Origin of the sequence: Rhizorhapis suberifaciens (assembly GCF_014200045.1) — a bacterium.
Classification (GTDB): domain Bacteria; phylum Pseudomonadota; class Alphaproteobacteria; order Sphingomonadales; family Sphingomonadaceae; genus Rhizorhapis; species Rhizorhapis suberifaciens.
This window is the reverse complement of sequence record NZ_JACHOV010000005.1, coordinates 110,727-167,408: the sequence shown is the minus strand read 5'-3', so window position 1 is coordinate 167,408 and position 56,682 is coordinate 110,727. Positions and strand designations below refer to the sequence as shown.

The following is a 56,682-nucleotide window of genomic DNA, read 5'->3' as shown; positions in this document are numbered from 1 at the left end:
CAGTTTGCAGGCAGTGCTGCAGCCGATCCACCGGAAAGCCGCCGCCATCGCCTTCCAGCAGCTGCAGATGGGCAAGAACGCGGTCTGGAAGCCGGTCGGCAAAGCTTGCAAGCTTTCCCGTTATGTGTTGCCAGTCTGCGGGTGTGGCCTCGGTCAACGCGCTAAAGTCTGGGCCGCTTGTTTTCTTCTCTGTCATGTATTTCTCCAACCGCACCCCTGGCCGGGGCGATTGTAAGCGGAGGACTGGACCTGATCGCTTGGCTAATTCAGGCAGCCTACCCGCTTTCAAGAGCTGAATATAGGATAAAGCTGGCATTTCCAATTGTTCGGGAATGAAGCGACATTTATCGGTCGTCGCGCCCCCGTCCGATATTCATAATCTTCAAACCAGATTAAAAAGCCTATAAGAAAGCCTCATGGCAGTGCTTCCTATCAAACCAAAGCCGTTTTTCGAGGACAAGAACCGCGCGTTCTGGAACCTGCAGTCATTGGGCTGGTTTGGGGCACTGATGCTGCGCGGCCTCTCTGGCCTAGCCAACAGTCAACCCATTTCCTTCCTCGTACCAGTGCTGATCTCCACGATCACCGGCTATTCGCTCACCTTGCTGATGGCGGTGATGTTCCGAGCGCTGCTCAAGCAACGTCCGTTCGTCACCTGGGTCGTGTCGATCGTGGTGGTGCTGGTCGCGGCAACAGCGGCGGCGGTGATCGATGCGTGGGTATTTTCCACGCAAAACCAAACGAGTGACACGGCGGGCCTTCAGCTTTTCCTTGGCGCCTTTTACATCAATTTCACGCTGCTCGGCGCATGGTCCGCGCTATATTATGCGATCAACTTTTTCCTGACGATTGAACAGCAGGCGGATCAGCTTCAGCAGTTGGAAAGCCAGGCGTCCAGCGCGCAGCTCGCCATGCTGCGCTATCAGCTCAATCCGCATTTCCTGTTCAATACGCTGAACAGCATTTCTACCCTGGTGCTTCTGAAACAGACGGAACGCGCCAATGCCATGTTGTCGCGCCTGTCCTCCTTTCTTCGTTACACCCTTATCAATGAGCCGACGGCCCAAGTGACGCTGTCGCAGGAGGTGGAGACACTGAAGCTATATCTTGAAATTGAAAAGATGCGCTTTGAGGATCGATTGAGGCCGATTTTCGAAATCGACCCAGCGGTCGCGCGGGCGCGATTGCCTTCGCTTTTGCTGCAGCCCCTGGTGGAAAATGCCATCAAATATGCCGTCACCCCCAAGGAAGAGGGTGCGGAAATATCCATTACAGCGCAGCCTGCCGGTGAAAACGTCCGGATCATCGTGTCGGACACGGGTCCGGGATTGAATGAAGCCGATGTCCGTCCGAAAACATCCATGGGCGTCGGGCTCGCGAACATACGCGACCGCTTATTTCAGGCTTTCGGGGAACGGCAAAGCCTGGAGACGCGTTCTACGCCCGGCGGCGGATTTTCGGTGATTATCGAAATGCCGAACGTAACGGAAGAACAAGCAAAGGTTGCTGCATGACGATCAGAACGATCCTGGTGGACGATGAAAGCCTGGCCATTCAGGGTCTCAAACTCCGGCTCGAAGCGCATGAAGACGTCGAGATCATCGACACCTGTCTTAATGGCCGCGAAGCCATCCGCTCGATAAAGACGCACAAGCCCGACCTTGTGTTCCTCGATATTCAGATGCCTGGCTTTGATGGGTTTTCCGTCGTTCAGGGCATGATGGAAATAGAGCCGCCATTGTTCATCTTTGTGACGGCATATAGCGACCACGCCATTCGTGCATTTGAAGCGCAGGCAGTCGACTATCTGATGAAGCCCGTTGATGAAGACCGGCTAGCCGACGCGCTGGACCGCGTGCGGCAGCGTTTGGCGGAAAAGCGCAATGTGCAGGAGGTGGAGCGTTTGCGGGAGGTACTGGCGGAGGTCGCGCCAGATGCGATATCGGATTTCCCGGAAGAGGATACTCCCGCTTCCAGCCGCTACGAAAAGCTCATCAACATCAAGGATCGGGGGCAGATATTCCGCGTGGACGTCGACACGATCGAACGCATCGACGCGGCGGGCGATTATATGTGCATCTACACGGCCGATAACAGCCTGATCTTGCGTGAAACGATGAAGGATTTGGAAAAGCGGCTCGACCCGCGCAATTTTCAGCGCGTGCATCGCTCCACCATCGTGAACCTAAGCCAGGTGCGGCAGGTAAAGCCGCACACCAATGGCGAATGCTTCCTGGTGCTGGACTCAGGGGCGCAGGTGAAGGTCAGCCGATCCTACCGGGATGTGGTGGCGCGCTTCGTACATTGATTTGGGATGAGTGAATGTCCTCCTGCAATGCCATGCAGGAGCATCTATGCCGTTAAGCCGACGGCAATGTCCGCCGATAGGCAGGGCGGGCGGTGAGCCGATCGACATAATTCGTAAAAACCGGATTGTCCTTAATTCCCGGAGCGCCGAACATCATAGCCCAGTTCAGTTCCGCACCGATATAGATGTCGGCAGCGCTGAAGCTTTCTCCCAATAGGTAGGGGCCGGGGTGAAGTCCTTTTTCAAGAGTGCCAAGCACAGCTTCATAGCTGCCCCACCCCAGGGCTCCGGGCCTCGGAGCCGGCCGGTCAAACATCTTGTCGACAAGTGCGGGCTCAAAGCAGCTTCCGCCAAAGAACAGCCAGCGATACCATGCGCCACGCTCGGGCGATCCCACGGGTGGAGCCAGATTGGCGGCAGGATAGGCATCCGCCAGCCAGGCCATGATTGCAGGCGTTTCCGTGATTGGAGTTCCGTCGACTAGGATCGCGGGCACCTTTCCCATGGGGTTGAGCGCTAGAAATTCCGGTGTCCTGTTCTCGTTTTTTTTCAAGTCTATGAGGCGGATCTCATATTCCGCTCCCGCTTCCTCCAACATCCAATGAACCATCGCGGCGCGCGACCTGGGATTATGATAGAATATAATCTTGCTCATCGTTTTGCCTTTCCCTCCTGTATGGCGATGTAGTGCGTCGCAAGCCCTTCGTTGCGCGAGCTAAAGGATAGCTCTGTTTTTTAGGCTTTGGTTTTGCTAATATTAGTTCAAACAGGGTCGCATCATCACGAATCCTGCCAGCGTCCGCTGAGCATAGCATCAATACAGGGGGTAGATGTGTTGAAGAGAATAGTTTCGTCCGTCCTTTCGATAGCTCTGTGTGCGACTGCAGTCTCACCGGCATTCGCCGCTGACAAGTCTTCGGCCGAAAAGCAGAAACAGAAGGGCGTCGCTGAAATTCCGATCTGCACCAAGAAGCTTGGCACCGTTGCGGTGGTTGAGCCGGACAATCAGTGGTGGACGGCACTGAACCTGGGCTCGCCGGAAGCGATCATCAAATTGTTCGTCATGAAGTCCGGCTGCTTTGGCCTTGTCGACCGCGGCAAGGGCTTGCAGAGCCGCAATATCGAACGCGCTCTTGCCGATAATGGCGAGTTGCAGCGGGGCTCCAATATCGGGCGCGCTCAGGTGAAGGCGGCCGATTATTTTATCGTGCCCGACCTTGTCACCAAGAATGCCAATAGCGGCGGATTTGGATTGGGTGGCATGCTGGGCGGCTTTGTCGGCGGAGGCGCTGGCGCGCTTCTCGGCGGACTGAAGGTCAGCAAGAAGGAAGCCAATGTCACGCTGACGCTCGTCAATTCGCGCACCACCGAACAGGAGCGGCTGGTCGAAGGCTATGCGCGTAAATCCGATGTCGGCTTTGGCGGCGGTGCTGGCGGCTGGTGGGGGGGCGGTCTCGCTGCGGCCGGCGGCTCGAGCTACCAGAATACAGATGTCGGGCAGGTGATCGTGCTCGCCTATCTGGATGCGTACAAGCAGATGGTAACGCAGCTTGGCGGCCTGCCACTCGATCCCAGCGCGGCGGCGCCTGTGGCCGTAAAGTAAGTTTCGAAGAGCTAGGAGAGGAGAAAGGGCGGCTTCCCCCTTGTGGGGAAGACCGCCCTTCAATTTTTTGCGGGAAGGTTTGGGGCGTTTGGCGTGGCGCTTTTTGCCAGATGTTTCATATTGCCCAATCGGCTACCAGTACGCTTAACCGACGGTCTCGAAACGACCATAGGCGGCCATACATGCGGCCTTCCGGCACGCCCGAAAGCAGGTGCTGGCCGAGAAATACCTGTTTGTGGTGCGTTCGGCGAAGCTGCCGGGATTGGCGGAAAGGCGATGGTTTGCTTAGGCGTGGAATCGCATCGAAGCGGCTTCTCTGTGCACATGGAGAAACGAGAAGTTCTAGGAGCAAAATTCCCGCGCAATCTGATCGACATGACGAGCGAGTACGCTCGGCGCAGACAGGAACGGAGAATGGTCGCCGGGCATTGTCACGACCGGGCTACACGGCAAGGCCTGCTGCATCCTCCGTTGGACAGCCAGAGGTACAATGCCATCGTCTTCGCACTCAATATAGGCGCGGGGAATCCGTCCATAATGGTCATCCGTAATCACTATCGGCGCGCTGACGACCTGCTCCGGTTGAGGTCGCAGGCGTTCAATCGCCATGGCGGCAAGCTCGGGCGGCGTGTGTCCATATAAGAGGCGGATCGCCGCAGAGGCCGGATCGGGTACTTCTTGCGCGGTCTTCTCAGCGATTTCCAGCACCTCGGGACACGCCGACAGGATCGTCTCGCCAGCGGGAATCATAATTGCGCTAATGTAGATAATCCCTCGCACCCGGTCGGAAACGCGCTCCGCGCCTTGGGAGACCGCCGTGCCGCCCATGCTGTGGCCCACCAGAACCACGGGACCTTTGGCTGACCGCACCGCGCACGCGACGGCTTCGGCCCAATCATCAGCGGTTACATCCTGTGCTGGCGTGGTGTCCGCGCCTTGCCCCGGTAAGTCGATTGCTTGGACTGTGTGCCCTAAATCAGCCAGAAGCGGGGTTACGAGGTCCCAGCACCACGCGCCGTGCATAGATCCATGAACGAGCACAACATCAGCCATATTTCACCTCTCCCAATTTAGAGGATCATAGCTCATTTTTCCAACGGTAGTGATGCGAATTCCGCCCTCCTGAGCCTGACGGAAATCACATGATTGTGGGTCATTTGGTTTCGGCGTGATCACAGTTTTCTATGCGCCCATTCCAATGTACGAAAAACACTGGCGAATTGGCATGCTGCACGACAACCATGCGCGTAGGGTTTTCCATCGCCTCGATGGCGAGCTATTGCTCCCGCCGCGCCAAAAGCCGCCTGACAGAAATCCAACCATCCCGCCCCCTTCCTTTACTTCGCCTTGGCCGCGGCCTTTTTCTCGCCACCGCCCTTTTTCGGACGCTTGGGCGGGGCGGGGGTGATTTCGAAGCTCAGGGCATCGTCCTTTAGGCGCACATGGACTTCGCCGCCATGGACCAGCTTGCCAAAGAGCAGTTCTTCAGCGAGCGGCTGCTTGATCTTCTCCTGAATGAGGCGGCCCATGGGGCGTGCGCCATAGAGCTTGTCATAGCCCCGTTCGGTGAGCCATGCCTTGGCATCTTCCTCCAGCGTGATATGCACGTCGCGATCAGCCAGCTGCAATTCGAGCTGCAAGATGAACTTTTCGACCACGCGAGCGACCACTTCGGGCGGCAGGTAGCTGAAAGGCACGATGGCGTCGAGGCGGTTGCGGAATTCCGGCGTGAAGAGCCGCTTGACGGCTTCCTCGCTGGCATCCTCCTTGCTGATGACATCGCCAAAGCCGATACCTTCGCGCGCCATGTCGCTTGCGCCGGCATTGGTCGTCATGATGAGGATTACATTGCGGAAATCTACGGTCTTGCCGTGATGGTCAGTCAGCTTCCCATTGTCCATGACCTGCAACAGGATGTTGAACAGATCGGGATGCGCCTTTTCGATCTCGTCGAGCAACAGGACGCAATGCGGTTGCTGATCCACTGCGTCGGTCAGGAGACCGCCCTGGTCATAGCCCACATAGCCCGGAGGTGCGCCGATAAGGCGGCTGACGGAATGGCGTTCCATATATTCCGACATGTCGAACCGCTGCAGCGGAATGCCAAGCAGGGTCGCGAGTTGGCGGGCAACCTCGGTCTTGCCCACGCCGGTGGGGCCGGAGAAGAGATAGTTGCCGATGGGTTTGTCAGGATCACGCAGACCGGCACGGCTCAGCTTGATGGCACTAGACAACACCTCGATCGCCTTGTTTTGGCCGAACACGACGCGCTTCAGGTCGGTATCGAGTGTTTCCAGCGTGGCCTTGTCATCGGACGAAACCGACTTGGGAGGAATGCGCGCCATCGTCGCGATGACCGCCTCGATTTCTTTCGAGGTGATGGTCTTGCGCCGTTTGGCGGGCGGCACCAGCATCTGCATCGCGCCGACCTCGTCGATCACGTCGATCGCCTTGTCGGGCAGCTTCCGGTCATTGATGTAACGAGCGGAAAGCTCCACGGCTGCCTTGATGGCGTCTGGCGTGTACTTGACCTTGTGATGATTTTCGAAGGCGCTGCGAAGGCCCGCGAGGATCTTCACGGTGTCATCGATCGTCGGCTCGTTGACGTCGATCTTCTGGAACCGGCGGAGCAGCGCGCGGTCCTTTTCGAAGTGGTTGCGAAACTCCTTGTAGGTGGTCGAACCGATGCAGCGGATTGTCCCGCCTGAAAGGGCTGGTTTCAGCAGGTTCGATGCGTCCATTGCGCCGCCGCTGGTTGCGCCTGCGCCGATGACGGTGTGAATCTCGTCGATGAAGAGCACTGCGTGGGGAAGCTTTTCAAGCTCGTTCACGACAGCCTTCAGTCGCTCCTCGAAATCGCCGCGATAGCGCGTGCCCGCCAACAGCGCGCCCATGTCCAGTGAGTAGATCACGGCTTCCCTGAGTACTTCGGGCACGTCGCCTTCGACGATCTTGCGCGCAAGGCCCTCCGCGATGGCGGTCTTGCCCACGCCGGGATCGCCCACATAGAGCGGGTTATTTTTCGACCGGCGGCACAAAATCTGCACCGTGCGATCGACCTCCGGCCCGCGGCCGATAAGCGGATCGACCTTGCCCCGGGCTGCCTTCTCGTTAAGATTGACGGTGAATTGATCGAGCGCGCTTTCCTTCTTGCTCTTCGTTTCGGCCTTCTGAACCTTTTCTTCCTCAGCGCCCTTCACCTCGCGCGGCTCCGGCGTGCTTACACCCTTGCCAACGCCGTGGCTGATATAGCTGACCGCATCAAGACGGCTCATGTCCTGCTGCTGCAGGAAGTAGACGGCATAGCTTTCCCGCTCTGAAAACAGTGCGACCAAAACGTTGGCGCCGGTCACTTCATCCTTTCCGGAAGACTGGACGTGCAGAATGGCCCGCTGCACCACGCGTTGAAAGCCGCTGGTAGGGGAGGGGTCGGTCGCACCCTCGACCTTGAGCGAGTCAAGCTCATTGTCGAGATAAACGGTTACTGCATCCTGAAGCTCACCCAGGTCCACGCCGCACGCCTGCATCACTTTCGAAGCATGCTCGTCATCGATAAGCGCGAGCAACAGATGCTCCAGCGTCGCATATTCGTGACGGCGTTCCGATGCATGGGTCAGCGCATTGTGGAGAGTGGTTTCCAGCGCAGCAGCAAAAGAAGGCATTCTATTCTACTCCTGTAGGGCCAAGGCAGGCCCCGCTTGCTCCCAAGACGGGAGCCTTGGACTCAATGTCGGGATTGGCGGTCCTGCTATCAAGGACGGCAGAACTGTCACCGGGTTGCGCTCTGGTGTTGCCTATCAGCGAAATCCGGCCGGCACAGGGTCATTTCCTGAATAACGCCTCGGCGCTTGCCTTATGGTTAACGGCGTATTCAATTTTTTTCATTGTACGGGAAATCTCCGCTTCCAGGGCAGCTATCCTTTCATGGAGCTCTGAAACGGAGAATGGATCAAGGTCTTGCCGCGCGACGGCGGCAATGGGATCATCAACCTTCCGGGGCAGATTTTCATCCATGTCCATGGGCGGAATGTTGACCCTCCAAATGCATCTGTCAATAAGGCTATAGTCCATTTGTCGCAAAGCAGCGTGGGCTTGAGGGAGTGATGATAAATGTCCCAAGAAGGCAATATTCCAGAGTCCATGACGGCTATCGGGTTCGATGCCCCCGGAGGCGCAGACGTGTTGAAGCCGGTCGTCTGCAAGGTGCCTCAGCCTGGGGAAAACGAAGTCCTCATCAAGGTAAGCGCGGCGGGCGTCAATCGTCCGGATGTCTTGCAGCGGCGCGGTTTTTATCCACCGCCGCCCGGCGCTTCGGATATTCCCGGACTTGAAGTGTCGGGAATTGTCGTCGCTGGCGGACCCTATGTGGACGCCGCTTTGATCGGTCAACCTTTTTGCGCGCTTCTCGCGGGCGGAGGCTATGCCGAATATGCTGTCGCGCCGGTGGGACAATGCCTGCCGGTGCCCGAAGGATATGACATGATCGAGGCTGCGGCCTTGCCTGAGACGCTGTTTACCGTGTGGAGCAACCTGTTTGAGAGGGCTTATGTGGTAGAGGGCGACACCGTCCTTATTCACGGCGGCACCAGTGGTATCGGCACCATGGCCATTTCGCTGTGCAAGCTGTTCGGTATCGAGGCCATCGTGACGTGCGGCAGCGACGCGAAATGTGATGCTGCGCGAAAGATCGGTGCCGCTCATGCGATCAATTATGCCACAACGGATTTTGTGGATGGAGTCCGTGAAATCACGGAAGGAAAGGGCGTGCAGGCGGTGCTGGACATGGTTGGCGGGGATTATGTGGCGCGAAATCTTTCCTGCCTTGCAGAGGAGGGGCGACATGTGTCGATCGCCACGCAGCGAGGCATAAAGGCGGAAATTCCAATCGTCTCGGTCATGCAGAAGCGGTTGACGCTGACCGGCTCGACGCTGCGTCCTCGATCGGTTGCGTTCAAGACGTTGATCGCAGAAGAGCTGGCGCAGACGGTGTGGCCATTTGTAGAGGACGGCACGCTGCGTCCGGTGATAGATAGTAGGTTCCCGCTCGCTGAGGCTGCTGCCGCTCATGCTCGGATGGAGGTGGGGCAACATTTGGGGAAGATCGTGCTGATCCCCTGAAACCGTAGCGCTTCCGTCATATTTCAAGTCAAACTGTCACAAAGTCCCGCTAAATGGCTGGTCTCGAGAGCAGCAGCTTTTGAGGTCTCGCATGGATGCGATAACGCGATTGCCTTTTGGCGCGGACATCGATGATTTCTCCGTCAATGTGCCGCACCATCCGGAAACGGTGTCGGGTGAGCGGCGGCGTTACCGGACGGTCTGGATTTCAGACATCCATTTGGGCACCCGGGGCTGTAACGCCAACCTGCTCATCGACTTTCTAGACAATGTCGATAGTGAGACCATGTATCTGGTCGGTGACATCATCGACGGCTGGCGGCTGAAGAAGCGCTTTTACTGGCCTGCGGCGCATAATGACATTGTCTGGCGTATTCTGAAAAGGGTGAAGCGGGGGACGAGAATAATCTTCATCCCCGGTAACCATGACGAGATGTTTCGGCAGTTCACCGGCCTCAACTTCGGCGGCGTCGAAATCAGGCGCAAGGCCATCCACGAAACGGCCGACGGGCGCAAACTGCTCGTCCTGCACGGCGATGAATTCGACACGATCATGCTGGCGCACCGCTGGCTGGCCTTTGTTGGTGATGCCGCTTACGAGGCGCTGATGCGGCTCAATGTGGTGGTAAATGCTGTGCGCAGCCGCTTTGGACTTTCTTATTGGTCGCTTTCCAAAATGGCCAAGCACAAGGTAAAAAACGCCGTCGCGTTCATTTCCAAATTCGAGGAAGTGGTGGCGCATGAGGCCGGCGCGCGCGGCGTTGACGGGGTTGTATGCGGACATATCCACACCGCGGAAATCCGAGAGATCGCCGGGGTCGTCTATTATAATGATGGCGACTGGGTCGAAAGCCGCACGGCCCTGGTGGAGCATTTCGACGGTCGGATGGAGGTTCTGCATTGGGCCGACGAGGTCGCCGCCCGCAACGCCGGCGCGAGGCGTCAGGAGAGACTGGCTGCATGAGAATAATGCTCGTCACGGACGCTTGGACGCCTCAGGTGAACGGAGTGGTGCGAACACTGCAGTCGGTGCGCTATGAATTGGAACGCATGGGCCATGCTGTGGAGGTGATATCGCCGGAACAATATGGATCATTACCCTGTCCAACCTACCCTGAAATCCGCTTGGCGGTGACGCGGGCGGCGACGGTGGGGCGGCGGATCGAGGCGTTTCTTCCCGATGCGGTGCATCTGGCGACCGAAGGACCGCTGTGTCTATCGGCCCGCCGCTGGTGTCGGCGCAACGGAATACCATTCACGACCGCCTATCACACGCATTTTCCCGATTATGTGGCGCGGCGGACGCGGTTGCCTGCATCTTGGTTCTGGCGTTATATTCGTTGGTTTCATGGACCTGCCCAGGCGGTGCTTGTGTCGACGCGGAGCGTGCGCGACAGTCTGCGGGCCCATGGCATTGCGCAGGTGCGGCATTGGGGCAGGGGCGTTGACCTTGGCCATTTCAGCCCCGATGCGCCAATGCCTGCGGCCTTTGCGGACTTGCCCCAACCGATACAGCTTTATGTGGGCCGGATAGCTGTGGAGAAGAACCTGGAGGCATTCCTGTCTACGCGTCAGCCTGGCAGCAAGGTCATTGTGGGAGACGGGCCTGCCAGGGCGGGGCTGGAGCGGGACTGGCCGGAAGCGCATTTTCTGGGCAGCATGTCAGGGCGCGAACTTGCCGGTGCCTACGCACATGCCGATGTGTTCGTTTTTCCAAGCCGCACCGACACCTTTGGCCTGGTCATCATCGAGGCGTTGGCGTGCGGTACGCCCGTTGCCGCTTATCCCGTGGCTGGCCCTATCGATATATTGACGCCGCAGACAGGAGCCATGCGAGAGAGTCTGGACGACGCAATAGCCGCCGCACTCGTCCTGGATCGGCCCGGATGCGCCACCTATGGGCAAAGCTTTACCTGGCAAGCCAGCGCACGCCAATTTCTCGAGGGATTGGCGCCCTTCAATCCCGATCTTGTACTGGACGCCGCCTAATAGCTTGTTACCCGGCGGCCAATCACGCTATATACTGTGTTAGTCCTTGCCGGGCTTGGCCAATTGCACTATTGCATGCCACGCGAAGGCCGTCCTGCAAGGGGCGGCCCTTATTATTTGTACTGGAGAGTATAACGTGCCCCAGCCGCTCATGCCACATGCGACCGCCAGCTGGCTTATCGATAATACCGCGCTGTCGTTTGAGCAGATTGCCGATTTTTGTGGCCTTCATATCCTTGAAGTTCAGGCCATTGCAGACGATACAGCGGCGATCAAATATACCGGTCGCGATCCAGTGCGCGCGCATGAGCTTAGCATGGACGAGATCGAGAAGGGTCAGAAGGACTCCGACTATCGGCTAAAGATGCTGAAAGGACCCGAGCAGGTTCGCCGCACGAAGGGACCGCGCTACACTCCGGTGTCGAAGAGGCAGGACAAACCCGACGGCATCTCCTGGATCCTGCGCAATCATCCGGAAGTTTCAGACGGCGCGATCAGTAAGCTCATCGGTACGACCCGCACCACGATTACCGCCATCCGTGACCGCTCCCACTGGAACATCGCCAACATCGTGCCGAAAGACCCGGTCACGCTTGGTCTCTGCTCTCAGCGGGAACTGGATGCATTGGTGGCTCGGGCGGCCAAGAAGGCGGGAATTGAGGCCCCGGCTGACTCTCGTCTCGACGGCGATCGAGAAGCTTTGATCCAAGAGCTTCGTCGTGAACGCGACGATGCTGTTCGGCGTATTGAAGAAGCCCACCATATCGAGGCGCAAGGCATCGAGCAGGTTGCCGAATGGATCGATCCTTTCAGCAAGAAGAATGGGTGATATGAATGTACCCCGGCGATGGCCGGGGTACAGACGTGCGGCCGCACTGAATTCTGGCTTTCGCTGCATATGCCGCGTGCGCGAAACCACGCTGCCCATTGCATCCCGACCGGCCATATCTTACGCTCGTATAAATGGCTGACGAAAAGATAGTCTGGACAGAGAAATATAATCATCCCATCGCCTGGGATCAGCACTTTAAATCCCTTTCCCTGCCGGCCATGTTCTTCGACACCGCCGCCCGTAAGCCGGACGCCATCCTTATTGATTTCATGGGGCGCAAGTTCAGTTATGCCGAATGCCGCGACGGGGTAAAACGGGTGGCCCATGGATTGCAGGCCATGGGGGTGAAGAGGGGCGATAGGGTTGGCTTGTTCCTGCCCAATGTGCCGCATTATGTCGCCGCCTATTATGGTGCGCTGACGATTGGCGCGACCGTGGTCAATTTCTCGCCGCTTTATTCCGCGGAGGAGCTTGAGCATCAGGTCGAGGATTCAGGAACGAAAATTCTTTTCACCCTCTCCGCCAGCGCTCTTCTCCCTACTGCTCTGGAGGTGCTGGAAAACAGCAGCCTGGAACAATTGGTGGTGGGATCGGTCGCCGGGGCTTTGCCCACCGCTAAATCCATCCTGTATCGCATGTTTCGCCGTAATGAGATGGTGCCCCGACCACGTCATCCGCGCGTAACGCCCTTTTCTTCGCTTATTCACAATGATGGCAGTCATGTGCCAGCGGAAATCGATCCGGAGCGCGATCTTGCATTGCTGCAATATACGGGCGGCACTACCGGTCGACCCAAGGGGGCCATGCTGTCGCACCAAAATTTGAGCGCCAATGCGCGGCAAGTGAACATGCTGGATCCCGCCAACGCCCTGGAAGATCGAATTCTAGCCGCGCTGCCATTCTTCCATGTTTTTGCCAATACGGTCACTCTGAACCGCACCGTCTATACAGGTGGTGAGATCATCATGCTGCCGCGTTTCGACGCCGGTCAGATGCTTGCCGCCATTTCCCGGACAAGGCCCACCAGCGTACCGGGCGTTCCCACCATGTTTCAAGCGCTGCTCGATCATCCGGCGATCGAGGAAACGGATTTCTCGTCCGTCCGCTATTGCATTTCGGGCGGCGCGCCCCTGCGTATGGAACTGAAGGATCGTTTCGAAGAAGCAACCGGCTCGGTATTGGTGGAGGGCTATGGCCTTACCGAAAGCAGCGGTGTGGTCTCCTCCAACCCTTATGGCGGTCTCAATAAGCCTGGCACCATTGGCCAACCCCTTCCCGCGACAGTTGTGAAATTGGTGGATAAGGACGATCCCACCCGGCCCCCGCCTCTCGGAGAGCCGGGAGAGATCGTTTTTGCAGGGCCTCAGGTGATGCGCGGCTATTGGCAGCGGCCCGATGCGGACGCCGAGGTGTTCCTCGGGACGTTTCTACGTACTGGCGACGTGGGCCAGATCGACGAAGAGGGCTATATCCGCATTGTGGACCGGCTGAAGGATATGATCGCTGTCGGCGGCTTCAAGGTATTCCCGAGCGAGATCGAAAAAATGTTATACCGCCACCCCACGGTCAAAGAGGCGTTGGTCATCGGCATTCCAGATTCCTATCGCGGCGAGAGCCCGAAGGCCTTCGTAACGCTGACGGACGGTAGCGACATCGATGGGGAGACCTTGAAAGCATGGCTCAATCCGCAGCTCGGAAAGCATGAGCGTGTGGTTGCGGTGGAGATACGCGAATCCCTGCCCAAAACCATGGTAGGCAAGCTAAGCCGCAAGGAGCTTGTTGCCGAGGAAAGAGCCAAGGCTGCGTCTGTCGCGGCGTCACCGCATCAAAGCAGGTCAGGTGGCGTTAATGCGGACGGGCATGGGATGCGAAAAGTCTGAGGGAAGCAAATGATTGACACTCCGTCGCCTAATTTCGACGATCGCACGCTACCCATCACGATGCTGGTACTTCATTATACAGGCATGCCGGACGCTGCCTCCGCGATTGAATGGATGATCAACCCCGCCTCCAAGGTGTCAGCGCATTATTGCGTGGCCGAGGATGGCCAGGTCATCCGAATGGTGAATGAGGACAAGCGTGCCTGGCATGCCGGCGTCGCTTATTGGCGGGGGATCACCGATATCAACAGCGCAAGTGTCGGGATTGAAATCGTTAATCCCGGCCACGAGTGGGGATACAGGCCCTTCCCGGAGGAGCAGATAGCGGCGCTGATTCCGCTGGTGAGCGAAATTGTGAAGCGCTATGGCATTACGCGCGGCAATATTGTCGGCCACTCCGATGTCGCCCCTGCCAGAAAGCAGGATCCGGGTGAGCTGTTTCCCTGGCACAGACTGGCGCGGCTTCGGCTGGCGTTGCCCCGGCCCACCAAAAACCTGATGGATCCGCATTGGAGCGACGGTGGGTTCCTGCTGGCGCTGGAACGTTTTGGTTATGACATCACCGATCCCGTCGCGGCCATCCGCGCCTTCCAGCGCCGCTACAGACCGGAGATGATCGACGGCATCATCGACGGCGAGTGTCGGTCGCTCCTACTGGCGCTATTGCTTCCCCAGCCACAAGGAGACGAGTGAGAAGGCGCAGCGGTCGGCGCTACTTCTTCAACACCGCAAGGGCTGATATAGTCAGCGCTTCCGTGGCAGTGGATATGACGCCCTCTGCATCGGGCGCCCAGAAGGGACTATGCAGAGAGGGCAACTGGGCTTCGCCTCTTGCGGCCTTTTCCATGTCCTCGGGCGGCACTCCGCCAACCCAGAAGATCAGACTCTGAATGCTGTTGTCGGAGCGATAGTAGCGGCCGAAATCCTCTCCGCCCATGGTGGCTGGCGTCTCAACCACCCGCTGCTTTCCAAAACGCCGGGCGAAAAGCTCAGCCATCTGTTGCGTAAAAGCGGGGACATTATAGGTGGAGGGAGTGAACTCATCCTTCAGCGTGACGACCGGCATCAGTTCGTCCGGGATGCCGGCGGCGATGGCTTCCCCTTTTGCTATGCGCCTGATTCCATCCAACAGTCTTTGCCGCGTCGCATCGGAATAGCTGCGCACGGTCAGCAACAAGGTTGCATGATCGGAAATGACATTGTGCTTCGAACCGGCATGGAAGCTGCCGACAGTGACTACTGCCGGGTCCTGCGGGTCCATCTCCCGGCTGACGAGCGTTTGCAGCGCGGTCACGATGCGGCTTGCCAGGACGATCGGATCTTTGGTGGTGTGCGGATAGGCCCCATGGCCGCCGATGCCTTTCACCACGATATCCACGCTATCAACGTTGGCGAGCGCATAGCCGGGCGTGTAGCCAATCACGCCGGAGGGGAGATTGGCCGCGTCGTGGAAAGCGATAGCGTGGGTCGGTTTGGGGAAGCGCGTGAACAGCCCGTCCTCCAGCATCATCCGCGCCCCCGCGCCCCGTTCTTCGGCAGGCTCCAGGAGCATGACGAGCGTGCCTGACCACTGCTCCTTCATTTCCGCCAGCCGCCGTGCCGTTCCGACCCATGCCGACATATGGGTATCATGGCCGCAGGCGTGCATGACCCCTGCCTCAATACCTTCGTCCGTCATGGCCTTCACCTTCGACGCATATGGCAACCCGGTTTGTTCAACGACCGGCAGCGCATCCATGTCGGCGCGGATCATCAACACGGGTCCTGGGCCGTTCTCCATTAGTGCGACCACGCCGGTTCCACCGACTTTCTCGGTCACTTGGAAACCGAGCTTCCGGGCTTCCTTGGCCAATATGGCGGCAGTCTTCACCTCCTGAAAGCTCAACTCCGGATTGGCATGCAGGTGCCGGTAAAGCTGCACAAGTGACGGCATGTCAGCCGCCACCTTCTCCGAAAGCGGGTCGGCTGCAGCAGCCGTTGAGATCAAAAGGGCGAAGGCGAGGACCAGATAGCGCATGCGGTCTCCATTGGAGCAGGGTCGATCTCTTGCAATATAGCTTGTCCAGCGCCGGCCTTTGGTTGCAACAAAATAATCGAATTCCGCGGGCTTATCTTTCGGAGGGGATTAGTTCCACCACATCGAGTTTCGATTCGAACGCTGGCCAAGGCAATACCAGCCGCCAGACTCGCGGGCCGATCCTTTCCACCAGACCGATCATGTCGCGGTTAGCGTCCGCGCCATAAGTCATCGGCATTTGTTCATCGCCCAGTTCCAATGCGCCGAGGAACACCGAGCGTCGGTCAGTATCGGGATAGACCAGCCCCACTGGGCGCTGCGACCCGGTAAGTTTCACCAGGCGAGTCAATCCGCCCTCAGTTTGTGCAGCGCAGTCGAAGGGAGGGTAAGCCACATAGGCAAGGCCCCCCTCGTCCTTGAAGCCTAGTTTGATGGTTCTGCACCTATATCGTCCGGGCGGCAGTTGGGGTCCGTCCAGAGCCGCGCCGGGAACCAGCAATGGCCCCTGTGCGTCGATTGCCGCACCATGACCAGCCGTTCGCGCTTCGCCCAGCGCCTGCTGCCAGGCGTCCCACCAACGACGAAGCCGATCCCGGTCACCCTCGGTTGCGGTGGTCTTCCAGCCGCTTTCCTGCAGGATGGGTGTGTCCGCCGGCCCTTCATCACCACCGGCGCATGCGCCCAAGGCGAAAAAGGCGACAGTGGGCCAGGCCCTTCGTGAAATCATTGCGCGGTCCAACCTCCATCGATGGAGATGTTGGCGCCGGTGATGTTGCTTGCTTCATCGCGACACAAGAACAGCGCCATGGCGGCGACCTGCTCCACGGTCACGAATTGCTTGGTCGGCTGACCCGCGAGCAGCACGTCGTTCATCACTTGCTCACGCGTCAGGTTCCGCGCCTTCATCGTGTCGGGAATCTGATTTTCCACCAGCGGCGTCCAGACATAGCCAGGACTTATGCAATTGGCGGTAATGCCGAATGTGGCGGTTTCAAGCGCTACGGTTTTCGTAAAGCCCGCAAGGCCGTGCTTGGCCGTCACATAGGCAGATTTAAACGGGGAGGCTGTGAGGGAATGCGCCGATGCCGTTTGAATGATCCGCCCCCACTTCTTTTGCTTCATATAGGGAAGGGCCAGCCTGGTGGTGTGGAAAGCGGCATTGAGGTTGAGGGCGATAATGAGGTCCCATTTGTCGAGCGGGAATTCCTCCACCGGCGCGACGTGCTGCATTCCGGCGTTATTGATGAGGATGTCAACGCCGCCAAAGGCTTCCCCGGCGGCGGCCATCATTTGTTCAATGGCATCCACCTTGGTGAGATCGGCGTTGCTGTAGAGCGCTTTGCCTCCACTTAACGCCTCCAGCCCCTTGCGCTCGGCCTCTATGGCATCGACATCGCCAAAGCCGTTGATTACGACATTGGCACCTTCGCCGGCGAGGGCTTTGGCGTAAGCAAGGCCGATGCCGGAGGTGGAACCGGTGATCAGAGCCGTCCTACCCTTTAAAATCATGCTTTTTTCTCCTTGAGATGATCCGGTCGATCGAGGTCGAAAGCCGATGATTTGCCATTGACGATATTCTGCGCGATCAGATCGCCCTTGCACATTACGCCATCCACCGCTTCACCCCCCTGCGCCCAATGATCGACCATTGTCGCCCGGGAAAATTCAAAATCGCGCGCGCCGCTCTCCCATGCATGACTGCGGTAGATCAGGTGAACGATGTTAACGGCCCCGCAATGATTGAGTTCCTCCAACTCCTTGGCCACCGGATCGTCCCTGAGTTCAGACGGCAGTTTGCGTATGAGCTTGCGGATCAAGCCATGTTCGCGATGACGGCGAAGGAAATTGTCGGTCACCTGACGCGTGCGGCTGCTGTACTGTATGTCTTTTTGCCGCGACCAGACGTCGGTCAGTTGCTTCGGCATCAGCCCTTCAGCAGGAAAAAGATCGACCTGGAACAGCAGCGCATCGCCCATCATATGGTCCAGCACATGGGAAAGCGGCGTGTTGCTCACTATGCCGCCATCCCAATAATATTGGCCATCTATCTCAACAGGCGGCAGGCCGGGTGGCAGCGCGCCCGACGCCATGATGTGCATGGGACCGATTTTGCCGCACCAGTGCGGGTCATGATTGTCAAAATAAACCAGATTCCCGGTGACGATGTTGACCGCACCGACCGACAGCCGGATGGGTCCGTGATTCACCAGCTCCCAATCCACCAGTTCATTCAAAGTGTTCAACAAGGGCGTGGTATCATAGTAGCTGATGGCGTTCATGCTGCCATGGGGAGCCAGAAACGGCGGGATGAAATAGGGCCGGAAGAAGCCCGGCACTCCAAAAGCCGTCACCGCCGCAGCGGCCGCCATATGGGCCGCCTCTCTTATGCCCTCATCGCGGGGCAGGTAGAAATTGGGAAGTCCGCCGCTGACCATTTCCCAGAAGCGCCGGAGCTGTCCGACCCGCTTTTCGGGAGGATTGCCGGCGATAATCGCAGCGTTCACCGCGCCGATGGAAATGCCCGCAACCCAATCGACCTCAATCAAGCGCTCATGCAGCGCCTCATAGACGCCCGCCTGATAGGAGCCCAGAGCGCCGCCGCCCTGCAGCACCAGAGCCACCTGATCGGGCAAGGGCAATGGCGCATGAGCCGCGCGTCGAGGCTTTTTCACAGGCTGTTCCATATTGCGCTGCAATATACCAAGGATTGGGCAAAGGCCAATGGGCGGCGATCGGTTCATCGGGGCGGTTTGACGTTACGGCAGCGCGAAGTGGTCAGGATTGGTCCATTAAAAATTTTTAATGGTCCGCGATATCGGATTGTTTTCGCCGTTCTTGGCGGGTCAGGCACGACCATGAAGTCGATAGGGACGGCTTCAGTTCGCTGCTGCGGAGCGGTCGCGCGCTGAAGCCAATGTGAACGGTTCATTGAATAAGCTTATGTTCTAAAGGCCTATTTCGTTCACAATTTGATTCAGATCCGTGCCCGGTCGCACCAGCAACCACTCTCGGCTGGCGTGGCCGTTTACCAAGGTCACGGCGCCTTTTGGACAAACGCCAAGGCAGCCGACCTCCACGATCCCTGCGGCGGCCTTTCGTCCCTTTTTCAGGTGGAGGTGCTTTCTTAGCGCCTTCGCCAAAGCTGTGTCACCGTCAGCGCCGAAACCGCCGCCGACCTTTTTTGAGCATTTGCGGCAAACAAGAATGGCGCTGCGCCAGTTGGATCTGATTCTCTTTGTCAATCCGGCCGCCACTCGCGACGGTCCTCGGCCGTTTTCAGGACCTCATAGGCAGCCTGAATGGCCTGGAATCGGATCGCGGCTTCAGCATCGCCCGGCTTTACGTCGGGGTGATTTTCCTTTGCGAGCCGCCGCCAGCTTTTCTTGACCGCTTCGAAGCTGGCGTCACTTTCCAGCTCCAACACGTCGAGCGCACGCATTTCGTCGCGTGAACGCGTGCCATCGCCGGGGCCTCCCCAACCATAGAAGGCGCTATCGCGAAAGCCGCCTGCGTCACGGCGCTCATCGGCTTCACGCTTGGCTGCTTCCTCGGCGTCGAGGCCCTGAAAATAGTCCCAATTACGGTTGTATTCGGCTGCATGATTTGCGCAAAAATACCAGCGCTCGGGGCTGTTGGGCGACTTGGGCGCCGGGCATTTTCCTGCCTCATCACAGCCGTAACGGTCGCAGAGGCGGACCTGCTCCGCCTCGCGCGATGAGCCATAGCCCCGCCAGCGGGGAAATCCCCAGTCATTGGATCGCGTCGATCGTGCCATAGTTCTTTCAATGTAACGGCATCGCCCTTCCAAAACCAGAAGGGCAGTTGAGGAAAATCGCCAGAGGGTCTGTAAGCCGGGTTCTGTCCATCCCTTACGGGACTGTGCGGCCATTCCTCTAGGCCGTGCATTGCTGCGCGGCTCAAGCAACCAACCCGGGCGATCTCGGCCGAAACTGGCCTAGGAAGCGTAAACCTCCGCGCCGCCCCTATTCGGTTTTGCTCCCGGTGGGGTTTACCATGCCGTCCCCATTGCTGGGGCCGCGGTGCGCTTTTACCGCACCCTTTCACCTTCGCCTGGCCGAAGCCTTAGCCATAAAGACTGGGCGACCTGCTCTCTGTTGCACTTTCCCTGGGGTCACCCCCGCCGGACGTTATCCGGCACCGTTGTTTCGTGGAGCCCGGACTTTCCTCCCGCATGGCAAACCATGCCGGCGACCGCCCAACCCTCTGGCAGGGCGGATATAGGACAATGGGACGGGGAATGCCAGTGGGAGGGGGCTGCCACCCTTTACACCGTCATCCCGCCTTTGCGGGAATGACGATGCGTCACTTGCACGCCTTTCAACCTTTTCGACCGGCTAATTTCCGTTCCTCCAGAAGTTCTAGAATCTCCCGCTTTCGTTTCTCGGTGGCGGAACCCCATTCGACGATCTCGTCGATCGTGCGCCAGCAGCCAAGGCACCAGCCAGTGCGTTCGTCCATGGTGCAGATGCGGTTGCAAGGCGATTCGATCATAGGAAGCTGTATGGGTCCACGTCCACGCTCACTCTTGTGCTGGCGGTCCAGCTAAGGCCGCCCAGCCATTCGCGTATCACGTCCTGCACGTCCAGCGTTCGTTTTGCGTGGATCAGGAGACGATGTCTGTGGCGGCCGCGCAGCATTGCAAGTGGGGCTGGGGCGGGGCCATAGACGGACATTCCCTCGACCTCCGGCGCCGTACGCCCGATGAGGCGAGCGATCTCCTGCGCATCCTCGGCCTTTTCCGACGATATGATGATTGCGGCGAAACGTCCGAAGGGCGGAGCATGTGCCCGGCGGCGGCTTTCTGTTTCCGCTGCATAAAAGCCTTCCGCATTCCCCTTCACCAGCGCCTTGATCACGGGGTGGCCCGCCTCGCGAGTCTGGATAAAGACCCGCCCCGGCTTTTCACCCCGCCCGGCGCGCCCGGAAACCTGCACGATCTGTTGAAAGGTACGTTCCGAGGCGCGAAGGTCGCCGCCCTCCAGGCCCAGGTCCGCGTCGATCACGCCCACCAAAGTCAGATCGGGAAAGTGATAGCCCTTGGTGACCAGTTGCGTGCCAATGATGATGTCGATCTCCCCCGCGTCCATCGAACGGACGAACTCGGCTGCCTTCGCGGGAGACCAAAGTGTGTCGGAGGTGACGATGGCGGTCCGGGCCTGCGGAAAGAGTTGGTTCACTTCATCCGCTATGCGTTCGACACCTGGGCCGCAAGCGACCAGCGCATCTTCCTCTTTGCATTCGGGGCACGCGCGGGGGGTGGGGATGACATGACCGCAATGATGGCAGGCGAGGCGACGGGTGAGCCGATGCTCGATCATCCAGGCGGTGCAATTGGGGCATTGGAAGCGATATCCACAATGGCGGCAGAGGGTGAGCGGCGCATAGCCTCGGCGATTGAGGAACAGGAGGGCCTGTTCGCCTTTTGCCAGCGTCTCGTCCATGGAGCGAACAAGTTTCGGCGCTATCCAGCGCCCCCGTTCCGGCGGGTCGCGGGTAAGGTCGATGGCTTCGATCGCGGGCATTTCCGCGCCGCCAAAACGGGCAGGCAGCTTGATTTCACGGTAACGACCCAGCGCCACCTGCTGGCGCGTTTCAATTGCCGGCGTGGCCGAAGCCAAAATGACAGGGCATTTTTCAAGCAGGCCTCGCATCACCGCCACATCGCGAGCGTGGTAATGGACACCGTCTTCCTGCTTGAAACTGGTTTCATGCGCTTCATCGACGACGATGAGGCCAAGCTTGGCATAGGGCAGGAAGAGCGCTGAACGGGCCCCGACCACGACCTTGGCCTGGCCGCTGGCGACCGCGCGCCAGGCGCGACGCCGCTCCGATTGGCGAAGTCCGCTGTGCCACGCCACGGGCGGCACGCCAAAGCGCTTTTCAAAGCGCTGCAGAAAGGGCTCGGTAAGGGCAATTTCAGGAAGGAGGACCAAGATCTGCCGGTCCATCTGCAGCGCCGCTGCAATTGCTTCGAAATAAACCTCGGTCTTGCCCGATCCTGTGACGCCATCAAGCAGGAAAGGCTGGAAATCCTCGCCTCGCACGGCATGGACCAGTTCGCTTGCCGCCGCCTCTTGCTCATCGCTGAGTTCCGGCGGAGCGAAATCGGGGTCAGGGCGAGGAAAGGGAGTGTCGACGCTCACTTCCACCGGTTCAAGCGCTCCTGCCTTGATCAACCCGCGGATCACGGCGTCTGATACCCCGGCGACAATCGCCAGTTCCCGCACCAGCCCCTGACGCGAACCAATGCGATCCAGCGCTTGAGCCCGCTTTTCCGTGAGCCTTTCTGGAGAAGTTCCGGTGGCGCGATATTCCAAAACCGTGCGGCCACCCTCCAGTGCCGCGGACGATGACAGAGCCATTCTGAGCACTGCCGCCGGGGGAGCGAGATAATAGTCCGCAGTCCATTCGATCAGTCGCCTCAACGGCGCCCGCAGCGGCGGAGCTTCGGGCAATTGGAGCAGCGGGCGGAGCCGGTTGTCGCCCACGCTTTCCACCTGAAAGCGCTCATCTTCCCAAACCACGCCAACAATCTGGCGGGGACCCAGGGGAGCAATGACGATGCTGCCATGCTCCACGTCCATGCCGTGCGGAACGCGATAGTCTAGCGGTCCCAGTGCAGCGTTGAGAAGAAGGACGCGGACGCGAGTCATTGCCTTCCCTAGCCTGTGCTCGAATGAGACGGAAGACTTACCCGTAGGCTTTGCCAGCGCTATAGACGGGCGCACGAATCATCCTGCCATGAAGGGCATATCCATGAAATTCTTTGTCGACACCGCGGACATCAACGACATCCGGGAACTTGCCGCGACCGGCCTGCTGGACGGTGTCACGACCAACCCCTCCCTGATCCACAAATCGGGCCGCAAGTTCCTTGAGGTGGTCGAGGAGATTTGCGGGATCGTCGACGGTCCGGTGTCCGCCGAAGTGGTCGCGCTCGACCATGAAAGCATGATGCGGGAAGCGGCGGTCCTGCGTAAGATTGCGGACAATGTGGCGATCAAGGTGCCGCTCACCATCGACGGCCTTAAAACCTGCAAGGCGCTCAGCAGTGACGGTTGCATGGTGAATGTGACGCTTTGCTTTTCCGCCAACCAGGCGCTGCTGGCCGCAAAAGCGGGCGCCAGCTTCATTTCACCCTTTGTGGGCCGTCATGACGATAATGGCTTTGACGGCATGCAGTTGATCGAGGACATCCGCCTCATCTACGACAATTATGATTTCAATACGGAGATCCTCGTGGCCTCGGTTCGCCACCCCATCCATGTGTTGCAATCGGCAAAGATCGGCGCAGATGTTGCCACGATGCCGCCATCGGTGATCAAGTCGCTTTTCAACCATGTCCTGACGGAAAAGGGCATTGCGGCCTTTTTGGCGGACTGGGAAAAGACCGGCCAGACGATCGGCTGACACGGACCTGGCCTTTTTGGGAGCCTTGTCGCTACCTGATCGTTGGTAGTGCCGAAATGGACAGGCACATCCCTCCCGAGGGTCCATCGCTAGAACAGCAAAGGGAAGGACCCGCCTATTCACCGCCTGGGCCAGAGGAGCCGCCTTCTGAGGCTCTCCGGCGCAGGTGGCATATGCCGTTGCCGCTCAAGATTTTAGCTTGGGTTATCGGCATTTTGTTCGCCGCCTGGGCAATCCTGTACATCACCAAGGGTCGCTTCCTGAAGGGGCCCTTCGAACGGATCGCCACCTCAAACCTGGAGCGCAAGGTAGAGGTTGGAGGCGATTTCCAACTCTATTTCAATCCTATCAACATCAAATTCCTGGCCGAAAAGATCACCATCGAAAACCCGAAATGGGCCAGCCGCGAACATTTGTTCAAGGCCGATCTGGTCGAAGCGCGGGTTGCGACTTTCTCGCTACTGACGCCGGATTGGCGGATCAACTGGCTTCGAATGGTAAAGGGCGACGCTGATCTGGAATGGTCGGCGGACGGGGAACGCAACACATGGACATTTGGTGACCCAAAACAGCCTGCGAAACCGCTCGACCTGCCGATCATCAGGCGTGCCCTGGTTGCCGGAACGGAATTGCGTTACGCCAATCCTGCGCTGCAATTTCATGTCAATGTCGGGATAGACACGGTCCGGGCGCGTAATACCCAGTTTGAAAATGACGTCCGCTTTTCCGGCAATGGTGGCATTCGGGGACGGCCCTTCACCGTTTCGGGCGGGCTGATGTCGCCAAATGAAACAATAGCTGGCGGCGTTAATCAGCTTGCGCTTCAGGCGCAGTCGGGAGCTACCCGCATCGAAGTGTCAGGGACGCTGCCTGGCGCAACCGAGGTGGAGGGCGCTGATCTTCGCATGCAGGCAAGAGGGGCCAATCTAAGCCAGCTATTCGACTTCCTGGGAGTGGCGATACCCGACACCCGACAATATCGGATCAATTCCAATCTCACCAAATCGGGCGATGAGTGGCGCTTTACCCGTCTTCGCGGCCGGTTCGGCGATAGCGACCTGGCGGGACGGCTCGTCATTTCCATGCCGGAGGATCGACTTCACCTTGGCGCTGATTTGACGAGCAGGGTTGTGGACATCGTCGATATCGGTCCCTTCATTGGCTATAATCCACAGAAATTGGATGCTCAGGGCGGTTCGGGCGCCATTGAGGTCGTGGGTGGCACACCCAGAGTGCTGCCGGATGCGCCGCTCCGCGTGGAGGCTTTGAAGCGCTTTGACGCTGATGTGAAATATAGTGTGGCGCGCGTGCGGGCCGAAAGCTTTCCCATCACCAATATAGGAATGACGCTGAAGCTCGATCGGAGCCTGCTGACGCTATCGCCGCTTACCTTTGATCTTGCGGGCGGTTTCCTGTCTTCGGATATAGAGATCAATGCGCGGAACCAGCCGGTCAGGACTAGCTACGATATCCGCCTGTCGCCTACGCCGATGGGACGCCTGCTGGCCGGATGGGGCGTCGAACAGTCGGGCACATCGGGCCTGATGAAGGCCAGGGTGCAGCTTGCCGGCCTTGGGGATTCAGTTCGAAAGTCGCTCGCCAGTTCCAATGGCCGGATTGCCGTCATCATACCTGCCGGTACGCTGTGGACGCGCAATGCGGAACTGTCGGAGCTGGATGTCGGCACCTTCGTCCAAAAAATGTTTGAAAAGAAGCTGAAGAAACCGGTCAGCATCAATTGCGGGCTTATCGCCTTCACTGTTCGAAATGGCGTTGCATCGGCCGACCCGATCCTCATCGATACGTCGAAGAACGTGGTGCTGGGCCATGGGGCCATCAGTCTACGTGACGAGCGGATCGATCTTGCCGTGCGGGCAGACAGCAAGAAGTTCAGTTTGTTTTCGGCCCAATCGCCCATTGGCCTTGCCGGTCATTTTGCGGAGCCCAAGGTCAATGTGATCAGTGGTGAGTTGTTGACCAGGGCAGGGGCGGGTCTGGGTCTTGCCGCCGTGGCGAGCCCGCTGGCCGGCATCCTTGCTTTCGTGGACATAGGCGACGCCAAGGCCGCCGCTTGCGGTCCGGTGCTCTCCGGCGCGCGCGCGGTGGCGCAGCGCACCAAAAAGGGCAAGCCGCGTGACGACGTCGGTGATGGCAAATCATCCGCATCGTGAGGCTTTAGGGAGAACCGTCATGGGCCGAGAAAAACTGCCCAAAGACAAGGACAAAGGGATCGATCGGCAGCGGCGGGAGCCGGAGCCGTCCTGGGGTCCGGACGAAGAAGGCGAACTGCCACTGGAACCTGATCATATTCCGAACAAGGAGAGCGGGGCCTGGGTGAAACGGCGAGGAAAATAGAAATCATAGCAGGAAGAAAAAGCCCCGGCAGTTAGCCGGGGCTAAGGTTCAACCGGGATAGATTATACCCCGTAATAATCATTGATGCTTCGTCCATAGTCACGATCATAAGTGGGCTCATTTTCGTTGCTGTAACGCGGTGCGTTTTCGAGCAGCGATTTATCCAGATCGATAACATAACCACCATGGCTGGTGTCATATGTCAGCATGTTCCAAGGCAGCGGGTAATTATCGGTGCCCATGCCAAGGAACCCGCCGAAAGAGAGCACGGCATATTGCACGTTGCCGGAAATCTTATCGACCATGAAGTTGGTGATCGTACCCAGGCGTTCGCCCTGGCGGTTGTAAACGGCTGTTCCTTCCACCTTGTTGGAAGCAATCAGGTTGGCGGTTTCGTCGGTGGCAATGTCATGTGCCATATTCCATCTCCTTGGACTGCACTGAATGTATCGACAAAGCGAATGGCGAGGCCGGTCAGTTCCTCGCTCTGCCCCGACGCTGCGATCAAATCGTCGCACTGTTATGGCACATCCGTAACAACAGCGACGAGCGATCAGAGGATTAAAAATGGTAATGGAAGTTACTGATAAATAACGCATCGCCCCTTGTTTCGAAACTACAATGGAACTGTCCTCGCCGCACATGCGTTGGGACCGCATCTATACAGGACGGCAGTGGTCAATCATGTGTCTTCTGTCGAAGCATTGTTGTTGATCTGAACAATATTGATCCGGCGAATGCTTTTTGGTTTTCTTAAAAGGAGTGGATCATGAGAGAAGAGCGTGTATCAGAACGTGTTGTTGAGCAGCCGACTACGACGGTAGTCGAAACTCGGCGTAGCGGCGCGGGCGTGATATTGGGCGTCATTCTGGTCATTCTGGCTGCTATCGCCGTCTATTTCATCGCCGTGAACAGCAATAATGAAAGCCGCCAAACCGACGCTGTATCCGGTGCAGCTCGTGATGTCGGCCAAGCCGCGCAGAGCGTTGGCGATGCCGCCACGACGGCTGCCGACGAAGTGCAAAGGTCTGACGATCGCTAGGAACGAGGTCACCGCAAAGGCGGTTTAGCGCTCCCGAAGACGGGGCATTAGCTCGACGAAGTTACACGGCTGGTGACGACTATCCAACTGGCTTGCCAGAATGCCGTCCCAGCCGTCCTTGACGGCCCCGGTAGAGCCGGGCAGGGCAAAAATATAGGTGCCGCGCGCGACACAGGCGCAGGCCCGCGACTGTACCGTAGACGTTCCGATCTTTTGATAACTCAGCCAGCGGAAGAGTTCCCCAAAACCCGGTATGTCCTTGTCCTGGACCTGAGCGAGCGCTTCGGGCGTGACATCGCGGCCTGTTACTCCCGTTCCGCCGGTGGTTATGATGCAGTCGACCTCTGGATCATCGATCCAGGCGTGGAGCCGCGAAACAAGGGCTTCCGTGTCGTCCCGTTCCAGATATCGGGCAGCAACGACATGGCCGGCTGTCTCTATTCGTTCAACGAGGGTGTCGCCCGAAATGTCATTGGCGGCGGTGCGGCTATCCGACACCGTCAGAACGGCAATCCGTACCGGTTTGAACGGCAGGCTTTGGTCAATCGGCACTGAAGGATTTCCCATTTGGATATAGGCGATTGGCGGTCGCACCCGACATGCCGGGGAAACGCGGCCATATGCCTTGAGCCAGGCTTGAGAGGCTGGAAGTCTCCTCCCCGGTCTGCTTCTGGTACATCCAAAAGTTCCGCATCACGATCGTCACATAGGCCCGCGTTTCGTAATAGGGAATGGATTCTATGAAGAGAAGGGGATCTCCATTGTCGCGCACCTCCAGGTTCCATCGCTCGACGGCGCCGGGTCCGGCATTATAAGCAGCGATCACCTTGGGCAGCATGCCCCCGGTCGCGGTCATGTCCCGCAGACGCTCCAAATATTGCTGGCCATATTCCATATTGACCGCCGGATTGTCCAACTGGGTTGGATCGGCATAGACGCCGCTCCTGCTTGCCATCAGTTTGGCGGTGCCCGGCATCACCTGCATCAATCCGCGCGCGCCCGCCGGGCTGACGACGGAAGCACGGAAGTTCGATTCTTGTAACGCATGGGCGAAGACCAATGCGCGGTCCACTCGCCAGCCGCCATTGGGTTGCCATTTTGGCATGGGATAGCGTGCGAAGGCATCGGGCCGCTGCCCATAGGGAGCGTTGTGAGCCAGCCACAACTGGGTTTCCGCCAAATTGAGGCGGCGCGCCAGCCGCAACAGCGCATCATGTGCGCGGGTTGCGCCGATACGGGCCTGTTGACGCAGTACGTCGTCAGCAAGCGAGTCTTCGCCGATTTCCACGAGCGCAATGGAGGTGCGGACGTTGGCGTAATTTTTCAGTAGCGCCCAATCCTCCGCGTCGAAAGTCGGGCTAAGTGGCTTCAACGCAGGCTCTATGGCCAATGTCTGGCCCGCCAGCAGGCCGTAGAAGGTCTCGTCCAGCCGCGCGGCGTTGCGCATCAGACCTTGAACCTTGGCGGCATTGCCGCAGGCCATGTGACTGCGAGCAGCCCAAAACAAACCGGCGGCCCGCATGTCGTCATTGTCCGCGCGTGCCGCGACATTTTCAAAGGCAGCGGCCGACGCTTGACAGTCATTCTGTCGCCACGCCGATAAGCCCGCCACCCAGTGAGCCTGGGCCAACCAGGGTCCTGACCCGCTCTCCAAGGCCTTGCCGGCCATGCGGCGGGCATTGGCGTCGTCATTTTCGATGTAATAGGACCATGCCACCCGCTGACGCCATTCGGTCAATGCTTCCGGCGTAAGCCCAATTTCACCAGTCCCGAGCCGGGATTCGGCTCCGGCTGGATCGTCGTTCTTGATGAACGGAAGGATCTGAGCACCCAGCGCTTGGGCGGCCAAGTCTTCACGGATGCTGGCGGTTGCCTTCCGGCGCGGGGCTCCCGGTAACCAGACTAGCTTCTGCACCTGCGGTAGCGTGGGCAAAATTTGCGCGCCCCGCTTTTGCGCCAGCTTCGACAAGCGTTCGGCCTGCGGCAGTGCGGGTGCCTGATTGAGCAAATCAAGCAGTTCGAACAATTCCGCCTTGGGCGAATTCTTGGCAAGATAGAGTTCTGCAAGGGCCACTGGGCGCAGGACATTGTCGCTCGATGCCTGAAGCATCGCCCTTGCCTCGGCCCATTGTTGATTACGGATCGCGGTGAATATGGCGCGGTAACGGCCTCGCTCACTCTCGCTCAACTGATCTGGTACAACAGAGGTGGAAGGTTGTGCGGTCAATACTGGCGCCGTTGTAGGATTCGCGTAAGCGTTAACGGCGCTTCCAGCGAGCAGAGCGGCAACAAAAATAACTCCGGACTTCAAGAACAGACTTCCTTTGCAAATAACTGCAGATCTTTCCAGCACTCCGTCTTTGCGGCGGCCTGGCGCATCAATAGGCGCGGGTGGAAAGTGGCTATGGCCCCAACGCTGCCATGTTCGTGGTTAATTATTTGTAACTTTCCGCGCGCGTCCCCTGCATCCGCCGTCAGGAGTGCACGGCTCGTCTTGTCCCCTAAAAGAAGGACCTTCCTGGGTGCTGACAGCGCCACCTGATGGCGCATGATGCGCGCCAGCCGCTCCGCATCGGGACTGTTCAACACCCCGCCCGGTGGCCGCGCGGTCGCGAGAGAGCAAAGATAAACATCGTCTCGGCTAAGACCGATCGCCTGTAACATCCGGTCGAACAGCCTTCCGGTTTCGCCCGATAGCAGCGCTCCGGCGGCCATATCTTCAACGTCGGGCAGGTCGGTAATGATCATGATGCCGTTATCGGCGGCGGGCGCGGGAACAATCCGGGTGCCGGGCCATGCCGATTCCGGAACATCGGCGCTGGTGCTTCGCCAGGCCAGGAACTCGGCGATGCTGTCCGGCATGTTATCCACGCCGGAGGATTTGGCTTTTACAGCTATTGGGGCAGTAGGCTGGGGTTGTGCAGGCGCGGCGAGCCAATCGGACGTCTCGTCCGCAACGGGCGTGCTTAATCCTGCCAGTTCCCACCAGCCAAGCAAGCTTCCCACAGCATCATTTGATCGTACTGCCACCATTCCCCGCATGAATTATTACAGTCTGAGGTTGACGAAAGGGTCAATAATTGGACATCGGGTTATCTGGTCAAGCGTGAACAAAGTAAGCCGGCCCGAACGCAAGGGGCAATGGTGAGGAGATTATGATGAGCAACCGGGAATCGATGCCTTATGACGTAGTGATTGTGGGCGGCGGACCTGCGGGTCTGTCGGCTGCCATACGTCTCAAGCAGCTTGCCTCCGAGGCTGGGCAGGAGCTTTCCGTCTGCGTCCTGGAAAAGGGTTCAGAGATAGGGGCGCACATCCTTTCCGGCGCAGTAGTAGATCCGAAAGCCCTCAATGAACTGCTGCCCGACTGGCGCACCCAGGGCTGCTCGCTGGCGGAGGTGCCGGTCAACGACAACCAGCACTGGTTCCTGTCGGCTGGTGGCAAATGGGAAATGCCCCATGCCCTCATGCCGCCGTTCATGAACAACAAGGGCACTTATACCGGCTCCCTGGGCAATCTCTGCCGCTGGCTCGCCGAACAGGCAGAGGGCCTGGCTGTGGAGATCTTCCCCGGTTTTGCGGCTGCGGAAATACTCTACAATGACGATGGCTCTGTTAAGGGCGTCGCTACAGGCGACATGGGCGTAGCGCGGGACGGCTCCCACAAGCACGATTATCAGCCTGGCCTTGAGCTGCATGCCAAATACACCTTCTTCGCCGAAGGCGCGCGTGGACACCTGACCAAGATATTGAAGCGGCAGTTCGACCTTGAGGCGAGTTGTCAGCCGCAGACCTATGGCATCGGCCTTAAGGAATTATGGGACATCGATCCCGCCAAGCACGCGCCCGGCCGCGTCATTCATACTCAGGGATGGCCCCTCACCGATGCTTATGGCGGCGGTTTTCTCTATCATCAGGCGAACGGGCAAGTGGCCCTGGGCTTTGTCGTCGGTCTTGGCTACAAAAATCCCTGGCTTTCCCCCTTCGAGGAGTTCCAGCGTTGGAAGCAGCATCCGAAGATCCGCGAAATCCTTGAGGGCGGCCGCCGCGTTTCCTATGGCGCGCGGGCGATCAACGAGGGCGGCTGGCAGTCGGTGCCCAAACTTTCATTCCCAGGCGGCGCGCTCATCGGCTGTTCGGCGGGCTTCGTCAACGTGCCCCGCATCAAGGGCAGCCACACGGCCATGAAATCGGGCATGCTCGCAGCCGAAGCCGCCTTCAGCGCGATTACAAACGGACGCGCGCATGACGAACTTACCTCCTATGGAGAGGCGGTCGACAATAGCTGGATCGCGAGCGAACTGAAGCTCGTCCGCAATGCGCAGCCTTCTCTGGAGAAATTCGGCGGCACGCTGGGCACGCTGGTCGCCGGCACCGACATGTGGATGCGTACGCTGAAGATCGGCCTGCCTGTTACCATGAAGCATGAGCCGGACTACGCACATCTGCATCGCAAGGAACATGCTCATAAGATTGAATATCCAAAACCAGATGGCGTGATCAGCTTCGACCGCTTGTCTTCGGTCTTTCTTTCCAGCACCAACCATGAGGAGGACCAGCCCGTCCACCTTCAATTGCAAGACCCAAATATTCCGATTGACCAGAATTTGCCGCTTTATGATGAGCCGGCGCAGCGCTATTGTCCTGCAGGTGTCTATGAGGTGGTGGGATTGGAGGAAGGGTCGCCCCGGTTCCAGATCAACGCCCAGAACTGCGTCCATTGCAAGACATGCGACATCAAGGATCCGGCCCAGAACATCAATTGGGTCGTGCCCGAAGGCGGCGGAGGGCCCAATTATCCCAATATGTAGGTCCATCTTAAGTCTGCTGATCCTGCCTCTTGGGGCGGCAGGGTTTGCCGCACCGGCGGCGGCCAGCCTGAATGGCGGCAGTGAGGCATTGCACGATTATGCGCGGGCGCGCCTGGCCGACAGCGACGGCGCGCTCAGTGTGTCCGTGGCAAGCTACCGCCGGGCCTTGGCGATTGATCCTGACAGCAGCGTGTTGGCGCTGCGATCCTATCGGCAGGCGCTTGAAACTGGCGACCGCGCGCTCGCCCTGCGTGCTGCGCGCCTGCTGGATCGGGAACTGGCGTTGCCGCCCGATGGCGCCTTGCTCCTGCTGTCAGTGGCTTTGCAGGAAAAGGACTGGTCGGCGGCTGAGGCCTTGACGCAACGGCTGGTGACCGAACGCAATTTCGCGTTTCTGACGCCGATCATTACCAGTTGGATTTCGCTTGGGAAGGGCTCTTATCAGCCTCCTGCTCTGCCTCAGGACAAGAACATGGCGTCGCTTTCTCGGCGTTATCTTGCTGAGCATCAGGCGTTGCAATGTCTTGCGCTTGGTGACGCGGAGCATGGCATGCCCTTTGTGCAGCAGGCATTGGCGCTGCGCACCAACCTGCTGCCCGGATTTCGCATGAGCGCCGCCATCAGGCTGAATGAACTCGGCTGGAAGGAAGCAGCGCTTGGCCTTCTCAATATCAGAAACAAAGACGCGACATTGTTGCGTAACGCCATTGAAGCGGACAACTCTCCCCGAAATCCGCAGGTCCGGACCGCTGCCCAAGGCTATGCGCGTCTGCTTTTCCGGGTAAGCGAAGACCTGTCTGGCGAAAACAGCCGCGCGCTCGCCCTCTCTTTGTCCCGAATTGCGACCTTCGCGGACCCGGCGGCCGACGAACACCGGATTCAGTTGGCGCGGGAGTTGGTAAATTCGGGTCAGCCGGATTTCGCCCTGAAGGAATTAGCCTCGATCAAGAGCGATTCGTCCTTCGCCGCTTCGGCAAATGACGTCCAGATTGCGGCGGTGCTGGACACGGGCGATAAGGATGGAGCGCTGGCCATGGCGCAAAAGACGATCGCAGAACCCACGGTGGGCTCGAGCGATTATATTCGGCTTGGCGGCCTTTTGTCCGCCCGCGACCAACCATTGGCCGCCGCTGAAGCCTATCAGAAAGCCATGGATATTTTTGAAGAACGTCCGCTGCCTTGGACTCTCCACCTCTTGAAGGGCGGAGCGCTGGAGCAGGCCGGACGCTGGGAAGAAGCGAAGGCTGAACTGGAAAAGGCGGCCTCTCTTGCTCCCAATGAACCCGTCATCCTCAACTATTTAGGTTATGCCCAGATCGAGCGGCGGCAAAATGTGGAGGCGGCGCTGGCGCTGATAGAAAAGGCCAGCGACTTGCGGCCTGACGATGCTGCGATCACTGACTCCCTTGGCTGGGCGCATTATGTGAACGGTGATGTGAAGAGTGCTATTCCGGTTTTGGAAAGGGCGGTGGTGGGCGCGCCTTCGGACGCCACGGTCAACGAACATCTGGGGGATGCCTATTGGGCCGCCGGCCGTCGCTTTGAAGCGCGCTATTCCTGGAATGCGGCTTTCGTGCTGGCGGACGAAGATGGGCAAAAGCGCATTTCGAAGAAGATAGAACTCGGCTTCCGGCCCGACTTTGCGGCACCGTGAAGGGTGGACCACGGCGTGCTCCCAAATTATCTCTAATAGCTCATGCTGACTGAAACGGCCTATGCGAAGATCAACCTCGCCCTGCACGTTCGGGCGCGCCGCAACGATGGCTATCACGACATTGAAAGCGTGTTTGCCTTTGCGCAGGACGGCGACCGGCTTTCGGCGGATTTGCGGCAGGATGGGCGCTTTTCCTTGTCCATAGACGGACCGTTTGCCTCTGGTCTGAGCGTCGCGCCTGACAATCTTGTGATCCGTGCGGCATCGGCTTTGCGCGGGGCTTGTGGCGTCGCGGCAGGCGCTGACCTTTACCTCACCAAGAATCTGCCTGTGGCGTCGGGCATCGGCGGCGGGTCGGCGGACGCCGCAGCGGCATTACGGCTGCTTTCGCGATTGTGGAAGCTGACGCCGGCTGACACCGGAATGGCGGCAGTAATGGTGAATAACCTGGTGCGGCTTGCCGGCGATCTGGGTTCGGATGTGCCGGCCTGTGTCGTCAGCCAAACGCTGGTCGGGACGGGCAGGGGAGAGGCTCTGGACCTTCGAGAGATAAATGGCCTTTCCGGCATGCCCTTGTTACTCGTCAACCCATCCAAGTCGCTGTCGACGGCTCAGGTATTCGCGGATTGGGATGGCCTGGATCGGGGGCCGCTTCAATGCGAGAGCCTGGAGCAGATTGTCGCTATTGGACGGAATGACCTGCAACCGCCCGCCATTCGGCTTATCCCCGAAATAGCGGGAATACTTGCGGAACTGGAGGGCCTTGATGAAGTGGTTCTAGCCCGCATGTCCGGTTCAGGCGCCACCTGCTTTGCCCTGTTCTCTGATGAAGCCGCCCTTGCGCGTGGGTCCAAGTCTTTGCAAATGGCTCATCCAAAATGGTGGATCATGACCTCAAAGGTGCGCTGAATGGAAACCGAAGCCTATCGGATCATCGGGCGGATGAATGGCAGCGCTATGCTGATCGTCGGCGATCACGCATCGAACCATGTGCCGGCCGACATCGACCTTGGCCTGCCAGACGAACTGTTGAACGATCATATTGCGTGGGACATCGGCGTTGCCGAAGTAGCGTTGCTGCTGGCTGACAGGCTGGATTGCGGCGGCCTGTTGGGCGGCGCGTCGAGGCTCGTCATCGATCTTAATCGTGAGGAGGATGCCCATGGCCTTCTTCCTCACAGCAGCGACGGGCACTCAATTTTGGGCAATCACGACGCCGATCTGCCTACGCGGCTGAACCGGTTCTGGCATCCTTACCACAATATGCTGGCGCAGATGATCGTTGAGCATCGGCCAGAAATATTGTTGTCGATCCATAGCTTTACGCCTGCTCTTAAAAATCGAAGTGGGGATCGGCCCTGGGACATCGGTGTTCTTTACAACCAGGATGATCGCGCGGCGCGCATCGCCATTCCCATGCTGGAAGCGGCGGGGCTGAAGGTCGGTGACCAGCTTCCCTATTCGGGCAAACTGCTCAACGCGACGATGAACCGTCATGGGGAGGGCAACGGCATTCCCTATCTGGGCGTGGAAATGCGGCAGGATCTGGTGAGCGACCAAGCGGGCCAAAGGCGATTTGCCGAGATATTGGCGCCCATAATGATCGAATGCCGCAATTTGCTTGCCTGACACGTGCCTTTTTGGAAAGAGGCGGCCACGAGAAAGAGCAACTGCGCTATCGGTCAAGTTGAAACAAGATCGTCTCTGTAAAGCCGCTGGTCCCGAGCGAAGTTGAGGACGTTGGCTTGGCGAGTGCATGTTTCGGCTTCGTCCGACACGGACGGGCGGTTCATAGGCTTCGAAGGAACAGGAAATGACGAACATATTCGATAAAAACAAGCTTCCCAGCCGTCACGTTTCCGTCGGCCCTGAGCGCGCGCCGCACCGTAGCTATTATTACGCGATGGGTCTTACCGAAGAGGATATTGCGCGTCCCTTCGTGGCGATAGCCTCAGCGGGAAATGACAGCGCGCCTTGCAACACCACGCTCGATGCGCAGGCGGACATCTGCCGTGCGGGCGTTGAAAAGGGCGGTGGCATGCCTCGCCGGTTCAATACGATTACCGTGACCGACGGCATCGCCATGGGCCATCAGGGCATGAAAAGCTCGCTGGTGAGCCGCGAAGTCATTGCCGATTCGGTGGAGCTTTCCGTCCGTGGTCATTGCTATGATGCGCTTGTCGGCTTTGCCGGCTGCGACAAGAGCCTGCCCGGCATGATGATGGCGATGCTTCGGCTCAACGTGCCCAGCATCTTCGTTTATGGCGGGTCTATCCTGCCCGGCCGCTTCCATGACAAGGATGTCACCGTCAAGGACGTGTTCGAAATCGTTGGCAAATATGCGGCGGGCACCTGTCCTTTGCAGGAGCTGATCGATCTGGAAAAGGTTGCCTGTCCCGGTCATGGCGCTTGTGGCGGTCAATATACCGCCAACACCATGGCCTGTGTAGGCGAGGCGATTGGCCTTTCACTGCCCAACAGCAATATGGCCCCCGCACCCTATAAAAGCCGCGACGAAGTTGCGCTGGCTGCGGGTGAGCAGGTGATGGAGCTTTTGGCGCGTAACATCCGTCCCCGCGACATCTGCACACGCGAAGCGTTCGAGAATGCGGCCCGCGTCGTGGCTGCAACCGGCGGCTCCACCAATGGCGGTTTGCACTTGCCCGCCATGGCGCATGAAGCTGGCATCGAATTCGATCTATTCGACGTGGCGGAGATATTTAAAACAACGCCTTACATCGCAGACCTGCAACCAGGTGGACAATATGTGGCCCGGGATATGTATGAAGCCGGCGGCGTCTACATGCTGATGAAGACGCTGATGGACAACGGCCTGCTGCATGGCAACTGCATGACGGTCTCTGGAAAGACGTTGGGCGAAAATATTGAAGAAATCACCTGGAACCCCGACCAGAAGGTCATATACGACGTCAAGAACCCGATCACGCCGACGGGCGGGGTCGTTGGCCTTCGGGGCAGTCTGGCTCCCGAAGGAGCCATTGTGAAGGTCGCCGGCATGCATCGCCTGCAGTTCACTGGTCCAGCCCAGGTCTTCGATAGCGAGGAAGACACCTTCGCTGCCGTTGAAAAGCGGGAGATCAAGGAAGGCAGCGTCATCATCATCCGCTATGAAGGGCCGAAGGGCGGTCCTGGCATGCGGGAAATGCTGTCCACCACGGCCGCGCTCTATGGTCAAGGCATGGGGGAGAAGGTCGCCCTCATTACCGACGGCCGCTTTTCCGGTGCGACACGCGGTTTCTGCATCGGGCATGTGGGACCCGAGGCTGCTGAAGGCGGACCAATCGCGCTGGTTGAAAATGGCGACATCATCTCCATCGATGCGGAAGCCGGTACTATCGACCTTCAGGTGGATGAGACGGTGCTCGCCGAACGCCGCAAGGCATGGACGCCCCGGACCAATGATTACCAATCCGGAGCGCTCTGGCGCTATGCACAGAATGTGGGGCCGGCCTATAAGGGTGCAGTGACGCATCCTGGAGCAAAGGCCGAAACCCATGTCTATGCTGACATTTGAGCGGGTGACGTTTAACCCCGTGCTCATTCGGAAGCAGGAGCCCGGACTCGCAAACGCAGCGCCAATGACCCTTGAGCCCAGCTTTCGCAGGAGCAGGGTGGCATGCGGCCTAAGCGTCCTCCTCCTCCTCGCGGCCTGCGATTCGAGCAACGACGTGCCTGAGACGACCGCCGATGTTGACGGCAAGCTCTTTTGCGCTGTCGACGGCGCGAAGGACATGACGCAAAGCTGCCTGCTTGAGCGCGTTGACAGCCCGGAGGGTCAGGTGCTTGTCGTGCATCATCCCGAAGGGGGCTTCCGTCGTTTCGAGGTTGTTCGGGACGGGCGCGGCGTAGTGCCAGCCGATGGCGCCGAGCCGTCGAAGCTGTTCATCGTCGCGGACAATATGATCGACGTGGCGGTCGGCGGCGACCGCTATCGCTTTCCGGCTACCATTGGCCCCAAGGCGGATTGATCGATGAGGCTGGGCGCGCCCATCCTGACGGCGGCCGAGATGCGCAAGGCTGAGCAGCGCCTGTTCGCAAGCGGCATAGCTGAATATGACGTAATGGAGCGCGCCGGGGCGGCCTGCGCCGAATATATCTGGCGAGTTGGCGGCCATCGAAGCACGCTTATCTTATGCGGGCCTGGCAATAATGGCGGAGATGGCTTTGTTATTGCACGTATTTTGAAGGATCGCGGGGTTCCGGTGCGGGTTGCCGCGACCGGAGAGAGCGCGACGGCTTCCGCCAGCCGGGCAAGGGAAGCTTGGAACGGCCCTGTCGATGATCTGGCCACCGCAAAGCCTGCTCTTCAGGTCGTGGACGCTCTATTTGGAACTGGCCTGAAGCGGCGTCTGGATGCCCGGTTGTCGGGATCATTGGCCGAGCTTGTCAGCAAGGCAAAGCACAGTTTTGCCATCGATCTTCCAAGCGGAATGGATAGCGACACAGGGGCATGCCTGTCGCCCGTCCCGCTATTCGATCTCTGCATCGCTCTAGGCAGCTACAAACGCTCACACTTCCTGCAGCCGGGGGCCAGCCGTTTCCGCAGTCTCGTCTGCGCTGACATCGGCATCGACGCATCAGGTGGAGTACTCTACCTGTTGGAAAAGCCACGCCTCGAAGGTCCTGCCGCAACCGCTCACAAATATAGCCGTGGTTTGGCGGCGATCGTCGGCGGCCATATGCCCGGCGCCAGCACGCTCGCCGCTGAAGCTGCAGCCAGGGCAGGTGCGGGCTACTTAAAATATCTGAGCAAGTCGACCCCTGCTTGTCTCGCCACCCAGGCAATCGTCCAGTTGGACGCTCCCGATCATTATGCCGTTCGGGACATTCTGGCTGACGAACGTATCGCCGCCGTGCTTGCTGGACCAGGTCTCGGTCGCGACGAGGAAGCCTGGGCAAGATTGGAGTCGGCGCTGAACAGCGGTCATCCGCTGGTGCTTGACGCCGACGCGCTCATCCTTCTTGCAGATCGCGGGATGGATCGGGTGACCGAGCTACCGCATCGCCCGATTCTCACTCCGCACGAAGGAGAGTTCGTGCGCCTCTTCGGCAAGCTGAAGGGGAGCAAGGTCGAACGCGCGCGGCAGGCTGCGCTGAAGGCAAAGGCCGTTGTCGTTTACAAGGGTCCCGACACGGTTATCGCCGCGCCCGACGGGCAGGCATGGATAGCACCGGCATCATCGCACTGGCTTTCCACTGCGGGCACAGGTGATGTCCTGGCCGGTCTTTGCGCCGCCCAACTTGCTGTGACAAGGGACCCCGTTGCCGCCGCCTGCAATGCAGCCTGGCTTCTGTCGGACGCTGCACGTCGCGCCAAGCCGGCCTTTGTTGCGGATGACTTGATCGCACACGTGACGGCTGCCGTGGCTGCTTGCTTGTGATCGACGCCGACGAAATCATTCGCATCGCCGCCAAAGGCGATGGCGTCACAGCCGACGGACGACATGTGCCCCTGAGCGCGCCCGGTGACCGTCTGAACTCTAGCGGCGGCCTCATTTTGGGTCCGCACCATGCAGAGCCGCCCTGCATGCATTTTCCTCTATGTGGAGGATGCCAACTCCAGCATCTGGATGAGGAGAGCCTGACTGCCTATGTCCGTGACCGCGTGGCTGGCGCACTGGCGGGACAAGGCGTTACGGCAGAGCATATATCGCCGGCTTATGTATCTCCGCCCAAGAGCCGCCGCCGTACCGCTCTGCGGGCCGCCCGGTTCGGAAAACCGCTGCATCTCGGTTTTTCCAGCGAAAACAGTCATCGCATCGTTGACATGATGATGTGTGACATCCTCCATCCTTCGCTTTTTGGGCTGACGAAGCCGTTGCGGGCGCTGGTCCATGATTTGGTGGAGGACCGCCGCGCGGCCCATGTAAAGATGACGCTGACCGATCAGGGCGTCGACCTGCTGCTCGACAATGTAGGGGCGGACGACCTTGCGGCCGCTGAGCGTCTGACTGCCTTTGCGCAGGAGCACAGTCTCGCTCGCCTCAGCATAGACGAGGGATTTGGACCGCAGACGCGATGGGAGCCCGAGCCGGTGACGGTCAGCTTCGGTGGTGTAGCGGTGCCTATTCCGCCATTCGCTTTTCTACAAGCGACGCAAGACGGAGAGGATGCGCTGGTGGAGGCGGTGCGGCTTGCCGTTGCCGATGCAGCGACTATCGCCGACCTATTCAGCGGCCTTGGAACCTTTGCCCTTTCAATGGGGCAGGGGAAGGCAGTCTATGCGGCTGAAGCTGCACGGGATCTGGTGCTGTCCCTGAGGCACGCGGCCAATCGTACGCAAAGAAAGCTGGTTGCTGATCATCGCGATCTGTTTCGCAGGCCATTGATTCCCGCCGAACTCAACCGCTTTGAAGCAATCATCCTCGATCCGCCTCGCGCAGGCGCGCGCGAGCAGGTGCAGCAGCTCTCGCTGTCCAGCGTGCCGATTATCGCTTATGTCTCCTGTAATCCCGGAAGCTTCGCACGGGACGCCAAGCTGTTGATCGAGTCAGGCTATCGACTGGAAAATGTACAGCCCGTCGGACAATTTCGGTGGTCCACACATGTCGAACTGGTGGGGATTTTCAAAGGCCGAGCATAACAGGGTTCATGCTAATCCAACCTCTTTGAGTGGGATGGATGGATCAGCCAGTTGCGCCTGATCCAGTGCCGCGCCCGACAATATATGGGCACGGCCCTGGACATAATCCTTGGTGGCATTGACACAATCGAGCGCGATCATCTTGCCGTGCTTCAGGTAAATGACGGAAAAGCTACGATTCGCCGTATCTCCCCGCACGATCACCTTGTCATGGCCGCTAGCGAGGCCAACGGTTTGCAGGCGCAGGTCATATTGGTTGGACCAGAACCAGGGCACCGCGTCATATTCTGTTGACTGCCCCAAAATGTCGGAGACAGCCACCTTCGCCTGGTCATTGGCGTTCTGGACCGATTCCAGGCGGATTTGCGCGCCGCCCGCAAATCTGTTGGCATGGGCCGCACAGTCCCCCACGGCATAGATGTCGGGCAGGCTGGTTCGGCAAAAGGCATCGACATCCACCCCATTGCCACCGCTGGCGCCCGCGGCCAAAAGCGGCGCGGTTTCGGGGATGATGCCGATGCCGACGATGACCATGTCGGTCGCGATCCGCTCTCCATTTGCAAGCAGCACCGCAGACACATTGCCATTGTCACTTTCCAGCGCTTCGACCATTGCACCAGTGCGCAGGTCAACGCCGTGAGCACGGTGATCTTCCTCATAGAATCGCGACAGCGGTTCGCCGGCCACGCGGGCGAGGACGCGATCCAGTGCTTCCAACACGGTCACCTTCTTGCCGAGCTTGGTGAGGACCGCAGCGGCCTCCAGCCCGATATAGCCGCCGCCGATGACCGCTACATGCCCTATTTCAGGGAGAATTTTCATGATGGCATCGACGTCGTCGCGGCGGCGGACAGCGAATATCCTTTGACTATCGGAGCCGGGGCAGGACAGCAGGCGCGGCGTGCCGCCCGCGGCCCAGATGAGCTTGCCATAGCCCACTTCGCTGTCGTCTGAGAGAATGACCTTGTGTGCCTGCGGTTCGACCTTCACAACCCGCTTGCCGAGCAGCATGTCCACCTTGCGTTCGGCCCAGAAGGTCTCCGGACGGATCAGAATTCGCTCGAACGGCTTTTCGCCCGCCATATATTCCTTGGACAGCGGAGGGCGTTCATAGGGTGGTTCTTTCTCGTCACCAAGCAGGCCAATGGTGCCTTCGAACTTCATCTGCCGCAGCATCAGCGCCGCCTGAGCGCCTGCGTGGCCTGCGCCAATGATCAGCACGTCATAATTGGACATATCTTTCCCGCCGTTACTACGTTTTCTGCTGCGTTCTTTAGTTTCCTGCGCTGCTTGACGATCTTTTTTGGGCTAGGCAAGCCCATCTTGCACAGAAATTGCTGCCTGATATGGTTGACCGGTGCCTGGCGGCTGCGTATAGGCCGCGCACTGCCGCACGAACAGGCGATGTGGCGGAGTAGCTCAGCAGGTTAGAGCAGCGGAATCATAATCCGCGTGTCGGGGGTTCGAGTCCCTCCTCCGCTACCACCAAAAGAATGAGTCGCGCGGGGGCCATGAGTCTCGCAAGGGGTGATGCGCCAACGGCGCCCAAAATTGGTGGTTAATGAAAAGTGGATTTCGTTGACAGAAACCGCGCGTAAGAGCATTTTTGCTTAGGCTTCGGCCAGCGGGAGGGATTAATGATATTGGCCTGGTTGCGATCATTCGCAAGGGACCGGTCGGGAGCCAGTGCTGCCGAATATGCGCTGTTGCTCGGCGTGATCGGTACTGGCCTTGTCCTTGCCTCGTTCAATCTGGGCCAGGCAATTGCCAGCAGCCTTGAAAGATCGGCCAGCCTTTTCGCCTCAATTGAGCCGTCCGAAGGCCAGCCCGCTTTTGCAGCAGCTGCTCCAACAGCGCCTGAAGCCGACGCGGGGGAAAGCTCACAGCCATCCAATTCAGTGCCCGGAAAAGCTGCCGCCGCCGCTGCCAAAAGCAACCCGCATAATGATAGCGGTTCTGATAATGGCAATTCCAAGAGCGCGAACAATAATGGCAAGGGTTCGGGAAAATAGTTTGCACCCCTTGTTATTGCGGCGCGCCTGGGCCTTTGAGATGCGGTTCCTTCAAGGCCGCGGGTGAGATCTTCATTGACGCGGACGTTTGGATCGCGCACCCCAGCCCCAACGAGGCCGAACAGGCCCGGCAGCAATAACAACGACACGAGGCGAGAGGAAAATGACCTACTGCGTGGCGGTAAGAGTGGATGCGGGCATTGTGATGCTTGCGGACACCCGAACCAATGCGGGTATGGACAATATCTCGCGCTTTCGGAAGCTGTTTACGTATGAAGTGCCTGGCGAGCGCGCCATCGGCATATTGATGTCGGGTAATTTGTCGATCACTCAGGGGGTCCAGTCGATATTGGCGCGGGGCATCCAGAAAGCCGCTGACGACCCCAATGTCGAAACCATCCTTAATTGTGACAGTATGTTCCGCGTCGCTCAGCTTACAGGCGAGGCGATGGCCTCAATGCAGGGCAAGTATCGCCATACAATCGAATTGCAAGGATCGGCCGCGGACGCCACGATCATGGTGTGCGGTCAGCGCAAGGGCGGCAGGCCGCGGCTATATCTTATGTACAGCGCCGGCAATTTCATCGAGGCGACGGTAGACACGCCCTATTTCCAGATTGGCGAGCATAAATATGGCAAGCCTATCCTCGATCGCGTGATCAGCCCCGGCTCCTCGATCGAAGAGTGCGTCAAGGCAGTGTGCGTGTCGATGGATTCGACGCTGCGGTCGAACCTTTCCGTCGGCATGCCTCTGGACCTTGCGATCATTGAACGAGATACCTTCGATTTCCGCACGCGCACACGGATCGAGGCGGACGATCCGCAGTTCGGCGCAATTTCGCAGAGCTGGGCAGCAGCCTTGCGGAAAGGGTTCGAGGATCTGCCGTCCGTCATGGATTAAAGGCGGCTGCTTCCAGTCGGCAAAGAAACTCTATGTTCGCGCCGCTTGCGCAGGACCCGCGCCAATCACTATCTCCCGCATCTGAGCGAATCGACAGAGCAACAATCGGAAAGCTGCCCATGACATCCACCCATTCCACCCGCATGCTGATCCTTGGTTCCGGCCCTGCGGGGCTTAGCGCGGCCATTTATGGGGCGCGGGCGGGGCTTGCGCCGATCGTGGTTCAGGGTCTGCAACCGGGCGGACAGCTGACGATCACGACGGATGTGGAAAATTATCCCGGCTTCCGTGATGTGATTCAGGGGCCTTGGCTGATGGAAGAGATGCAGGCCCAGGCGGAACATGTCGGCGCCCGCATGATGTACGATCAAATCGTCGAGGTGGACCTTTCGAAGCGGCCGTTTCGCTTGATCGGTGACGGAGGAGTGGAATATTATGGCGATACGCTGGTGATCGCCACGGGCGCTCAAGCCAAGTGGCTTGGTCTGGAAAGCGAGATTTTGCTGCAGGGGAAGGGTGTTTCCGCCTGTGCCACGTGCGACGGCTTTTTCTATCGTGGCAAGAAGGTCGTGGTGATCGGTGGCGGCAATACCGCGGTCGAGGAGGCGCTGTACCTCACCAATCACAGTCACGACGTGACGCTGATCCATCGGCGTGACAGTTTTCGCGCGGAAAAAATCCTGCAGGATCGGCTGTTTGCACACCCCAATATCAAGGTGTTGTGGAACAAGAGCGTGGAGCGTTTCGTCGGCGGCGGGACTCCTGAGGGACTGGTGGGCGTGGACCTGCTGGACACAGTGACGGGCGAGAAGTCGCATGTCACGGCGGATGGCGCTTTTGTGGCCATCGGGCACAAGCCCGCTACCGAACTATTTGAAGGCATCTTGCCGCTCGATGAAGGCTATCTTCTGGTCGAAAAAGGCACGTCCCGCACCAGTATTCCTGGTGTCTTCGCGGCAGGCGACGTGACGGACAAGATCTACCGGCAGGCGGTGACGGCCGCAGGCATGGGGTGTATGGCGGCGCTGGATGCCGAACGTTTCCTAGCGGAGGCGGATTTTGAGATGGTGGCTGCCGCCGAATAAGCGGCTGAGTTCTGGAGGATTTTGCCAAATCGGTTTTCGTCCCCGTCTTTACAGTCGTATCCCTAGGGCTGATAATCCCGTGACTTGAGGAACGGTTATGTCCGCACCTGACCTGTCACTGCTTGCCAAGCGCCGATTCGGGCCGGTGTTCGTGGTGATGTTCCTGGGTGCGTTCAACGATAATCTTTTCAAATTCTCCCTTTTGTTCCTCGCCAATTTCAGCCTCTATGTGAACCATCCCGGCAAGGGGGAGATATTGGCGACGGTGGCGACCGGCCTGTTCATCCTACCTTTTTTTCTTTTTTCAGCCCTGGCGGGACAATGTGCCGACGCTTGGGACAAAATGAAATTGATGCGCGTGGTGAAGGGCGCAGAAGTGGTCATCATGGGCCTTGGCCTCGCTGGCTTCTGGATAGCATCCATTCCCTTGTTATTGGGGGCGCTGTTCCTGCTCGGCGTCCATTCCGCTTTTTTCGGGCCGATCAAATATGCCATTTTGCCCCAGCATCTGCGGCCCCATGAGATCATGGGCGGTACAGGGCTCGTTGAGGCAGGGACTTTCGTCGCGGTTCTGAGCGGACAGCTATTGGCAGGGGTTGTCTCGCCGCAAGAAGCAGGGCTTGTAGCCTCAGGACTGGCAGTGACGGGTTTCCTGACAAGCCTGGCAGTGCCATCCGCGCCCGCCCTGGCCCCCGAACTTTGCATCAACCGGAATATTTTCCAAAGCACATGGCTGATTTTGAAGATCGCTCGCCATGGCCCAGGCGTTTGGCCATCGATCCTTGGGATCAGCTGGTTCTTTTCGGTTGGCGCGGTTCTGCTGGCTGAGCTTGCGCCTATGGTGCGCGGGACATTGGGGGCCAGTCAGCAAGTGGCGACATTGTTTCTGCTGATCTTTTCCGTCAGTGTGGCTATCGGCTCCATGCTGGTGAATCGCCTGTTGCAGGGGGAAGTTTCGGCCCGATATGTGCCGGTAACGGCGCTGGCGCTGGCAGCCCTGATGATCGACCTGTCTCTCGCGGCAAACGCTTTCGTCATTGAGGCGCCCGGCGCGTCCATTGCGGCCTTCATGGAAAGTACTGGGAGTTGGCGGATTGTCATCGACCTTGCGGGAATTGCAATCGCCGGGGGGATGTTCATCGTCCCCCTTTACGCGATACTGCAAACCCGCAGCCCCCCCGGAGAGCGGTCGCGGACAATTGCAGCCAATAATATCGTGAATGCGGCCATCGTCGTCCTGACCATAGTGGCAGCCACCGTCATGCTGGCCCTCGGTGCAAGCGTGACCGACGTGATCGCCGCCCTGGGCATCGCTACGCTGTTTGTCGCGGCGCTGGCCTGGTGGCTGCTTTCAGACGCGGCCATGTGGCCCGTCCTTCGTCGTCTGATCGGCTCTTGACGTTTAGCGAACGATGAGCAGCGCCATGCCGGAAACAAACCCCAGCAGCGACAAATAACCAACGCACATCGAGGCCATGTCCTCCAGCTTGGCTCGCGCGCTCCGACTTCCTGTAGCGGGGAAAGGAATGAGCTCGGCCATGCTCGCCTGCGGCTCTGATGTTTCGATATCTACCCTGGATAGCGCCGCCATGATCTCAATCCGATCTGAAGGTTGATGCGTGCTTTGCAGGATGCCGGGATGTGGTAAAGATTGGGTGAAGAAGTGGCTGCTCGTTCCACCATGACGGTCCATTATGGACGGTTCTTTTTAGGTAAGTCGTATGGCTTATGGGGGCAGATCACCTCTCCAATTCTTCGAGCACCCTATGCTTTGGCCCAAAGGATTTCATGCGACCTGCCTCAAGATGCAGCATTTTATCCGCGGATCGTAATATCGACCTGCGGTGGGCGGCCAGGATGACGATCCCGCCGCGCTCGCGAACCCCGTCGACGGCAGCTGCGAGCGCTGCTTCACCCTCTGGATCAAGATTTGAATTGGGTTCGTCCAACAGAAGAAGAAAGGGATTGCCAAACAGAGCCCTCGCCAAGGCGATCCGCTGCCGTTGGCCCGCCGATAGGAAGGCTCCGTTGGGGCCCACGGTTGTCCCATAGCCCTGCGGCATGCGTTTCACCAGTTCGTGAACGCCGGCCATTTCAGCGGCCGATATAACATGATCCGATTTCGCTCCTTCCATGAAGCGCGCGATATTTTCCGCGATGCTGCCGTCGATCAGCTCTGCATTTTGCGGCAGATATCCTAAAGCGCGTCCACGCTGTTGTTCGGCATATTGGTCCAGCGCCGCACTATCCAACCGGACATGGCCGTGGGTGGGGGGCCATATGCCCGCCATGACCCGCAGCAGGGTCGATTTCCCCGATCCGCTTGGTCCGATAACGCCCAGAACATCGCCGGCGGCGAGGGTGAACGCTATGCCCGCGAGAGCCGGATTTGTCGCTCCAGGAGGAATGACCGCCAGATGTTGGACCTGCAATTGCCTGGAGGGCGTCGGCAGGTGGAGCGGAATGTGTTCCGGACTGAGCTCGGCCAGATGATGCTCCAGCCTTCGCCAGCTTTGCCGGGCAGCGGCAAGACTCCGCCAATTGCCTATGGCCTGTTCTACCGGCGCCAGGGCTCGCGAAGCCAGAATGGAACTGGCAAAGATGACTCCACCCGTCGCCTTGCCCTCTATGACCAGGATCGCGCCGACCGTCAGTACCAGAGATTGAAGGAGCATCCTTGCTATCTTGCTGATGCTTCCCATCGTTCCCGCCGTGTCGGCCAGCGACTGCTGCGCGCCCAGAAAGGCTTGGCTATAGCCGTTCCAGCGGCGCTGCATGTCCGGTCCCATGGCCATCGCCTTCAATATTTCGGCATGGCGGCGGCTGCTTTCGGCAAGGGCGAGACGCTGATTGGCGTTGTGCGTCAGCAGTTCGGTAGGCGCCCGGGTCAGGCGGTCGGTCGAATAGGTCAGGGCGAGCAAGGCAATTCCACCGAGAAGGACGGTCAGGCCCAGTGACCAATGCAGCAACGCCAGTACCAAGATGAAAAAGATCATCCATGGAAGATCGGCAATGGCCAGAAGTCCGCTGCTCGCCAGGAAATTCCGGACCTGGTCGAGGTCCCGGATGGGCTGCAGGCTTTCTCCCTTTCCTGGACGGTCGATTGCGAGTTGAGAGACGAGATCGAATATGTCCTGGCCCAAGTCCTGGTCTATTGTGGCGCCTACGCGACTTAAAAGGCGGGTGCGGATGATGTCGATGATCGTTTGGAAGGCATAGACCAGAATAACGATCAGGAGGAGGCCCCAGAGAGTCGGCAGGCTGCCCGCCGGAAGGACGACGTCATAGACCAGCATCATGTAGAGCGCACCGCCCAAAAGCAGGACGTTGAGGGCGGCGCTCAAAATGAAAATCGAGGTGAAGACCGATCTCGATTTTTTCAGAACGGTAGCGATGCGGGAGGGGTGTTGGGCAGGCATGCGGCCGATCCTTTGCAGAACCTCTTGTAATCCGGACGGGCGCCTGGTCCCGATATCAATTGGGTCCATTTCGGCAGGCAGCTTTATTTGCATCCACTTTTTGCGTAGGCGATGGAATGAAAATGGATCGGGAGCGCTTCAGGCTTGTCTGGTGAAAGGGAACCGCCCCGGCGGGGGACAAAGGCATTCCTGGCCGCATCGGGCGTTGCCCAGATTTGCGCCCTTGCGCGCTATACGGTGCTGGCGCGGATATTGGGTCCCGAGCAACTCGGCCTTGCGGCCATTCTCATCCTGACGGCGCAATTCTTCGACTCTGTGACGGACAGCGGCAGCGATCGTTTTCTGGTGCAGGACAGGGACGGCAATGATCGGGCGCTGTTGGGCCTTACGCACCTGGTATCGATAGGGCGGGGGATAGCGATCGCACTGGGGCTGATTATATTGTCTGGTCCGATTGCATCGCTCTCGGGCGCGCCACAGCTTGCGCCTGACATTGTCGTGCTCGCCATCGCGCCTTTGTTAATGGGGCTGGTCCACTGGGACTATCGCCGTCAGCAACGCGAAAGTGACTTCCGTGGCGAAGGGCGGATCGTTTTGGCAGCAGAGGTCGTCAGCCTGATCGTCACGACCGGAGCAGCGCTGGCGGTGAGGGATTTTACGGCCATTCTTTATGGCTTGATCGCCCGGTCGCTGGTGACCGTGCTCATGTCGCACCTGGTGGCGCGGCAACGTTATGCCGCCCGCTATGCCTCCGAATATGCCTCCCGGCTTACGCGATTTGCCTGGCCGCTGATGATCAATGGATTGCTGATTTTTATCGGGGGGCAGGGTGATCGCATCTTCATTTCCAACCAGTTGGGCGTAGCGGCGCTGGGGCATTATTCGGCGGTGATCCTGCTCATTTACTATCCCTCGGCGATGCTGATGCGGTTCATGACCACGATGTTCCTGCCGCGCATTTCCGACAGACGGGACGTTGCCGCCTGGAAGCGTGCTTATGCAGCGCTCGGCGGGCAAACGATGCTTGCCGGCCTGGCGATGCAATTTGGCTTTGTTCTCGTCGCGCCATTGGCTGTGCCCCTGCTTTATGGCGAGCAGTTTGCCGTGGCGTGGCTGGATATCGCGCTAATCGCCACGCTTCAAAGCGCGCGTTTTGTTCGAATGTGGCCGGTGACGGCGGCCATCGGGCTGGGCCGCAGCCATATTGTCATGATCGGCAATGCGGTGCGGATGATTGCCTTTCCTGCAGCATTTGCGGGGTTGATGTTGATAGATGGCATCGAAGGCATCGTCGCCGGCTTCGTCCTGGCCGAGCTTCTGGCCTTTGTCCTTGGGCTTGCAATGGCGAACCGGGCGCTCGAACATCCTTTTTTCCTGGGAGGAACAAGGCTGTTCTATTATGTAGCAGGTTCAGCGTTGCTGATTGCGTTCGTCTTGTTCCAGCAAACCGGCACATGGAGCGCGGCGGCCATGTGCGGAGCTCTATTGGTAATTTGGGCGTTTGGCGTGATGCGCGCCGAATGGAACATGGTGCAGGACATTCTGGCCCTTGTGGACCGCGCTACTGGTCATCGGCTGGTGCCGGCCTGGCTGTTGCACAGCGCGCGGGAGTAGGCCCCGCCCTATTCGTGTCTCAACGCGTCGATGGGATTAAGCGATGCGGCGCGCTGGGCAGGGAAAAAGCCGAATATAACGCCTATCGCCGCCGAAAAAATGAAGGCCAGCAAATTGATCTGCCAGTCAAAGGCGAACGGCACCTGGATCATCGGCGCTACCACCATGCTGGCAACGAGCGCGATCAATATGCCAAGCAGACCTCCAAGACAGGCAAGCACGACCGCTTCCACCAGGAACTGCAACAACACCTCTCTGGCAACAGCGCCGATAGCGAGGCGGATGCCGATTTCCCGTGTGCGCTCGGTCACCGATACAAGCATGATATTCATGATGCCGATACCGCCGACCAGCAGACTGACCGCCGCTACCGCTCCGAGCAGCGCGGTCAGGATCTTGGTCGTGCCCTGCAATGTATCGCTGATCTGCTTGGTATCGAAGATGTTGAAATCGTCCTGCTTGCCGCCCGTGATATGCCGCCTTTCCCGTAGAAGCTTTTCAATGGAGGTTTGGACGGCAGAGGTTTCATAGGCATCGTCGACGGCAACGGTGATGGACTCTACGTCCTGGTTGCCCTCAAAGCGACGTTGCGCCGTCTTGATCGGCATGATGACGACATCATCCTGATCATTGCCCATACCTCCCTGACCACGCGCAGAAAGAACTCCGATGACTTCGCAGCTTACATCCTTGATGCGGAAGCGTTCGCCTACGGGATCGCCATGGTTGAAAAGGTTCACGCGGACGGTGTTGCCGATGATGCAGACGGACTTGCCCGCCTGTTCCTCGGAGGGATTGAAGATTCGGCCAGCGACCAAATCCCATTTCTGCGCAGCGAAATAGGCCGAACTGGTGCCATTCACAGTCGTGGTCCAATTGGCAGCATTTCGTACAGCGACCGCAGAAGATTGGACCTGAGGCGCTACTGCTTTCACGCCAGCAATCTGCTGGGCGATGGCGGTGACATCGCCTGTTTTGAAATCAGGAGGCCGCGGTCCCCCACCGCCGCGCCCAAAACCCTGGCCGGGGCGGATCTGCAGGATGTTGGCGCCAAGGCTGCTGATCTGTTCCTGAACCGCTGCCGTGGCGCCGTTGCCAAGTGTTACCATCGTCACGACGGCCGAAACGCCGATGACGATGCCCAATATCGTGAGGAAGGATCGCAGGATGTGCCGGCGGATTTCGCGAATGGCGAGAACGATGGTCGTGCCTAGCATGAGGCCGCTTCTCCGGCCCGAGGGAATGGCGTCGCTATCATGCCGTCTTCACCCCGTTCTTGTGGTGCCGTTCCACCAGCCCATCGCGAAAATGAACAATGGTGTGAGCAAAGGCGGCCATCTCTTCTTCGTGCGTGACCATCAAAATGGTGATGCCGCTATTGCGATTGAGGTCAGTCAGAAGCTGCATGATCTCAATCGATCGTTCGGTATCCAGATTGCCGGTCGGCTCATCTGCAAGCAGCACATCGGGGCGAGTGACGATGGCGCGTGCGATAGCGACACGCTGCTGCTGTCCGCCGGAAAGTTCGGCAGGCGTGTGGTCCCACCAATCTTTCAGGCCCACCTTGTCCAAAGCGGCCATGCCAGCTTCATGCCGGGCCATCTTGCTTTCGCCGCGATAGAGCAGGGGTAGCTCAACATTTTCAAGCGCAGTGGTACGGGCCAACAGGTTGAAGCCCTGGAACACGAAGCCGAGATATTTGCGCCGCAGCAGCGCCCGTTGATCCCGGTCCAACCGTTCGACATGAACACCGCGAAAGGTGAAGCTGCCGCTGGTCGGCACGTCCAGGCAACCCAGAATGTTCATCGTTGTCGATTTGCCGGAGCCCGACGGTCCCATTACGGCGACGAAATCCCCTTGCTGGATGTCCATGTCCACGCCTTTCAGCGCCTGAAAAGCGGCAGGGCCTTCGCCAAAGCTTTTGGTCACGCCCCGCAGGGAAATGAGGGGAGGGTGCATCACGGCCTCACTTCTCTCCGCTGGCGAGCTGGCCTGTAACGACCTTCATACCTGGCTTCAGGTCCTTGCCAGTGACTTGGGACTGACTGCCGTTGGATTCGCCGACGCGCACCTGAATCGGCTGAGGCTGGCCATCTTCATCAAGGATGTAGATCGTCTGCTTGCTGCCGCGACCAATGGTGACTTCCTGATTGCCCCGATTGCGACGGCCGCGGGGCGGCATGAGCACACTGGTGACGCCGCTATTCTGGCGGCCCGCGCGAGCTGCCCTTTCAGGAGAAAAACGCAGCGCAGCGTTAGGCACCAGAAGGACATTATTCTCCTCGCGCGTGACGATTTCCGCCGTCGCGGTCATGCCGGGTCTAAGGTTCAGCTTTTCATTATTGACTGAAAGAACGGCGGTGTAGGCAACCACATTGCCGGTCGAGGCGCTGCTGGACGAAGAGGAGGATGAGGAGGAAGAGGCGCTTTCGCTGGAATTGGAGCCCACATTGACTCGTTCGATACGGGCCGGGAATGTCTGGCCGGGGAATGCGTCCACGGTAAAGGTAGCGCGCTGCCCAGCCTTAACTTCGCCCACATCTGCCTCATCCACATCCACGTCGAGTTCCATCTGCGAAAGATCTTCGGCGATGGTGAACAGGACGGGAGCGTTGAGAGAAGCCGCAACGGTTTGCCCCGGCTCAATATCGCGGGAAAGAACCACGCCGGTGACGGGCGAATAAATTCGGCCCTTGGTGAGATTGGTCAGTGCAGTGGCAAGTTGCGCCCGTGCCTGCAGAACCTGCGCCTGAGCGGAGCGCACGGCTGCAACTGCACGGCGGGAGTCGGCCCGGCCAGCATCCAATTCGGTCTTGGACGGGACTTTTCCGCCGGAAAGCTTATAGACCTGCTCCAGCCGTTCGAGATTGGACCTGGTCTGAGAAGCGGTAGCCTGAGATTCCCCTACGCCCGCCTCTGCGGCAGCCACCTCGGCCCGCGCCTGATTTACGGTGTCCACCAGGCGTGACGTATCGAGGGTGGCAAGGGGCTGTCCCTTCACCACCCGATCATTCACGTCGACATAAACATCGGTGATGAGACCCGACTGTTCAGATCCGACATCGACCTGATTGATCGGTTTCAGATTGCCGGTCGCGGAAACGGTGACAACCAGATTGCCGCGTTCCAGATCTTCGGTTGCATATTGCGCGGCATCGCGGCTCGCAAAGCAACGGCCCAGGAGAAGCACGAGGACCAGCAGCAATATACCGATGCCACCGCGAACTGCCCATTTCTTCCATGGCTGCTCTGGCTTCACGCCTAGGAATTCGTGGAGGTCGATGCCCTCCTGCGCGTCCGTTATGGTTCTGCTTTCGTCGTTCATTGCGTCGTTCCGTCCATCGTCTGCCAGCCGCCGCCCAGCGCGCTATAGAGCTGTACCAAGGCCAAGGCTTGATCGGCCTGGGCGCTGGCAAGGCCCTCGCGCGCGGAGAGCAGGGATTGCTCGGCAGTCAGTAAGGTTTGAAAGTCGGTAAGCCCAGCCTGATATTGGCTGCGGGCAAGAAGTGCGCTGTTTTGGGAAGCATCCAGCGCAATCGCAAACTGTTCGGTGCGTCCCCTTGCCGACTGTACGGCTGACAGGGCATTTTCGACATCTTCCAGAGCGCTGAGCACGCTTAGCTTGTATGTGGCGAACGCGCCTTCCGTCGCGGCGCGCTGCGCCCGGATTTCCGAAGCGCGCCGGCCTCCGTCAAAAATCACCTGCGCCACGTTGGCGAACAATCCGCCGGTGATGACGTCGGTCAACTTGCCCAGGGAAAGGGCGCTGGTGCCGACGTTGCCGCTGATCTGAAACGTAGGCAGCAATTGGGCCTTGGCGACGCCTATCCGCGCCGTTTCCGCCGCAAGCGTGCGCTCGGCGCTGCGGACATCGGGCCGCTGTCGAAGCGTGTCCCCCGGTATGCCCGTCACCAGGCCGGCTGGCGCTGTCGGGATTGGGCCACCCGCTTCGAGCATCGCGGTGGAAGCTCCTGGTGCTTGGCCGGTCAGCACGGCAATGCGGTTCAAAGCCCCACGATAGATCGCTTCCAGTGCCGGAATGCTGGCGGCCGTTTGCGCGCGTTGGGACCGGGCGCTTTCCTCATCCAGCGACGACACCAGACCAGCCTGAACTCTCCAGCCGGCGATGTTGAGGTTTTCCGTCTGGATGTCCAGAGTGTTGCGGGCGATGCCGAGTTGTTCCTGCGCCAATCGCGCCTGAATATAGTTGGTGGCGAGCTCTGCAATGATCGCGGTGCGGACGCTGGCAAGATTATAATAAGTCGCCTGGGCATCGGCTCGGGACGCCTCGACCAAGCGGCTGATCCCGCCGAAAAGGTCGATTTCCCATGCAGCGTCAGCAGCGAGGGTAAAGCGGCTGCTGTCCTTTGCATCGTTATCGAAATCACGGCCTGCACCTGCTGACGCATCGACGGTGGGCAGCCATTCGGCACGAGATTGCACCGTCGCTTCCCTGGCCTGACGCAAGCGCGCCTTGGCCTGGGCCACTTCCAGATTCGCTCCGATGGCCTTGTCGATCAAGGCATTGAGCGTTGGGTCATTCAGTTGCCTCCACCAGTTCGCAAGCTGGACATCGGTAATCGCTTCGCCCTGGTCCTGATAATATTGATCGGGCACTCCCAGTGCGGCCTCGTTCGGCGCTCGATAATCGGGTCCAGCAGCGCAGCCGCCCGTCACAACCGCAAGTCCCAAGGTCAGGAGAACTGTGTGACGCACGACTGGGTGACTCCGAAAGAGGTTAAACGAATTTTCGGCACGTCCCGCTTGCGTAGCGGCCCTTGCCTATCTAGTTCCTGCCCAAATCCACCTTTCACCACAATGAATTTAGTGTCGCAAAGTGTAACAAACCGGGCGGGCAAAGGGAGTATCGGGCAATGAGGGCATTCATCTTTCCGGGCCAGGGTAGCCAGTCTGTAGGCATGGGCAAGGCGCTTGTCGATGCAAGTCCGATCGCGCGCGAGGTGTTCCAGGAAGTGGACGACGCCTTAGGGCAACATCTGTTCCGCATCATGTGTGAAGGACCCGAAAGCGACCTGACGCTGACGGAAAATGCTCAGCCCGCGATCATGGCGAACGCGATCGCCACGCTTCGGGTGCTGGAAAAGGAAGGCGGCATCAGGCTAGCCGACAAGGCGGATTTCGTGGCGGGCCACAGCCTTGGCGAATATACCGCCCTGTGTGCGGCGGAGGCGCTGGACCTTGCGACGACGGCAAAGCTGCTCAAATTGCGCGGCAAGGCGATGCAGGCGGCTGTCCCTGTGGGCGAAGGAGCCATGGCGGCGTTGCTCGGCGCGGATCTGGAAAAGGCCCAGGCAATTGCCAATGCAGCGGCACAGGGCGAGGTTTGTACGGTCGCCAATGATAATGATCCCTCTCAGGTAGTGATTTCCGGCCATCGCAGCGCGGTTGAGCGGGCATTGCCATTGGCGAAGGAGATGGGCGCGAAGCGAGCGGTGCTGCTGCCGGTTTCTGCGCCCTTTCATTGCCCTCTGATGCGACCAGCGGCCGACGCCATGGCAGAGGCTCTGGCCAGCGCGGACCTGCGCGCGCCCCTGGTCCCGGTCTATGCGAACGTTCTCGCCGCGCCCATCGCCGATCCCGACGGTATTCGGGCACGGCTTGTCGAGCAAGTGACCGCCATGGTCCGCTGGCGCGAATCCGTCGCCGCCATGTCTGAGGCCGGGGTCGGCGAGTTCGTCGAACTGGGCGGCAAGGTGCTGGGTGCAATGGTGAAGCGCATCGCTCCGGATTCTAAGGTCACGAGCGTCGTTTCGATGGACGATATCGAAGCCTTGGCGGCGAGCCTCTAATTTTATCGGTCAGCTCCGTTTTACGGAATGATGCAGCAAAAAGGGACATATATGTTCGATCTCACAGGCATGACTGCCCTTGTTACAGGTTCCACCGGCGGAATTGGCTCGGCCATTGCCAAGGCGTTGGCTGGGCAGGGCGCGCAGCTGGCCTTGTCCGGCACGAGCGAAGAAAAACTGGCAGGATTCCGGGCTGAACTAGGCGGCGATCATGTGATCCTGCCTTGCAACCTCTCCGATCCTGCGGCGGTGGATGGGCTGGTTCCTGCCGCAGTCGAAAAGCTGGGCAAGCTGGATATTCTCATCAACAATGCTGGTGTGACGCGCGACAATCTTGCGATGCGGATGAAGGACGAAGAGTGGGATCAGGTGATACGGGTCAATCTGGAGGCCGCCTTCCGCCTGGCCCGCGCGGCATGCAAGCCGATGATGAAGGCGCGCTTTGGTCGTATCATCTCGATCACGTCCGTTGTCGGCGCGACGGGCAATCCCGGGCAGGCCAATTACGCGGCGTCAAAGGCGGGGCTCGTCGGCATGTCGAAGGCCTTGGCGCAGGAGCTTGCGAGCCGTAGCATCACGGTCAATTGCGTGGCCCCCGGCTTCATCAAATCCGCCATGACGGATGTACTTCCCGATGCGCAGAAGGAAGCGCTGCTTGGAAAGATCCCGGCAGGAAAGCTTGGCGAGGGCGACGATATCGGCGCGGCCGTGGCCTATCTGGCCAGCAAAGAGGCCGGTTATGTCACCGGCCAGACGTTGCACGTCAACGGCGGTATGGCGATGCTGTAATGCAGGCTTTCCGCAAATAGTCTTGCGAACCCCGTAATCAGCCACTAGGGCGATTCCGATTGAAAAATTCATATCCCAACCAGAAGGATTTCACATGAGCGAGACTGCCGACCGGGTAAAGAAGATCGTAGTCGAACATCTTGGCGTCGAAGCCGAAAAGGTGAACGAAGAAGCTAGCTTCATTGACGATCTGGGTGCCGACAGCCTCGACATTGTTGAGCTGGTCATGGCTTTCGAAGAAGAGTTCGGCGTTGAGATCCCCGACGATGCGGCGGAAAAGATCGCAACGGTGAAGGACGCCATTGATTATATCGAAAATAACAAGGGCTGATCTGGCCGGTGTGAACCCAAATTACGGGCCGATGATCTGAACGTAGCGGCTCTCCGGCCCCGGGGCTTTCCCGTGGAAGGAGAGCCGTTTTGCGTAGTGAATGGAATTGGAGCACGATATGCGTCGCGTCGTAGTAACCGGTTTGGGCATGGTTTCGCCCCTGGGCGGTAGCGTGGAAACGACCTGGAAGAATATTTTGGCTTCGAAGTCGGGAGCAGCGACGATCGCTCGCTTCGACGCCAGCGACCAGGCTTGCCGCATTGCTTGCGAGGTGAAGCCCGCGGATCATGAATATGGCTTTGATCCCGGTAAGCGTGTCGATCATAAGGTTCAGCGGCAGGTTGATCCCTTCATTGTCTATGGCATTGATGCCGCCGGGCAAGCGCTGGAGGACGCCGGTCTTACGGACATGAGCGAGGCCGAGCGCCTGAGGGCCGGTTGCTCCATCGGGTCAGGCATCGGCGGCCTTCCTGGGATCGAGAGCGAATCCATCGTCCTGCACGAAAAAGGACCGCGTCGCGTGTCTCCTCACTTCGTCCACGGCCGCCTGATCAATCTTATCTCTGGCCAGGTCAGCATCAAATATGGCCTGATGGGGCCCAACCACGCGGTTGTTACGGCTTGTTCGACGGGCGCGCACAGCATCGGCGATGCGGCGCGAATGATCGCCATGGACGATGCCGATGTCATGTTGGCGGGCGGCGCGGAAAGTGCGATTTGTCCGCTCGGGATTGCGGGATTCGCCCAAGCGCGCGCGCTTTCGACCAATTTCAATGACCAGCCGGAGCGCGCGTCACGTCCCTATGATGTGGACCGCGATGGTTTCGTCATGGGAGAGGGTGCGGGCGTCGTGGTGCTCGAGGAATATGAGCATGCCAAGGCGCGCGGCGCGAAAATCTATGCCGAAGTGATTGGCTATGGCTTGTCGGGCGATGCTTATCACGTGACCGCCCCGCATCCGGAAGGCTCTGGCGCATTCCGAGCCATGGAAATGGCGATGCGCAAGTCGGGCCTGGCACTGTCGGACATCGACTATATCAATGCGCACGGAACATCCACGCCGCTGGGGGACGAGTT

At 59.0% G+C, this 56,682-nt stretch carries 54 protein-coding genes, 1 tRNA gene and 1 other RNA gene (2 of these 56 running past the window's edge); 31 read left to right on the top strand and 25 right to left on the bottom strand.

All coding sequences use genetic code 11. The features are described from left to right. Positions 1-196, bottom strand: partial view of an HD domain-containing protein gene (locus tag HNQ99_RS08065; RefSeq protein WP_184475231.1) — the start only. The gene continues 401 nt to the left of window position 1, outside the view; 196 of the gene's 597 nt are visible here — the first part of the coding sequence; its start codon is at positions 194-196; its stop codon lies beyond the left edge, outside the window. 220 nt (positions 197-416) lie between these two features. Between HNQ99_RS08065 and HNQ99_RS08060 the strand changes: the two genes are divergently transcribed. Together HNQ99_RS08060 and HNQ99_RS08055 are read left to right on the top strand one after the other, a co-directional pair. Further along, complete coding sequence (locus HNQ99_RS08060) at positions 417-1,514, top strand: sensor histidine kinase (RefSeq protein WP_184475124.1); 1,098 nt, start codon at positions 417-419, stop codon at positions 1,512-1,514. After that, positions 1,511-2,308, top strand: coding sequence for a LytR/AlgR family response regulator transcription factor (locus HNQ99_RS08055; protein WP_184475123.1), 798 nt, complete (start codon positions 1,511-1,513; stop codon positions 2,306-2,308). Before HNQ99_RS08060 ends, HNQ99_RS08055 begins: the two co-directional genes overlap by 4 nt. Before the next feature lie 52 nt (positions 2,309-2,360). On the opposite strand, the gene HNQ99_RS08050 is transcribed toward HNQ99_RS08055, so the two are convergent. Continuing rightward, positions 2,361-2,963 carry a glutathione S-transferase family protein gene (locus HNQ99_RS08050; protein WP_184475122.1) on the bottom strand — a complete coding sequence of 201 codons (603 nt, stop codon included), beginning with the start codon at positions 2,961-2,963 and terminating at the stop codon, positions 2,361-2,363. A 180-nt stretch (positions 2,964-3,143) separates the two neighbouring features. Between HNQ99_RS08050 and HNQ99_RS08045 the strand changes: the two genes are divergently transcribed. Then, entirely contained in the window at positions 3,144-3,911 is a 768-nt protein-coding gene (locus HNQ99_RS08045) for a CsgG/HfaB family protein (RefSeq protein ID WP_184475230.1), read from the top strand. Between the two features lie 342 nt (positions 3,912-4,253). On the opposite strand, the gene HNQ99_RS08040 is transcribed toward HNQ99_RS08045, so the two are convergent. From HNQ99_RS08040 to HNQ99_RS08030, 3 genes are all read right to left on the bottom strand, one after another. Next, positions 4,254-4,964, bottom strand: coding sequence for an alpha/beta fold hydrolase (locus HNQ99_RS08040; RefSeq protein WP_184475121.1), 711 nt, complete (start codon positions 4,962-4,964; stop codon positions 4,254-4,256). Between the two features lie 284 nt (positions 4,965-5,248). Further along, on the bottom strand, positions 5,249-7,573 hold the full coding sequence (gene clpA / locus HNQ99_RS08035) for an ATP-dependent Clp protease ATP-binding subunit ClpA (protein ID WP_184475120.1): 2,325 nt from the start codon (positions 7,571-7,573) through the stop codon (positions 5,249-5,251). Positions 7,574-7,733: 160 nt separating this feature from the next. Then, positions 7,734-7,931 (bottom strand): DUF1192 domain-containing protein, encoded by a 198-nt coding sequence (locus tag HNQ99_RS08030; RefSeq protein ID WP_184475119.1) that lies wholly within the window; start codon positions 7,929-7,931, stop codon positions 7,734-7,736. Between the two features lie 90 nt (positions 7,932-8,021). Here HNQ99_RS08030 and HNQ99_RS08025 point away from each other — a divergent pair, with 90 nt between their 5' ends. From HNQ99_RS08025 to HNQ99_RS08000, 6 genes are all read left to right on the top strand, one after another. Beyond that, positions 8,022-9,029, top strand: coding sequence for an NAD(P)H-quinone oxidoreductase (locus tag HNQ99_RS08025; RefSeq protein WP_184475118.1), 1,008 nt, complete (start codon positions 8,022-8,024; stop codon positions 9,027-9,029). A gap of 91 nt (positions 9,030-9,120) precedes the next feature. Then, positions 9,121-9,993, top strand: coding sequence for a UDP-2,3-diacylglucosamine diphosphatase (locus tag HNQ99_RS08020; protein ID WP_184475117.1), 873 nt, complete (start codon positions 9,121-9,123; stop codon positions 9,991-9,993). Continuing rightward, a complete protein-coding gene (locus tag HNQ99_RS08015) occupies positions 9,990-11,018 on the top strand; it encodes a glycosyltransferase family 4 protein (RefSeq protein ID WP_184475116.1) in 1,029 nt (342 codons plus the stop codon). The genes HNQ99_RS08020 and HNQ99_RS08015 overlap by 4 nt, the downstream gene beginning before the upstream one ends. 151 nt (positions 11,019-11,169) lie before the next feature. Next, a complete protein-coding gene (locus tag HNQ99_RS08010) occupies positions 11,170-11,847 on the top strand; it encodes a DUF1013 domain-containing protein (RefSeq protein WP_184475229.1) in 678 nt (225 codons plus the stop codon). 134 nt (positions 11,848-11,981) lie between these two features. Next, positions 11,982-13,730, top strand: a complete 1,749-nt coding sequence (locus HNQ99_RS08005) for a long-chain-fatty-acid--CoA ligase (RefSeq protein WP_184475115.1) — start codon at positions 11,982-11,984, stop codon at positions 13,728-13,730. A gap of 9 nt (positions 13,731-13,739) precedes the next feature. Continuing rightward, entirely contained in the window at positions 13,740-14,423 is a 684-nt protein-coding gene (locus tag HNQ99_RS08000; RefSeq protein ID WP_184475114.1) for an N-acetylmuramoyl-L-alanine amidase, read from the top strand. A gap of 19 nt (positions 14,424-14,442) precedes the next feature. Here HNQ99_RS08000 and HNQ99_RS07995 read toward each other — a convergent pair whose 3' ends face one another. The 9 genes from HNQ99_RS07995 to HNQ99_RS07960 form a co-directional block, all read right to left on the bottom strand. After that, positions 14,443-15,747 (bottom strand): amidohydrolase, encoded by a 1,305-nt coding sequence (locus HNQ99_RS07995; protein WP_184475113.1) that lies wholly within the window; start codon positions 15,745-15,747, stop codon positions 14,443-14,445. A gap of 91 nt (positions 15,748-15,838) precedes the next feature. Further along, positions 15,839-16,474 carry a DUF4893 domain-containing protein gene (locus HNQ99_RS07990; RefSeq protein ID WP_184475112.1) on the bottom strand — a complete coding sequence of 212 codons (636 nt, stop codon included), beginning with the start codon at positions 16,472-16,474 and terminating at the stop codon, positions 15,839-15,841. After that, complete coding sequence (locus tag HNQ99_RS07985; protein ID WP_184475111.1) at positions 16,471-17,256, bottom strand: 3-hydroxybutyrate dehydrogenase; 786 nt, start codon at positions 17,254-17,256, stop codon at positions 16,471-16,473. The genes HNQ99_RS07990 and HNQ99_RS07985 overlap by 4 nt, the downstream gene beginning before the upstream one ends. Continuing rightward, the gene (locus HNQ99_RS07980; RefSeq protein WP_184475110.1) at positions 17,253-18,431 is read right to left on the bottom strand and encodes a patatin-like phospholipase family protein; all 1,179 of its coding nucleotides are present in this window, start codon (positions 18,429-18,431) and stop codon (positions 17,253-17,255) included. Before HNQ99_RS07980 ends, HNQ99_RS07985 begins: the two co-directional genes overlap by 4 nt. A gap of 261 nt (positions 18,432-18,692) precedes the next feature. Next, positions 18,693-18,989 (bottom strand): NADH-quinone oxidoreductase subunit NuoE family protein, encoded by a 297-nt coding sequence (locus HNQ99_RS16620; protein ID WP_246414798.1) that lies wholly within the window; start codon positions 18,987-18,989, stop codon positions 18,693-18,695. Then, positions 18,986-19,522 carry a J domain-containing protein gene (locus HNQ99_RS07975; RefSeq protein WP_184475109.1) on the bottom strand — a complete coding sequence of 179 codons (537 nt, stop codon included), beginning with the start codon at positions 19,520-19,522 and terminating at the stop codon, positions 18,986-18,988. Before HNQ99_RS07975 ends, HNQ99_RS16620 begins: the two co-directional genes overlap by 4 nt. A gap of 56 nt (positions 19,523-19,578) precedes the next feature. Continuing rightward, positions 19,579-19,975, bottom strand: an RNA gene (gene rnpB / locus HNQ99_RS07970) — RNase P RNA component class A. 110 nt (positions 19,976-20,085) lie between these two features. Then, positions 20,086-20,259, bottom strand: coding sequence for a DUF1289 domain-containing protein (locus HNQ99_RS07965; protein WP_184475108.1), 174 nt, complete (start codon positions 20,257-20,259; stop codon positions 20,086-20,088). Next, positions 20,256-22,421, bottom strand: coding sequence for a primosomal protein N' (locus HNQ99_RS07960; RefSeq protein WP_184475107.1), 2,166 nt, complete (start codon positions 22,419-22,421; stop codon positions 20,256-20,258). The genes HNQ99_RS07965 and HNQ99_RS07960 overlap by 4 nt, the downstream gene beginning before the upstream one ends. A gap of 103 nt (positions 22,422-22,524) precedes the next feature. Between HNQ99_RS07960 and fsa the strand changes: the two genes are divergently transcribed. The 3 genes from fsa to HNQ99_RS07945 are packed head-to-tail and all read left to right on the top strand — an operon-like array spanning position 22,525 to position 25,533. Next, entirely contained in the window at positions 22,525-23,178 is a 654-nt protein-coding gene (gene fsa, locus HNQ99_RS07955) for a fructose-6-phosphate aldolase (RefSeq protein ID WP_184475106.1), read from the top strand. Positions 23,179-23,234: 56 nt separating this feature from the next. Then, positions 23,235-25,349: an AsmA family protein gene (locus tag HNQ99_RS07950; RefSeq protein ID WP_184475105.1), complete on the top strand. Its 2,115-nt coding sequence runs from the start codon at positions 23,235-23,237 to the stop codon at positions 25,347-25,349. A gap of 19 nt (positions 25,350-25,368) precedes the next feature. Then, entirely contained in the window at positions 25,369-25,533 is a 165-nt protein-coding gene (locus HNQ99_RS07945) for a hypothetical protein (protein WP_184475104.1), read from the top strand. Between the two features lie 62 nt (positions 25,534-25,595). Here the strand turns inward: HNQ99_RS07945 and HNQ99_RS07940 are convergent, their stop codons facing one another. Continuing rightward, positions 25,596-25,952: a PRC-barrel domain-containing protein gene (locus HNQ99_RS07940; RefSeq protein WP_184475103.1), complete on the bottom strand. Its 357-nt coding sequence runs from the start codon at positions 25,950-25,952 to the stop codon at positions 25,596-25,598. Positions 25,953-26,302: 350 nt separating this feature from the next. Between HNQ99_RS07940 and HNQ99_RS07935 the strand changes: the two genes are divergently transcribed. Further along, a complete protein-coding gene (locus HNQ99_RS07935; protein ID WP_184475102.1) occupies positions 26,303-26,575 on the top strand; it encodes a hypothetical protein in 273 nt (90 codons plus the stop codon). Positions 26,576-26,599: 24 nt separating this feature from the next. Here HNQ99_RS07935 and moaB read toward each other — a convergent pair whose 3' ends face one another. From moaB to HNQ99_RS07920, 3 genes are read right to left on the bottom strand one after another with little or no spacing between them, the layout of a single operon-like run. Then, positions 26,600-27,127: a molybdenum cofactor biosynthesis protein B gene (moaB, locus tag HNQ99_RS07930; RefSeq protein WP_184475101.1), complete on the bottom strand. Its 528-nt coding sequence runs from the start codon at positions 27,125-27,127 to the stop codon at positions 26,600-26,602. Next, the gene (locus HNQ99_RS07925; protein ID WP_407692308.1) at positions 27,117-28,886 is read right to left on the bottom strand and encodes a lytic transglycosylase domain-containing protein; all 1,770 of its coding nucleotides are present in this window, start codon (positions 28,884-28,886) and stop codon (positions 27,117-27,119) included. The genes moaB and HNQ99_RS07925 overlap by 11 nt, the downstream gene beginning before the upstream one ends. Next, complete coding sequence (locus tag HNQ99_RS07920) at positions 28,883-29,617, bottom strand: uracil-DNA glycosylase family protein (RefSeq protein ID WP_221232624.1); 735 nt, start codon at positions 29,615-29,617, stop codon at positions 28,883-28,885. The genes HNQ99_RS07925 and HNQ99_RS07920 overlap by 4 nt, the downstream gene beginning before the upstream one ends. A gap of 116 nt (positions 29,618-29,733) precedes the next feature. Between HNQ99_RS07920 and HNQ99_RS07915 the strand changes: the two genes are divergently transcribed. The 8 genes from HNQ99_RS07915 (at position 29,734) to HNQ99_RS07880 (ending at position 39,644) form a co-directional block, all read left to right on the top strand. Beyond that, a complete protein-coding gene (locus HNQ99_RS07915) occupies positions 29,734-31,386 on the top strand; it encodes an electron transfer flavoprotein-ubiquinone oxidoreductase (RefSeq protein WP_184475099.1) in 1,653 nt (550 codons plus the stop codon). Between the two features lie 88 nt (positions 31,387-31,474). After that, a complete protein-coding gene (locus tag HNQ99_RS07910) occupies positions 31,475-33,040 on the top strand; it encodes a tetratricopeptide repeat protein (protein ID WP_246414792.1) in 1,566 nt (521 codons plus the stop codon). 42 nt (positions 33,041-33,082) lie between these two features. Further along, a complete protein-coding gene (locus HNQ99_RS07905) occupies positions 33,083-33,949 on the top strand; it encodes a 4-(cytidine 5'-diphospho)-2-C-methyl-D-erythritol kinase (protein WP_184475098.1) in 867 nt (288 codons plus the stop codon). Then, positions 33,950-34,669 carry an N-formylglutamate amidohydrolase gene (locus tag HNQ99_RS07900; RefSeq protein WP_184475097.1) on the top strand — a complete coding sequence of 240 codons (720 nt, stop codon included), beginning with the start codon at positions 33,950-33,952 and terminating at the stop codon, positions 34,667-34,669. 184 nt (positions 34,670-34,853) lie between these two features. Beyond that, positions 34,854-36,575, top strand: coding sequence for a dihydroxy-acid dehydratase (ilvD, locus tag HNQ99_RS07895; protein WP_184475096.1), 1,722 nt, complete (start codon positions 34,854-34,856; stop codon positions 36,573-36,575). Positions 36,576-36,729: 154 nt separating this feature from the next. Further along, the gene (locus tag HNQ99_RS07890; RefSeq protein WP_184475095.1) at positions 36,730-37,029 is read left to right on the top strand and encodes a hypothetical protein; all 300 of its coding nucleotides are present in this window, start codon (positions 36,730-36,732) and stop codon (positions 37,027-37,029) included. A 3-nt stretch (positions 37,030-37,032) separates the two neighbouring features. Beyond that, a complete protein-coding gene (locus tag HNQ99_RS07885; RefSeq protein WP_184475094.1) occupies positions 37,033-38,442 on the top strand; it encodes an NAD(P)H-hydrate dehydratase in 1,410 nt (469 codons plus the stop codon). After that, positions 38,439-39,644 (top strand): class I SAM-dependent RNA methyltransferase, encoded by a 1,206-nt coding sequence (locus HNQ99_RS07880; RefSeq protein ID WP_407692307.1) that lies wholly within the window; start codon positions 38,439-38,441, stop codon positions 39,642-39,644. The genes HNQ99_RS07885 and HNQ99_RS07880 overlap by 4 nt, the downstream gene beginning before the upstream one ends. 6 nt (positions 39,645-39,650) lie before the next feature. On the opposite strand, the gene HNQ99_RS07875 is transcribed toward HNQ99_RS07880, so the two are convergent. Then, positions 39,651-40,880, bottom strand: a complete 1,230-nt coding sequence (locus tag HNQ99_RS07875) for an NAD(P)/FAD-dependent oxidoreductase (RefSeq protein ID WP_184475092.1) — start codon at positions 40,878-40,880, stop codon at positions 39,651-39,653. A gap of 172 nt (positions 40,881-41,052) precedes the next feature. Here HNQ99_RS07875 and HNQ99_RS07870 point away from each other — a divergent pair. From HNQ99_RS07870 to HNQ99_RS07850, 5 genes are all read left to right on the top strand, one after another. Further along, positions 41,053-41,129: transfer RNA gene (locus HNQ99_RS07870), tRNA-Met, on the top strand. Between the two features lie 152 nt (positions 41,130-41,281). After that, positions 41,282-41,656: a Flp family type IVb pilin gene (locus HNQ99_RS07865; RefSeq protein ID WP_184475091.1), complete on the top strand. Its 375-nt coding sequence runs from the start codon at positions 41,282-41,284 to the stop codon at positions 41,654-41,656. Between the two features lie 163 nt (positions 41,657-41,819). Continuing rightward, complete coding sequence (locus tag HNQ99_RS07860) at positions 41,820-42,557, top strand: peptidase (RefSeq protein ID WP_184475090.1); 738 nt, start codon at positions 41,820-41,822, stop codon at positions 42,555-42,557. Positions 42,558-42,676: 119 nt separating this feature from the next. Next, positions 42,677-43,642, top strand: a complete 966-nt coding sequence (gene trxB, locus HNQ99_RS07855; protein ID WP_184475089.1) for a thioredoxin-disulfide reductase — start codon at positions 42,677-42,679, stop codon at positions 43,640-43,642. Between the two features lie 97 nt (positions 43,643-43,739). Then, positions 43,740-45,041 carry an MFS transporter gene (locus HNQ99_RS07850; RefSeq protein ID WP_246414791.1) on the top strand — a complete coding sequence of 434 codons (1,302 nt, stop codon included), beginning with the start codon at positions 43,740-43,742 and terminating at the stop codon, positions 45,039-45,041. A gap of 3 nt (positions 45,042-45,044) precedes the next feature. On the opposite strand, the gene HNQ99_RS07845 is transcribed toward HNQ99_RS07850, so the two are convergent. Further along, positions 45,045-45,233 carry a hypothetical protein gene (locus tag HNQ99_RS07845; protein WP_184475088.1) on the bottom strand — a complete coding sequence of 63 codons (189 nt, stop codon included), beginning with the start codon at positions 45,231-45,233 and terminating at the stop codon, positions 45,045-45,047. A gap of 148 nt (positions 45,234-45,381) precedes the next feature. After that, the gene (locus HNQ99_RS07840) at positions 45,382-47,061 is read right to left on the bottom strand and encodes a type I secretion system permease/ATPase (protein ID WP_184475087.1); all 1,680 of its coding nucleotides are present in this window, start codon (positions 47,059-47,061) and stop codon (positions 45,382-45,384) included. Between the two features lie 144 nt (positions 47,062-47,205). On the opposite strand from HNQ99_RS07840, the gene HNQ99_RS07835 reads away from it, so the two are divergent. Further along, the gene (locus tag HNQ99_RS07835) at positions 47,206-48,675 is read left to right on the top strand and encodes an oligosaccharide flippase family protein (protein WP_184475086.1); all 1,470 of its coding nucleotides are present in this window, start codon (positions 47,206-47,208) and stop codon (positions 48,673-48,675) included. Positions 48,676-48,683: 8 nt separating this feature from the next. On the opposite strand, the gene HNQ99_RS07830 is transcribed toward HNQ99_RS07835, so the two are convergent. Genes HNQ99_RS07830 through HNQ99_RS07815 form a run of 4 tightly spaced genes read right to left on the bottom strand, consistent with a single transcriptional unit; the run spans position 48,684 to position 53,391 of the window. Then, positions 48,684-49,892, bottom strand: coding sequence for an ABC transporter permease (locus HNQ99_RS07830; protein ID WP_184475085.1), 1,209 nt, complete (start codon positions 49,890-49,892; stop codon positions 48,684-48,686). 37 nt (positions 49,893-49,929) lie between these two features. Beyond that, positions 49,930-50,634 carry an ABC transporter ATP-binding protein gene (locus HNQ99_RS07825; RefSeq protein ID WP_221232623.1) on the bottom strand — a complete coding sequence of 235 codons (705 nt, stop codon included), beginning with the start codon at positions 50,632-50,634 and terminating at the stop codon, positions 49,930-49,932. Positions 50,635-50,641: 7 nt separating this feature from the next. Then, on the bottom strand, positions 50,642-52,000 hold the full coding sequence (locus HNQ99_RS07820; protein ID WP_184475083.1) for an efflux RND transporter periplasmic adaptor subunit: 1,359 nt from the start codon (positions 51,998-52,000) through the stop codon (positions 50,642-50,644). After that, a complete protein-coding gene (locus tag HNQ99_RS07815; protein WP_184475082.1) occupies positions 51,997-53,391 on the bottom strand; it encodes an efflux transporter outer membrane subunit in 1,395 nt (464 codons plus the stop codon). Before HNQ99_RS07815 ends, HNQ99_RS07820 begins: the two co-directional genes overlap by 4 nt. Positions 53,392-53,549: 158 nt before the next feature. On the opposite strand from HNQ99_RS07815, the gene fabD reads away from it, so the two are divergent. The 4 genes from fabD to fabF form a co-directional block, all read left to right on the top strand. Then, entirely contained in the window at positions 53,550-54,485 is a 936-nt protein-coding gene (gene fabD, locus HNQ99_RS07810) for an ACP S-malonyltransferase (protein WP_184475081.1), read from the top strand. 51 nt (positions 54,486-54,536) lie between these two features. Then, positions 54,537-55,274, top strand: coding sequence for a 3-oxoacyl-[acyl-carrier-protein] reductase (fabG, locus tag HNQ99_RS07805; RefSeq protein WP_184475080.1), 738 nt, complete (start codon positions 54,537-54,539; stop codon positions 55,272-55,274). 94 nt (positions 55,275-55,368) lie between these two features. Further along, positions 55,369-55,605, top strand: coding sequence for an acyl carrier protein (locus HNQ99_RS07800; protein WP_184475079.1), 237 nt, complete (start codon positions 55,369-55,371; stop codon positions 55,603-55,605). Between the two features lie 118 nt (positions 55,606-55,723). Further along, positions 55,724-56,682: the 5' portion of a beta-ketoacyl-ACP synthase II gene (gene fabF, locus HNQ99_RS07795; RefSeq protein ID WP_184475078.1), read on the top strand. It continues 301 nt past the right edge of the window; only the first 959 of its 1,260 coding nucleotides appear in the window; its start codon is at positions 55,724-55,726; its stop codon lies beyond the right edge, outside the window.

Coding starts and splice junctions, on each gene's coding strand:
- HNQ99_RS08060 (WP_184475124.1), top strand. CDS start 417: ATGGCAGTGCTTCCTATCAAACCAAAGCCGTTTTTCGAGGACAAGAAC.
- HNQ99_RS08055 (WP_184475123.1), top strand. CDS start 1,511: ATGACGATCAGAACGATCCTGGTGGACGATGAAAGCCTGGCCATTCAG.
- HNQ99_RS08050 (WP_184475122.1), bottom strand. CDS start 2,963: ATGAGCAAGATTATATTCTATCATAATCCCAGGTCGCGCGCCGCGATG.
- HNQ99_RS08040 (WP_184475121.1), bottom strand. CDS start 4,964: ATGGCTGATGTTGTGCTCGTTCATGGATCTATGCACGGCGCGTGGTGC.
- clpA (WP_184475120.1), bottom strand. CDS start 7,573: ATGCCTTCTTTTGCTGCTGCGCTGGAAACCACTCTCCACAATGCGCTG.
- HNQ99_RS08030 (WP_184475119.1), bottom strand. CDS start 7,931: ATGGACATGGATGAAAATCTGCCCCGGAAGGTTGATGATCCCATTGCC.
- HNQ99_RS08025 (WP_184475118.1), top strand. CDS start 8,022: ATGTCCCAAGAAGGCAATATTCCAGAGTCCATGACGGCTATCGGGTTC.
- HNQ99_RS08020 (WP_184475117.1), top strand. CDS start 9,121: ATGGATGCGATAACGCGATTGCCTTTTGGCGCGGACATCGATGATTTC.
- HNQ99_RS08015 (WP_184475116.1), top strand. CDS start 9,990: ATGAGAATAATGCTCGTCACGGACGCTTGGACGCCTCAGGTGAACGGA.
- HNQ99_RS08010 (WP_184475229.1), top strand. CDS start 11,170: ATGCCACATGCGACCGCCAGCTGGCTTATCGATAATACCGCGCTGTCG.
- HNQ99_RS08005 (WP_184475115.1), top strand. CDS start 11,982: ATGGCTGACGAAAAGATAGTCTGGACAGAGAAATATAATCATCCCATC.
- HNQ99_RS08000 (WP_184475114.1), top strand. CDS start 13,740: ATGATTGACACTCCGTCGCCTAATTTCGACGATCGCACGCTACCCATC.
- HNQ99_RS07995 (WP_184475113.1), bottom strand. CDS start 15,747: ATGCGCTATCTGGTCCTCGCCTTCGCCCTTTTGATCTCAACGGCTGCT.
- HNQ99_RS07990 (WP_184475112.1), bottom strand. CDS start 16,474: ATGATTTCACGAAGGGCCTGGCCCACTGTCGCCTTTTTCGCCTTGGGC.
- HNQ99_RS07985 (WP_184475111.1), bottom strand. CDS start 17,256: ATGATTTTAAAGGGTAGGACGGCTCTGATCACCGGTTCCACCTCCGGC.
- HNQ99_RS07980 (WP_184475110.1), bottom strand. CDS start 18,431: ATGGAACAGCCTGTGAAAAAGCCTCGACGCGCGGCTCATGCGCCATTG.
- HNQ99_RS07975 (WP_184475109.1), bottom strand. CDS start 19,522: ATGGCACGATCGACGCGATCCAATGACTGGGGATTTCCCCGCTGGCGG.
- HNQ99_RS07965 (WP_184475108.1), bottom strand. CDS start 20,259: ATGATCGAATCGCCTTGCAACCGCATCTGCACCATGGACGAACGCACT.
- HNQ99_RS07960 (WP_184475107.1), bottom strand. CDS start 22,421: ATGACTCGCGTCCGCGTCCTTCTTCTCAACGCTGCACTGGGACCGCTA.
- fsa (WP_184475106.1), top strand. CDS start 22,525: ATGAAATTCTTTGTCGACACCGCGGACATCAACGACATCCGGGAACTT.
- HNQ99_RS07950 (WP_184475105.1), top strand. CDS start 23,235: ATGGACAGGCACATCCCTCCCGAGGGTCCATCGCTAGAACAGCAAAGG.
- HNQ99_RS07945 (WP_184475104.1), top strand. CDS start 25,369: ATGGGCCGAGAAAAACTGCCCAAAGACAAGGACAAAGGGATCGATCGG.
- HNQ99_RS07940 (WP_184475103.1), bottom strand. CDS start 25,952: ATGGCACATGACATTGCCACCGACGAAACCGCCAACCTGATTGCTTCC.
- HNQ99_RS07935 (WP_184475102.1), top strand. CDS start 26,303: ATGAGAGAAGAGCGTGTATCAGAACGTGTTGTTGAGCAGCCGACTACG.
- HNQ99_RS07920 (WP_221232624.1), bottom strand. CDS start 29,617: ATGCGGGGAATGGTGGCAGTACGATCAAATGATGCTGTGGGAAGCTTG.
- HNQ99_RS07915 (WP_184475099.1), top strand. CDS start 29,734: ATGAGCAACCGGGAATCGATGCCTTATGACGTAGTGATTGTGGGCGGC.
- HNQ99_RS07905 (WP_184475098.1), top strand. CDS start 33,083: ATGCTGACTGAAACGGCCTATGCGAAGATCAACCTCGCCCTGCACGTT.
- HNQ99_RS07900 (WP_184475097.1), top strand. CDS start 33,950: ATGGAAACCGAAGCCTATCGGATCATCGGGCGGATGAATGGCAGCGCT.
- ilvD (WP_184475096.1), top strand. CDS start 34,854: ATGACGAACATATTCGATAAAAACAAGCTTCCCAGCCGTCACGTTTCC.
- HNQ99_RS07885 (WP_184475094.1), top strand. CDS start 37,033: ATGAGGCTGGGCGCGCCCATCCTGACGGCGGCCGAGATGCGCAAGGCT.
- HNQ99_RS07875 (WP_184475092.1), bottom strand. CDS start 40,880: ATGTCCAATTATGACGTGCTGATCATTGGCGCAGGCCACGCAGGCGCT.
- HNQ99_RS07865 (WP_184475091.1), top strand. CDS start 41,282: ATGATATTGGCCTGGTTGCGATCATTCGCAAGGGACCGGTCGGGAGCC.
- HNQ99_RS07860 (WP_184475090.1), top strand. CDS start 41,820: ATGACCTACTGCGTGGCGGTAAGAGTGGATGCGGGCATTGTGATGCTT.
- trxB (WP_184475089.1), top strand. CDS start 42,677: ATGACATCCACCCATTCCACCCGCATGCTGATCCTTGGTTCCGGCCCT.
- HNQ99_RS07850 (WP_246414791.1), top strand. CDS start 43,740: ATGTCCGCACCTGACCTGTCACTGCTTGCCAAGCGCCGATTCGGGCCG.
- HNQ99_RS07845 (WP_184475088.1), bottom strand. CDS start 45,233: ATGGCGGCGCTATCCAGGGTAGATATCGAAACATCAGAGCCGCAGGCG.
- HNQ99_RS07840 (WP_184475087.1), bottom strand. CDS start 47,061: ATGCCTGCCCAACACCCCTCCCGCATCGCTACCGTTCTGAAAAAATCG.
- HNQ99_RS07830 (WP_184475085.1), bottom strand. CDS start 49,892: ATGCTAGGCACGACCATCGTTCTCGCCATTCGCGAAATCCGCCGGCAC.
- HNQ99_RS07825 (WP_221232623.1), bottom strand. CDS start 50,634: ATGCACCCTCCCCTCATTTCCCTGCGGGGCGTGACCAAAAGCTTTGGC.
- HNQ99_RS07820 (WP_184475083.1), bottom strand. CDS start 52,000: ATGAACGACGAAAGCAGAACCATAACGGACGCGCAGGAGGGCATCGAC.
- fabD (WP_184475081.1), top strand. CDS start 53,550: ATGAGGGCATTCATCTTTCCGGGCCAGGGTAGCCAGTCTGTAGGCATG.
- fabG (WP_184475080.1), top strand. CDS start 54,537: ATGTTCGATCTCACAGGCATGACTGCCCTTGTTACAGGTTCCACCGGC.
- HNQ99_RS07800 (WP_184475079.1), top strand. CDS start 55,369: ATGAGCGAGACTGCCGACCGGGTAAAGAAGATCGTAGTCGAACATCTT.